The organism is Acinetobacter sp. YH12235 (genome assembly GCF_013417705.1).
Taxonomy (GTDB): Bacteria; Pseudomonadota; Gammaproteobacteria; order Pseudomonadales; family Moraxellaceae; genus Acinetobacter.
Genome location: NZ_VPDL01000004.1, coordinates 57,672 through 115,342 on the forward strand (window position 1 = coordinate 57,672; position 57,671 = coordinate 115,342).

The window sequence follows — 57,671 nt, forward strand, 5'->3', positions numbered from 1 at the left end:
TTTACCGATCAAGACGGTAAATATATTGCGCTGACCACCATGCCGGTCGGTTATGGTTGCCCGCCTGAAGGTACCACCCAGTTCGTACTGGACAAATTAGGTCGTCACGGTAACCGCCCATCTCATGTGCATTACTTCGTATCTGCGCCGGGTTATCGGAAGTTAACCACACAGTTCAACATCGAAGGCGATCAATACCTGTGGGATGACTTTGCATTCGCCACACGTGATGGTCTGGTCGCAACTGCTGTTGATGTGACCGATGAAGCTGAAATCGCACGCCGTGGTTTAAATGGTCCATTCAAACATATCCAGTTCAATATCGAACTGGTGAAAGACCAGGCTGCTGCACCAAGCACTGAAGTAGAACGTCGTCGCGCAAGCGCTTAATTCAAAATGGAATCGGGATGTCAGTCTGAGCAACATCCCGATGACTTCCCCTCCTTGGAAAGTCGGAGACTGGACATGCCTCGTATTCCTGTAATTAACACCAGCCATTTAGACCGTATTGATGAATTACTGGTCGATGATTTTGAATCTGGTGAATTTAAACTGCACCGTTCCGTATTTACTGATCAAGCCCTGTTTGATCTGGAAATGAAATATATCTTTGAAGGAAACTGGGTTTATCTGGCCCATGAGAGCCAGATTCCCCACAACAACGATTACTACACAACCCATATTGGCCGTCAGCCAATCATCATTGCACGTAATCGTAATGGCGAACTAAATGCCATGATCAATGCCTGCTCTCACCGCGGTGCACAACTGTGCCGTTATAAGCGTGGCAATAAAGCAACCTATACCTGCCCATTCCATGGCTGGACATTCAATAACTCAGGCAAGCTGTTAAAAGTGAAAGACCCGGCTGATGCAGGCTATTCAGATTGCTTTAACCAGGACGGTTCTCATGACCTGAAAAAAGTAGCCCGTTTTGAAAATTACAAAGGCTTCTTGTTTGGCAGCCTGAATCCGGATGTTCCTTCTCTGGAAGAATACCTGGGTGAAGCCACGAAGATCATCGACATGATCGTGGGTCAGTCTGAGCAAGGTCTGGAAGTTTTACGCGGTTCATCGACTTATACCTATGAAGGTAACTGGAAGCTGACTGCAGAAAACGGTGCCGATGGTTATCACGTCTCTGCCGTGCACTGGAACTATGCTGCAACGACTCAGCAACGTAAGGAAAAAGAAGCTGGCGATAATATTCGTGCCATGAGCGCAGGTTCATGGGGCAAACAAGGCGGTGGTTCTTACGGCTTTGAACATGGTCACATGCTGCTTTGGACACAATGGGCCAACCCGGAAGACCGTCCAAACTTTGCCAAGAAAGATGAATATACCGAGCGTTATGGCGAAGCCATGGCGAAATGGATGATTGAGCGTTCACGTAACCTGTGTATCTATCCAAACGTTTACTTTATGGATCAGTTCGGCTCACAAATTCGTGTCCTGCGTCCGATCTCTGTCGATAAGACTGAAGTGACCATTTACTGTATCGGTCCTGTCGGTGAAGAGCCGGAAGCACGCACTCGCCGTATCCGTCAGTATGAAGACTTCTTTAATGCTTCTGGTATGGCAACTCCGGACGATCTGGAAGAATTCCGTGCCTGTCAGGCTGGTTATGCCGGGATCGCACTGGAATGGAACGACATGTGCCGTGGTTCTAAGCACTGGATTCAAGGGCCGGATGATGCAGCCAATGAAATTGGTCTGAAACCAAAACTGTCCGGCATTAAAACTGAAGATGAAGGCTTATATCTGGCACAACACCAGTACTGGTTAGAACTGATCAAAAAAGGCATTGCGACTGAAAAAGAAATTGCTGCAAACACTGAAGGAGAAACCGCATGAGCGACATCACTTTAGAAAACATTGCACAGTTCCTGTATCAGGAAGCCCGCTTTTTAGATGATGAGCAATGGGATGACTGGTTACAGTGCTACGCTCCTACTGCTTCTTTCTGGATGCCAGCTTGGGATGATGATGACCGTCTGACTGAAGACCCACAGTCTGAAATCTCACTGATCTACTACCCTGACCGTCAGGGTCTTGAGGACCGTGTGTTCCGCATCAAGACGGAGCGTTCATCTGCCACCATGCCGGATACCCGTACTAGTCACAACATCTGCAATATTGAAATTGTGGAACGTGACGGCGACAAGGTCACTGTGCGCTTTAACTGGAATACCCTGAGTTTCCGCTACAAAACCAGTTACAGCTACTTTGGTATGTCTCGTTATGTAATCAATTTTTCAGGCGAAAAACCACAGATTTTAAGCAAATACGTGGTGCTGAAAAACGATTACATCAACCAGGTTATCGACATTTATCACCTCTAAGACTGTTTCGACAGCAAGGTCAAAAAACCTTTCAGCCAGGGAAATATGGCTGAAAGGTCTAGTTTCAAAGATTTATATAGGATATTCAGCCATGTCAAACCACAATGTTGCACTCCAATTTGAAGATGGCGTTACACGTTTTATTAGTGTTGCCCAAGGCGAAACCCTGTCCGATGCAGCTTACCGTCAAAAGATCAATATCCCTCTAGATTGCCGTGACGGTGCATGTGGAACGTGCCGCGCTTTTTGTGAATCAGGTGCGTATGACATGCCTGAAGAAATGTACATTGAAGATGCACTGACACCAGAAGAAGCCGCAGAAGGTTTTATTCTGGCTTGCCAATGTAAACCGACTTCGGATGCCGTGTTCCAAATTCAGGCCTCCTCTGATGTCTGTAAAACCGAGATTCATGCATTTCAAGGTACGTTGGCCCGTGTAGAAAACCTGTCTGATTCCACCATTACCTTTGATATTCAACTCGATGATGGTCAACCAGATATCCATTTTCTGGCCGGACAATATGTCAATGTCGGCATTCCTGGCACCACTGAAACCCGTTCTTACTCATTCAGTTCCAAGCCGGGCAACCGTTTAACTGGTTTTGTAGTTCGTAATGTCCCGAACGGCAAAATGTCGAGTTTCCTCAGCGCTGATGCAAAAGCGGGTGACAAAATGACCTTTACCGGTCCATTCGGCAGCTTCTATCTGCGTAATGTGACCCGTCCGGTATTGATGCTGGCAGGTGGTACAGGCATCGCGCCATTTATGTCAATGTTACAGGTACTGGAAGAAAAAGGTTCTGAATATCCAGTACGTCTGGTCTTTGGTGTGACCAATGACTTCGACCTGGTCGCAATTGAAAAGCTGAATGAACTACAGGATAAATTCCCATGGTTCGAATATCGTACAGTGGTCGCAAATCCAGAATCTGCACATGAGCGTAAAGGCTATGTAACCGATCATATCGAAAACGAATGGCTGAACGCTGGAGATGTCGATATCTACCTATGTGGTCCAGTGCCAATGGTTGAAGCGGTTCGCGGCTGGCTGGATGCTGAAGGTGTCAAACCTGCCAGCTTCTTGTTTGAAAAATTCTCTGCCAACTAAGTTTAGAAGCCGGAGAATCTCATGAACCGTAACCCAAGATTTGAAGATAAAGTCGTAATCGTGACTGGTGCTGCGCAAGGCATCGGTCGCGGTGTAGCCATCCAGGCTGCTGCTGAATGCGCACAAGTAGTATTGGCCGATATTTCGGACTATGTGCAGGAAACCCTGGCAGAAATCGAAGCGGCTGGCGGTGATGCCATCTTCGTCAAGGCAAATCTGGAAACTTATGCGGGTGCTCAATCTGTCGTTGAAAAAGCCTTAGATACCTATGGTCGTGTCGATGTACTGATCAATAACGTGGGTGGTGCCATCTGGATGAAACCTTTTGAAGAATTCTCTGAAGAAGAAATCATCAAGGAAGTGAACCGCTCTCTTTTCCCAACAATGTGGTGCTGCCGTGCAGTACTACCGCAAATGATCAAGCAGCAACATGGCACCATCGTGAATGTGTCTTCGATTGCAACCTGTGGGATTCATCGTGCGCCGTATTCAGCATCCAAAGGTGGCGTGAATGCGCTGACCGCTTCCCTAGCCTTTGCCTATGCCAAAGATGGTATCCGCGTGAATGCTGTGGCAACAGGTGGTACCGAAGCACCGCCACGCAAGATTCCACGCAATGCCAAACCGCTGAGCGAACAGGAAGAACAATGGATGCAGGATGTGGTCGACCAGACCAAGGATCGCAGCCATATGAAACGCTATGGCACGATCCAGGAACAGGTCAATGCCATTCTGTTCCTGGCTTCAGATGAATCATCTTATATGACAGGTACCGTAGTACCGGTCGGTGGTGGAGATCAAGGCTAGTCCTGATCATCACGATTTTTGACAGGCTCATGGTTCGACGCAAGGAGGCACATTACCAATGAACACCCTGTTTCAGACATTAAAAAATGACTGGTCAATTTCAGCGACTGTTGCAGGATTTCTAGCAGTGCTGATTTCCTATTCAGGACCACTGATCATTTTTTTCCAGGCAGCGCAGCAAGCCCAGGTTTCCCCAGACATGATGATTTCATGGATTTGGGGAATTTCTATTGGTGCGGCGCTCGCAGGTATCTTTTTATCGATTAAATACAAAATACCTGTTGTCACCGCCTGGTCTGCGCCCGGAACGGCACTATTGGTCACGCTGTTTCCCGATATTTCGCTCAATGAAGCGGTTGCGGCCTATATCACCTCTGCTGTGGTGATTTTTCTCATTGGGATTACCGGTTATTTCGACAAATTGCTGTCCTGGATTCCCCAGGAAGTCGCTGCCGGAATGATGGCCGGAATTTTACTGCAGTTTGGTTTAGGACTGTTCACCGCGACCGATACCATGCCCTATATCGTCTTTGGCATGCTGGCGGTGTTTTTGCTGGCCAAGCGTTTCAGTCCACGTTATGCCATGGTCTGGGTGCTGGTTGCCGGTGTGATTTTAAGCATGCTGCTGGGCAAGATTAATCCGGTCACGGCAGATTTCAGTCTGGCAATTCCGCAATTTATTGCACCGGAATGGACTTGGAGTTCCACCCTGAATCTGGCCCTCCCGCTTATTCTGGTCAGTCTGTCGGGCCAGTTCTTACCAGGAATGGCCATTATCAAGATCAGTGGATATGACATGCCTGCCAAGCCAATTATCAGTGCAACCAGTATTGCCTCGCTCGCAGTAGCCTGTGTGGGGGGGATTACTATTGTATTGGCCTCTATTACGGCCGCATTGTGTTTAAGCAAAGACGCGCACGAGCTGAAAGAAAAGCGTTATATCGCGGGTGTGGCGAACGGGCTTTTTTATATTTTAGGCGGCCTGTTTGCCGGCAGCATTGTCATGCTGTTTAGCCTGATGCCGAAGGAATTAATTGCAGCTTTGGCAGGACTGGCCTTACTCGGAGCAATTGCCACTAACATCTCTATGGCGATGGGCAAAGAGTCGCAACGTGATGCCGCACTGATCACCTTTTTAGCAACTGCTTCCGGCATGCATTTCTTGGGGCTGAGTTCAGTCTTTTGGGGGATTTGTATTGGCCTGGTAGCACATTTTCTGCTGTCACAGAAAGACCGTAATGCTGTTCCGGTTGCAACATCAGATTCAAAACGAATTTAAAGACATCCATTAGTTTAGGGTATGTAAGGACCAGATTATGATAGATAAAAGTTCATTATCATTGAAAGAAGCACTTTCCCAGATCAAGGATGGTTCTACCATTATGATCGGCGGATTTGGGACAGCGGGTCAGCCTGCTGAACTGATTGATGGTCTGATCGAATTGGGAATCAAGGATCTTATTATTGTCAATAATAATGCTGGTAATGGCGACTATGGTCTGGCAAAACTGCTAAAGACTGGCGCAGTACGTAAAATCATCTGCTCTTTCCCGCGCCAGTCAGACTCATGGGTCTTTGACGAGCTGTACCGTGCCGGAAAAATCGAGCTGGAACTGGTGCCGCAAGGAAACCTGGCCTGCCGGATTCAGGCTGCAGGTATGGGGCTAGGGCCAATCTACACGCCTACCGGTTTTGGTACCTTGCTGGCGGAAGGCAAGCCAACCCTGAATTATGAAGGCAAAGAGTACGTTTTAGAAAATCCAATTAAAGCAGACTTTGCCCTGATCAAGGCGCATAAAGGCGATCGCTGGGGCAATCTGGTTTACCGTAAATCCGCACGTAACTTCGGCCCGATTATGGCGATGGCTGCGGATGTGACGATTGCTCAAGTTTCTGAAGTGGTTGAACTGGGTACACTGGATCCGGAACACATCATCACCCCGGGAATTTTTGTTCAACACGTTGTTCAAGTTAAACCTGCACAATAATTGGCATCGGAGATAAATAATGAGCTATAGCAAACTGACCCGTGACCAGATCGCTGAACGTGTGGCACAAGACATTCCTGATGGTACCTATGTCAACCTTGGTATTGGCCTGCCGACCAAGATTGCCAGCTATCTGCCTACAGACAAGGATGTTTTCCTGCATTCTGAAAATGGCTTGCTAGCTTTTGGCCCGCCACCTGCCAAAGGTGAAGAAGACCCTGAACTGATCAATGCCGGTAAAGAATTTGTGACCATGCTGACTGGCGGTGCTTTTTTCCATCATGGGGATTCTTTTGCGATGATGCGCGGCGGACACTTAGATATCGCAGTTTTGGGTGCTTTCCAAGTCGCTGAAAATGGTGACCTGGCCAACTGGCATACCGGTGCACCAGATGCAATTCCTGCTGTCGGTGGCGCGATGGATCTGGCCGTCGGCGCCAAGAAAGTCTTTATCACTACTGATCACGTCACTAAAAAAGGCGAACCTAAGATTGTGGCTGAACTGACTTATCCTGCGACTGGCCTGAAATGTGTGGACCGCATCTATACTGACCTGTGTGTAATTGATGTCACTCCTGAAGGCATGAAAGTCATTGAAAAAGTCGAAGGTCTGTCATTTGAAGAATTGCAGTCCATGACGGGTGCACCACTGATTGATGCGACACAGGGTTAATAATCCCTCCTAACCTCCCTGAGTGAGTTTTAAAGCACAGCTTTTAAAATTCAGCATAAGAAAGGGAGGAAAAGTCCCCCTTTGATAAAGGGGGATTTAGGGGGATTTAAAGGAACAAGGAATTTAATAAATGAAAAATGCATATATCATTGATGCCATTCGTACCCCATTCGGTCGCTATGCTGGTGGGCTGGCACCTGTTCGTGCTGATGATCTTGGCGCGATCCCGATTAAAGCCTTGATGGAACGCAACCCAAGTATCAACTGGGAAAAAGTTGATGACATTATCTACGGCTGTGCCAACCAGGCCGGTGAAGACAACCGCAACGTGGGTCGTATGTCAGCACTGCTTGCAAGTGTACCTTATCAAGTGCCAGCCACTACCATTAACCGTCTTTGCGGATCCTCCCTGGATGCAATAGCGATTGCGGCACGTGCCATTAAAGCCGGTGAAGCGAATCTGATTGTGGCTGGTGGTGTGGAATCCATGTCACGCGCCCCTTTTGTCATGGGTAAAGCAGAAACCGCTTATGGCCGTAGCCAGAAAATTGAAGACACCACCATGGGCTGGCGTTTTATCAACCCGAAACTGAAAGAACTGTATGGCGTGGAAACCATGCCGGAAACTGCTGAAAACGTGGCAGAACAGTTCAATATTAATCGTGAAGATCAAGACAAGTTTGCCCTGACCAGCCAGCAACGTACAGCAGCAGCACAAGCCAAAGGTTTCTTTAAAAATGAAATCGTGCCCGTGGTCATTCCTCAGCGTAAAGGCGAACCAGTTGTGGTAGATACTGATGAACATCCTCGTGCTTCTACAACACTGGAAGGATTAACTAAGTTAAAACCAGTCGTCAAAGCAGATGGTACGGTGACGGCAGGCAATGCTTCTGGCATTAACGATGGTGCAGCGGCACTCCTGATTGCATCCGATGAAGCCGTTCAACACTATAGTTTAAAACCACGTGCCAAAATTATTGGTTCAACGGTTGTCGGTGTAGAGCCACGCATTATGGGCTTTGGTCCGACACCTGCCATTAAAAAATTGCTTGTTCAAACGGGTTTAACTCTTGAGCAAATGGATGTGATTGAGCTGAATGAAGCCTTTGCCGCACAGGCACTGGCGGTAACCCGTGACTTAGGTCTTCCGGATGATGCCGCACATGTAAACCCGAATGGTGGTGCGATTGCCCTTGGTCATCCACTTGGTGCTTCCGGTGCCCGTCTGGTGACCACGGCCTTGAACCAGCTTGAACGGACTGGCGGGAAATATGCCCTCTGCTCTATGTGCATTGGCGTAGGCCAAGGTATCGCGCTGATTATTGAACGTGTTTAAAAAATCCCTCCTAACCTCCCTTTCTTGCACAAGGCTTAAGCAGTGCTTATGCCTTGTTCAGGGAGGAACTTTTAGAAGGAAATAAAAGGAATAACAAATGCCAATATTTACATCAAATGATGCCCAGATTAATTACCAGACTTTTGGGGATGCTAGCAAACCTGCATTGGTATTTTCCAATTCACTGGGCACCAAATACAGCATGTGGCAGCCACAGATTGCGCATTTCCAGCAAGATTATTACGTAATCTGCTATGACACCCGTGGTCATGGTGGTTCGGAAGCACCGCAAGGCCCGTATAGCCTGGAGCAGTTGGGTCAGGATATAGTGAATCTTCTGGATCATTTGAACATTGCAAAAGCAGCATTCTGTGGTATTTCTATGGGTGGCTTAACCGGTCAATGGTTAGCGATTCATAAGCCAGAACGTTTTAGCCAGGTGATTGTCTGCAATACTGCAGCCAAAATTGGCCAGGAACAGGCATGGCAAGACCGTGCTGCGCTTGTCCGTGAGCAAGGTCTTGCTCCGATTGCTGCAACTGCGGCATCACGCTGGTTTACCGATCCCTTTATCCAGAGCAACCCGGCAGTCGTTGCAGAACTTTCAAACGACCTCGGAGCTGGCAGCCCAGAAGGCTATGCAAACTGCTGTGAAGCTCTGGCTAAGGCGGATGTCCGCGAACAACTTAGTAGCATTCAAATCCCTGTGCTGATTATTGCGGGTCAGCAGGATCCGGTGACGACTGTTGCAGATGGACAGTTTATGCAGCAACGTATTGCGAATAGCCAGTTGTTTGAAATCAATGCTTCGCATATTTCCAATATTGAACAACCGGAAGCCTTTAATCAGGCAGTACAAACTTTTCTTGCTGCTTAATTCATTCTTATAAAAAAGCCACGATAATTCGTGGCTTTCTTTTATTCGAGTATTTGTTAAGCCCAGATCACTAGCATCGCTGCAATCACCACCAGCCCCAAGCCCCAATGTTCGGCACGCGCCAGTTTTTCTTTAAAGAAATAAGCGGAGATTAGCAGACTGAATAGGATTTCGATTTGTCCCAAGGTTTTCACGATTGGCACGCTCATCATACTCATGGCGGTAAACCAGCCAAGGGAGGCCATAAAGCTACAAAAACTGACTTTAAAAGTAAGCCCCAAACGTTGCCACATGGCAACTAAGGTTTTTCGGCTAAACAGACTGAGGTAAATCAGCATACTGATGCACTGGAAACCAATCACTGAAATCAGTACCCATGAAGCACGATGCACGGTTGGCAACATCGGTAGTTCCAGACTGGCTTCACGTACCAAGAGTGAAGTAATAGCAAAGCTCAAACCGCTGCCGATTCCGATGGCTAAAGTCTTGGTGGATAAGCCGGTCAGCTGATTGCCTTTACTAAGCAAAAACACAGCATAACCACCGATCAGCACCCCGATCCATGCCAGTACAGAAAGATGATCTGATAGAAAAATCACTCCGATAATGGCTGCCAGAATCGCTTCACTTTTTGCCAGTCCAACGCCAATCGCATAATTTTTCTGTTTAAACAGCTGCACCATCAAGGCGGTTGCCAGAATCTGGCTGATACCCGCAATCAGGATATAGATCCAGTACTTCGGGGTAAAATGCACCACACTTTCTACCGGTTTGAAGTGGTATAAAGCTGCAATGTAAAGCCCGGCCAACGGAAAGCCAAACAGGAAACGTGCCAGTGTCACGCCCCAAATATCGACAGTGGTACTGAGCTGCTTTTGAAAGGCATTTCGCCAGGCCTGCATAAATGCAGCCATTAAAGTAAAGAAAATCCAGCTGATTGCCATACCCTGATCATTAATACCGTAAAAGTGAATTAATTCTATGCCTTAGTACAATCTATGACTAATTAAAAATGAGATAATGGCTAATAGCTAAAAGTTTAATTTTCTAATTTAAAAATAATTAAAATTTATCAATTTGACAGGGATAAAATTGATTTCTCAGATTCCAACTATGCTAATAAGAAAATAACTCCTGATCTTTGATTAACTTATAATAAACGGCTCTTCTATTTTAAGAGACTGAAGATGTTTCATCAGAATAAACTTTTTCCATTGGAATAAAGCGAATGCCATGTTCATGAGTAAGTTCACCTGTTTCTACAAAACCAAATTTTTTATAAATATTGAAGCCATATAAACTGGATTTGACTGTGATCCTTTGATGCCCTTGATTACAGATTTGTTCTTCTAAAAAATTCCACATTTGTCGTCCATATCCCTGCCCCTGATAAGCTGGATCCAGAAAAAAGTGCATGAAGTGTGCAGGTTCCATATAGGCCACCACGCCCACAATTTTTTGATTAATTTCTCCAACAAAATAATGAATATCAGCTCGATCAAAAATGGTCTGAAGAATTTCAGGTTGAAAACGCTTGCGTCCCTCTTCACTAGAAATCAAGACATCAACAAATGGGGCAATGACGTTCGCAATTGCTAGTGTGTCCTGAACAGTGGCTTTTCTTATCTTCATCATATTTTAATACCCCAAAAGCAGAACTATAAAATGAAAAATAATTTATTTTTCTGCACGATGTATGTTTTAACATTGAGGAAAATATATACCAATTAGGTCTTATGAAAAACGCTATTCAATCAATTTTTTTCAATAATTTTTGATCTCTAATTTTTTTATAGTTTGCATTATTCAGTTTTTTTAAATTGATACTCTCGTTTTTATTTAAGAAAAAAATACATAAGTCAGTTCATCGGTTTTTTTATTTCTGTCAGCTTTTCGTCTATAAACAGTCACTAAACTATAATTTAATGAATAATTGATCACACGCATTTTACAATTAATCAACATAGTGTTTTTTAAGAAATTTTTATGATGAATTTTTAAACAGGATAAAATTCCGCAATGCAATCTGAATATAAATTATAGAGTTTCAGTAATTCATTGTAATTCATTCATTTTGCAGGGAGTATCGATGAAGTATTTTGAATGTCCAGTTTGCGAACAGCAGATCTTTTTCGCCAAATTCGTATGTGATCACTGCCTTTCGTCTATCGGCTATATCGCATCCGAAAAAGAAATGACGACATTTAAAAAGCTGAATGCTCAGGAGTGGGTTCCCGTTGCCGAGAAGTATCAATATTCCCGTTATAAACCTTGTTATAACTATACCCATTATCAGGTATGTAACTGGATGATCCCCGTAGATGACGAGGAAGATTTTTGCGAATCCTGCCAGCTGACTCATGTAATTCCAAATCTGGAAAATGCCGAAAACATGATTTACTGGTATCGGCTTGAGGAAGCCAAACGCCGGTTTCTATATCTGACCCAACGTATGAACATTATGCCTCGTCCAAAACATTCGGATGATGATCCATTAGGTTTGCGTTTTGATTTTCTTCTTCCTGAAAAAGACAAGCCAGTACTTACCGGCCATGCCAATGGGGTGATTACCTTAAATGCTTTCGAGGCCGATGTGGTTTATCGTGAAACCACCCGGGTCAATATGGGTGAAAATTACAGGACATTATTAGGGCATTTTCGTCATGAAAGTGGGCATTTTTATTTTAATGTCATCCAGCATCTACATCCGGAATTACTCGATGAACTTCGCCATTATTTTGGAGATGAGCGGCAAAATTATAGTGAAGCACTAGAGAGGCACTATAATCAAGGTGCGCCTATCAACTGGCATGAAAAATATATTAGTCCCTATGCCACTGCACACCCGTGGGAAGATTGGGCTGAAACCTGGTCACATTATCTGCATATCATGGAAACACTGGAAACTGCATTTTATGCCGGTCTACGCGTGGAAGGTAATGGCCGAAATCTAGCCAGTATGGACTTTAAAGAATGCCCGATTGGTGGACAGGATTTTGAACATATCCTGGAAAACTGGGTCACCCTGACTTTTAATTTGAATGCCTTAAACCGCAGTATGGGTCTGGAAGATGCTTACCCCTTTAAGCTGACTGAAGCTGTGAAAGATAAACTGCGTTTCATTCATCGGCATATCTTGGATAAAGTCTTTAATAACCCACGTCTGATTCAGAACTAAAATATTTATCTAGTACAATAAATAAAGCCCGTGATTCACAGGCTTTATTTTGGGCTTATTTTAAGAAAGAGAACTAAGCAATTTTCATTGAACCGGTTTCTTCAAACTGGGCATGCCAGGACAAAGCTTCATTTAACAAATGCGGTGTTTGCCCACCATGCGCACAGGCGCGCTCAAAGTAATCATTCAGACTTTTACGATAATCGGGATGAGCACAAATATCGATAATCTTGCGGGCACGTTCACGTGGTGCCAATCCGCGCAGATCGGCCAAACCTTGCTCTGTTACCAGAATATCCACGTCATGGTCAGTATGATCTGTATGGCTCACCAGTGGAACCACAGACGAAATCGCACCACCTTTGGCATAGGATTTAGTCACAAAAATCGCAATATGTGCATGACGGGTAAAATCACCTGAGCCGCCAATACCATTCATCATCTTGGTGCCAGCGACATGGGTTGAATTCACATTCCCGTAAATATCAAACTCCAGTGCGGTATTGATTGCAATTATACCCAGACGGCGAATCAGCTCAGGGTTGTTGGAAAGTTCTTGCGGGCGTAAGACAATTTTATCTTTGTACTGATCAAAATTCTTCATCACCCGTGCCGCACATTCATCGCTCAGGGTCATGGAACAACCAGAAGCAAAGGTCATTTTTCCTGAATCGATAAGCTGGAAAGTACAGTCTTGCAGGACTTCAGAATACATTTCAAGATTATTGAAATTAGAATGTTCAAAACCTGCAAATACGGCATTTGCCACGGAACCTACTCCGGACTGCAGCGGCCCCAGATTTTCAGGTAATCGTCCTGCGGCGACTTCATTTTCAAAGAATTGAATTAAGTGGCTGGCAATCGCCAGTGTTTCTTCATCCGGCTCATCCATTGCGAAAGAAGTATCCGGAATCTCATTAATGACAATCGCAGCAATTTTTTCAGGTGCAACATGGATTCCGATTGTACCTATCTTGTCACTGGCTTGCGTCAAAGGAATCGGACCACGGTTTGGACGGGTTTTAGGCAAATAAATATCATGTACGCCTTCTAGCACCGGATTAACTGTTGTATCAATTTCAACAATGACCCGATCTGCCATTTCGATGAAATTCGCCGAGTTTCCACAAGAACCGGTCGGAATAATCTGGCCATCTTCAGTAATGGCCGTTGCGGCAATTATAGCTACATTAATCGCCGGCAGGTTTTTATGACGGATATTGTCTGCCAGTTCAGAAAGATGCTGATCGATATACATCACTTCACCATTATTGATGGCCTGACGTAAAGAAGGATCAGCCTGATAAGGATAACGGCGGATTATAACGTTAGCTTCATTCAGTTTCCCATCAATCCGGTTCCCCAGACTTGCACCTGTCGCCAAGGTAATATGGATCGGATGCTGCCGGGCATATTCAGCCAATGCCAAAGGCACAGTTTTCGCTTCACCGGCGCCGCCAAAACCGCTCAAACCAATTACATCACCATCTTGAATCAATTGTAGTGCTTTTTCTACAGGTACTACTTTATCTTGTAATGCGAGCAAACGAATACGCTCTAAACCGTTCATAAAAATTCTCAAAAATTAAAAATAAAGAGACGCCTGCTCCTGGCGTACCAGAAGCATTGTGGTCTAATTCAAAAAATATTTAAGTTTGCTACTTTAAGCATATGATCATGCAATTATGAAAAGACTTAAATCAGTTCTACAGCAATCGCTGTTGCTTCCCCACCGCCAATACACAGTGCTGCAATGCCTTTCTTGCCACCAGTACGCTTTAAGGCATGAATCAAGCTCACAATAATTCGGGAACCGGAAGAACCTAGGGGATGACCAAGCGCACAGGCACCGCCATTGACGTTCACTTTTGCTGGATCAAGTTTAAAAGCATCTATTGCTAACATGGTTACCATGGCAAAAGCTTCATTAATTTCCCAAAGGTCTACGTCCTGAGCATCCCAACCCGTTTTTTGCAAGACTTTTTCAATCGCGCCCACTGGTGCAATGGTGAATTCTGATGGATGCTGCGAATGGCTGGCATAAGCCAGAATATTCGCTAGAGGTTTCAGGTTACGCTGTGCTGCAATCTCGCTCGATGTTACGACCAGTGCTGAAGCACCATCGGAAATTGAACTGGCATTTGCCGCAGTAATTGTTCCATCCTTTTTGAAAGCTGGACGTAAGGTTGGAATTTTGTCAGCCTTGGCATTTAAAGGCTGTTCATCCTGTTCTACCACGACATCGCCTTTACGGCTACTGACAGTGACCGGTACGATTTCATCTTTAAAGAAACCTTGCTGCACCGCTGTCACGGCTTTATTTAATGAGCCAATCGCATAGGCATCCTGCTGCTCACGGGTATAGCCCTTTTTATCTGCCATTTCCTGAGCAAGGATTCCCATCGACAGACCTGTTTCCGCATCTTCCAGACCTTCCTGGAACATATGGTCAATGACTTTTCCATGCCCCATACGGAATCCGGCCCGTGCCTTGTCCATTAAATAGGGTGCGTTTGACATCGATTCCATACCACCTGCAACCACAATCTCTGCTGAACCGGCCTTGATTGCGTCTGCTGCTTGCATCACCGCCTTCATGCCTGAACCACAAATTTTATTAATCGTGGTCGCCCCGGTGGAATCCGGTAGACCCGCCTGACGCATGGCCTGACGTGCCGGACCCTGTTTTAAACCGGCAGGAAGAACGCAGCCCATAATCACTTCATCAATATCATTGGCTGCCAGACCTGCACGCGCTACCGCTTCCTTGATCGCTACAGCACCCAAATCTGGTGCCGTACAGCTTGAAAGTGAGCCTTGAAAACCGCCCATTGCGGTACGTACAGCTTCTACAATTACAATCATTCTAATCTCATCCTTTAACATCATTGTTATCAACACTGCAAAGTAATAGCTCTACAGTGTTCGTCCTTCGCAATATTTGCGGGTTTAGGCCTGTGCAGTGAAATATTCTTCTGGCAATTGCATCACCAGCTCCGCACCTGCCTGAATACGTTGAATTCTCGCACTCAAATCCGGGAGTACTTTAGCAATATAGTAATTAGCCAGTACCAGTTTATTCTGGAAATAGCTTTCTTCTTTGGTAGCCGCCGCTTTACTGATACGCGCATACATATAGACGAAGCTCAACAAACCTACGGCGTGCAGATAATCAACAGCAATGGAGTTGGCGAAATCAGGATTCTGCTGAGACTGCTCAACAATAAAATTGGTAATATCTTCCAGTTGCTGACAGGTATCTAAGGTTGCCTTTTTAATCGTTAAGGCATCATCTAGACTTTGGGCAAATTCACGGATTTCTGCAATATACTCTGCAATATATGCACCTTTACATTTCGTAGTTTTACGGCCAATCAGGTCAATTGCCTGCACCCCATTGGTCCCCTCATAGATCTGTGAAATGCGCAGGTCACGGATACATTGTTCCATGCCCCATTCACGGATATAGCCATGACCACCGAAGCACATTTGTGCTTCAAGTGCAGCATCCAGTGCTTTATCGGTGAGGTAAGCTTTGGCAATAGGCGTTAATAAAGCCACACGATCAGTTGCTTTACGTACCGCCTCAGGGTCGGTGGAGTATTTGGTAATATCCAGCTGCTGGCCGACATAGACTGCGAAAGCACGAGAAGCTTCATTATTGGCACGCACATTCAGCAACATACGGCGTACATCACCATGTACCAGAATTGAATCGGCTGGTTTTTCTGGTGATTTAGCACCGGTTGATGCACGGCCCTGTAAACGGTCGGTCGCATATTGTGCGGCATTCTGATAAGCAAATTCTGCCGCGCCAATGCCTTGAATCCCCATCGACAAACGTTCATAGTTCATCATCACGAACATGCCCGCCAGACCTTCATTTTCATTACCCACCATATAGCCTTTGGCACCATCAAAGTTCATGACACAGGTTGCCGAGCCTTTAATACCCATCTTATGTTCGATCGAACCGGCAGCGACCGCATTGCGCTCACCCAGGGAACCATCGGCATTAACCAGGAATTTTGGGACAATAAACAGAGAAATACCTCGTGAACCTGCTGGCGCGTTCGGTGTTTTGGCCAGTACCAGGTGAATGATATTTTCACTCAGATCATGCTCACCGCTAGTAATGAAGATTTTGGTCCCGGTAATGTTATATGAACCATCTTCGTTTGGTTCAGCCTTGGTTTTGATAATGCCCAGATCTGTCCCTGAATGCGGCTCAGTTAAACACATCGTGCCTGACCATTCACCCGTATAGAATTTTGGCAGATAGGTTTCTTTCTGTTCCTGCGAAGCACGGTCATTGATCGCCATGCCAGCCCCCACGGTTAACAGCGGGTAAAGCATGAAAGAGGGATTGGTACTCCAGATCATTTCGTCTGCAAGTACAGTCAGCATTTTTGGCATGCCCTGACCGCCCCATTCTTCAGGCGCGCCCAGCCCCACCCAGCCACCTTCGGCAAACTGTTTGAAAGCTTCTTTAAAGCCTGCAGGTGTTTTGACTTCACCATTACTAAACTGAGCACCACCTTCTTCATCTGCAGGGCGGTTCAGATCAAGAATCACATTCTTGGAAAACTTGGCCATCTCCTCCAGAATTGCATTTGCAGTTGCCATATCTAAATGTGCAAGATTTTCATTGTCTTGCCAAAATTGTTCGGCCTGAAACACATCATTTAAAATAAATTCCATGTCTTTTAGCGGCGCATTATAAATAGGCATTTTCATATTCCTTCACTGGTGATACTCAATTCTGTTACTGAGTATTTTTTCATTATGGATTCGAGAAAATATTTTGAGGATTTTTGCTCGAATCCATGCATGTCATTCAAAAATCATCATATCGAATTAATCTGGCGATGAATTCATTGACATAAATTAGCGATATAAAATTTAAAATCAAAAACTTTATACCTCTGGTATTTACTGAATCATTAAAACTTAAATCCATTGATGAATGAAAAATTTAAGCTGTTAAAATGACTCTGGCTTCACTTCGCTAAACCTTGTCTGGTCTGGGTTTAAAACGAAAATATGATTCAGCTTTATGCCCTAAAACCATAAATCAAATATATTGAAAATGGAATTTTATTTAGCAAAGTTGATCTCAAGGGTTCAATTTTCTTGACAATATTTTTAGCGCAGCTGTATATGACTTTTTTCTACAAGAAATGTTGAATAAATATACAAATTTAGATAAATATCACGACCTTAGTTTTATAGCTATACCTGTGAAAATAGCATATTCTTAGTAGGTTCCTTTTCGAAAATGATGAGTCAAGAAGATGACGACTGTAAGACAGCAGAACTTCCTTCTTCGTAAAGAGAAGATCCTGAGCATGGCGGAAAGTCTACTGCTTGATAATAATCAGGACATCACCTTGAGTGAACTTGCTGAAGAACTGGACATCGCCAAAGGAACCATCTACAAGCATTTTAAAAGCAAGAACCAGTTATATTTAGAACTCATCATTCTGAATGAAAAAAGAATTCTGGCAATTTCCGATAAATATAATAACGATATTAAAAATTATGTTTCGCAATATATGCTTTATCACATGCTCAATTCAAACCGGACTATTTTGCTGCATGTTATTGAAGAGCGTTTAACCAATAATGAAAAAAACCTGAAAGAGTTATTTCAGGAACTCTATCGTATTCGTGAAGAACGGATTATCCGCATTAAAGATATGACCCATGATTATCTGGTATCTTTAGACAGTGCCATGTCAATCCGGGATTATTTATCTTATATCTGGACAGTCACTTATGGCGCTTCATTATTATTAAATTCGACCAGTTATCAAAAAGCGATTGGTTCACGTGAACGCCTGATTAAGCTATATATTAATCAGGCATTGATGACGCCAGATAAAATATCGGCAGTTTCATAAAAAATGCCTAATCATGATTAGGCATTTTAGAATTATTTTTTAAATGGCAAATATCAAGCCATAGTTTCAGGCGGGAAGCCATCTTCAGTTAATGCCGCGATAATCTCAGATTCGCTTGCACTCGATTCAACTTCCACCATTTTGCTGACCACATCAACATCTACTTTAGCATTTTCATCCAGCTCCTGAATGGTTGCCGTCACACTACGTGCACAACCACCACAAGTCATATTTTCAATACGGAATTTCATCTTGATCTCCCTTTGATCAGTTTAAATTTGGGTTAAGCGAATTTTAATTCAAGGCTATTGATCTGCTTTGATAGCCGTATGTGCAGTTTTCCCATGTGACACACCCTGCTCAATCTGTTTCAGAATCTGACAGTCAGATTGCTCATCTCCAGCACACTGTGCAACCGATTGCTGCAAAATTTTCATCATATTTTGCATGTCCGCAATTTTCTGTTGCAGTAACTCGATATGCTTTTGCGCCAACTGTTTGACATCACTGCTGTGTCTGGCATCGTTCAGCCACAGGCCGAGCAATTCTTTCATCTGTTCAGAAGAAAAACCCAGTTCACGCGCATGCTGAATAAAACTTAAAGTCTTGATGTCATCGTCACTATAGATACGATAACCCGAATCGCTACGTTTAGGATTGGGTAATAAACCGATATCTTCATAATAACGGATCATTTTGGCCGAGATCCCGGAGCGTTTCGCGGCCTGTCCAATATTCATTACACTGCCTCCTTCAACTGGATCGGCTGATAAGTCTTTAAACGAAGCGCATTGCTGACCACAAAAACTGAGGATAATGCCATCGCGCCTGCTGCAAACATCGGTGATAACAAAATACCGAAGAATGGATACAACAGACCGGCAGCAATCGGAATCAAGGCAATATTATAGACAAAGGCCCAGAACAGGTTCTGTTTGATATTGCGCATGGTCGCCTGACTCAGGCCAATACCGGTTGCCACATGCTGTAAATTTCCAGACATCAGCACCACGTCTGCTGCTTCGATTGCGACATCCGTACCAGTTCCTATTGCCATTCCAACATCGGCCTGAGCCAAAGCAGGTGCATCATTAATCCCGTCACCGACAAAAGTGACGATGCCATGTTGCTGTTGGAGTTGGCGTACCGCATCGACTTTTTCATTAGGCAGAACTTCAGCAATGACATGATCAATCTTCAACTGTCTGGCAATGGCCTGTGCAGTATGCTGGTTATCACCGGTAATCATGGCAATCTTTAAGCCTTGATCATGTAAGGCCTGAATCGCACTATAGGTTGTGGCTTTAATCGGATCAGCCACAGCAATAATGGCAGCCAACTGCTGATCTATCGCGACATATAAAGGCGTGCGTCCCTGCTCGCCTAACTGTTGTGCTTTCTCTTTAAAAATATCGACACTTAAGCCCAATTGCTGCATCAGGCGTTCTGCGCCAATATGAATTTGCTGACCTGAAACTTGAGCTTTCACGCCTGCACCAGTGATTGAATCAAAATCACTGACTTCAGGTAGTTGCAACTGTTGTGCTTTCGCAGCTTCCACAATCGCATGAGCAATGGGATGTTCGGATTTGGCTTCCACTGCTGCGACCATTTGCAATACTATTTGCTGCTCAAAACCAGATGTCACTGCAAAATCGGTTAGGGCTGGTTTCCCTTCAGTTAAGGTTCCGGTTTTATCCACCGCCACAACTCTGGTTTGCTGCAAGAGTTGCAATGCTTCGCCTTTACGGAACAAGATACCCAGCTCTGCTGCCCGGCCGGTGCCGACCATAATAGATGTTGGCGTAGCCAGGCCCATTGCACAAGGACAGGCAATAATCAGTACTGCAACAGCATTGACCAGTGCATAAGTCAGATTCGGTTCAGGACCCAACAGGAACCAGACAATAAAAGTCAAAGTCGCGAGCAGCATCACAGCCGGTACAAACCATAAGGTCACTTTATCGACTGCCGCCTGAATGGGAAGTTTTGCGCCTTGTGCCTGTTCCACCATATGAATAATCTGAGCTAGAACTGAATCTTGTCCGACTGCTGTCGCCTTGATCTGCAAGGTGCCATTCTGATTTACCGTTCCGCCAATCACCCGATCTCCAGCCTGTTTAGCCACGGCTAAAGGTTCACCGCTGATCATCGCTTCATCGATATAACTTTGACCAGAAACGACTTCACCATCAACTGCGACTTTCTCACCCGGACGAATCTCGATCAGCATGCCCTGCTGTACATCAGCAATTTTCAGATCAACCCAGGTTCCATTTTGCTGTACTCGAGCAGTTTTTGGCTGCAAGCCAACCAGATATTGAATCGCTTCAGAGGTTTTACCTTTGGCTCGAGCTTCCAGATAACGTCCCAGTAAGATCAAGGCAACAATCACAGCCGCCGCTTCGAAATACACATGTACAGTGCTTTGCGGCAATAATTGCGGAAAGAAAGTGGAAATACAGGAAAATCCATAAGCGGCTATTGTTCCCACGGCAACCAGAGAATTCATATCGGGTGCCAGTCGCAACAATGCCGGAATCCCATGCTGATAAAACCGCCGTCCTGGAATCAGCAAAACCAGAGTCGTCAGTACAAACTGGATATACCAGCTGTTTTGGGTACCTAGCGTATGTGCAATCCAGTGATGAAAAGCCGGAATCAGATGTGAACCCATTTCCAGAATAAACACCGGAACAGCCAGAATTAGTGCTAACCATAAGTCACGTTTTAGCTGTTCAGTTTCAGCGGTTTTCTTTTCCTGAAATGCCGTCTGGGCATCGGTAGCCTGTGTATCTAATTTTTCATGGGCGTTATAGCCAGCTTTTTTGACAGCAGCAATTAAAGCTGGAAGCTGACTACGCGGCGCCTTGACCGAAGCTGTTTCAGTGGCGAGATTGACGTGTGCTTCACTTACCTGATCGACTTTTAATAAAGCCTTTTCTACACGTGCCACACAGGAGGCACAGGTCATTCCTTCAATAGCCAGTTCAATTCGGTCGGTTTGAATATCAAAGCCGGCCTTTTGTACCGCCTTAACCAGTTGGGAAACAGCGAGAGGACGAATTGCAGTGACGTGAGCTTTTTCGGTTGCCAGATTAACCTGCGCATCCAGTACCTGATCGACTTTTTTCAAGGCTTTTTCAACACGAGCTACACAAGAGGCACAGGTCATGCCTTCAATATTTAAATCAAACTGCTGGATCACGGCTTCAAAACCGATTTTATTGATAGCATTGACGAGTTGCGTTGCAGGAATAGGTTGTTCACTTTTTAAAAAAGCCTGTTCAGTGGAGAGATTGACGTTCGCTTCCACCACACCTTCAATTTTCTTTATGGCTTTTTCCACACGTGCGACACAAGAGGCACAGGTCATTCCTGAAATCTGTACCTGCTGTTCGTACAACTGTGTGGTTGCTGGTTTATTCATTCTGCACTCTCCATTCACCCATTCACTGCCTATGCTATAGCTTAAACATTACCATAATGGGAAGGTCAAGCTTCTGGTTTAAATTCTTGATCTTTCATTATATGAAGGCATAAAGTCCAATAAAAAAGCCCAAAGATGACTTCAGGCTTTTTCGAGATTTAGTGAAACTAATTTGTTAAATATTTACTCAGCAGAAATATCTTCAAAAAGAATTGAAGATAAATAGCGCTCACCACCATCTGGCAGAATCACCACGATATTTTTGCCTGCATTTTCAGGACGTGCAGCCAGTTGCGCAGCTGCAGCCATTGCAGCACCACTTGAAATACCCACCAAGATGCCTTCTTGAGTCGCAGTTTTACGTGCCCATTCCACTGCATCGCTACTAGTAATGGCAATCACTTCATCTACCAGATCCAGATCCAGGTTCTTTGGAATAAAGTTCGCGCCAATACCCTGAATTTTATGTGGTCCTGGAGTGAGTGTCTCACCACGTTTTGCCTGACCAATAATGGCAGATTCAGCAGGCTCTACAGCAACTGAATAAATCGGCTTGTTTTTCACTTTTTCAAAAAAGCGTGAAATACCGGTAATCGTACCGCCTGTACCTACACCCGCTACCAGAATATCGACATTACCTCCAGTCGCTTCCCAGATTTCAGGACCGGTCGTCTCTTCATGGATTTTTGGGTTGGCCGGATTTTCAAACTGTTGTGGCAGGTAATACAGTTCAGGATTTTCATTCACCAGACGTTGTGCTTCTTCCACCGCGCCTTTCATGCCTTTGGCTGGATCTGTCAGTACTAAATTAGCACCTAATGCTTTCACCACTTTACGGCGTTCAATACTCATGCTGGATGGCATGGTTAAGGTAATATCATAGCCTTTAGCCGCTGCTACAAATGCCAGCGCAATACCGGTATTACCACTGGTTGGCTCAACAATGTGCATACCCGGCTTCAATTTACCTGACTTTTCTGCATCAGCAATCAAGGCTGCGCCAATACGGCATTTCACCGAAAATGCCGGGTTACGGCTTTCAATTTTCGCAAGTACAGTCGCTCCGCCTGAAATGGCACGATTGATACGAACCAGAGGGGTATTACCAATTGCCTCTGCATTATTGCTATAAACCGCGATACCTAAATTGGCAGGTGTTGGAAAAGCTGAATCTGTAGTCATTAGAATATCCTTGATGTTATTCGCCAAGATGTATTTACATGATACAAGCATTTTCCGGCTTTGTAGATGCCTGAAACAAGATGGAATCACGATAGCAGTTTGAAATGAAACATCTTCTTTCTAAAAAACCGGAACACGATAAAATTATCTTATATTTTAATTAGTAAATTATAACTATTCTTGATAACACAATTCATTAAAAACCATAGTAATTCACGCTTTCTATCCATCAATTCATGCTGTTCGAGTCGTATAATTCGCGGGCTGTAATTGTATAAATGGACATAGTAAATGAAAACCGATCTTGAAATTGCCGCGATGCGGGATTCAGCTCAACAGGTTGTCGGTATTTTAAAGTTAATGGCCAATACGGACCGACTGCTCATTTTATGTCATCTCTCCCAAAATGAACTGAATGTCTCTCAAATTGAAGAGATTACCGAGATCAGACAGCCAACCCTGTCTCAGCAGCTCATGATTTTGCGTAAAAGCGATGCGGTAAATACCCGTCGAGACGGTAAACAGATCTATTATTCGATCAAAGACCAGAACCTGGTAGAAATGTTAAAAAAGCTTTATCAAATCTACTGTGTAAATCAAGCAGTCGCTTAAAGCTGCAATTTACCTCATTCGTCCTGTTTTATTTTAAAGCGATCTGCCTGATTTAAATTTTCTCTACTGAGAGTTTTAAGTCTTTTGCCTTGATCCTTTGTCCTCTCATTCATTTTTTAAAATGTGAATGATCACCTATTTATATCCTAAGACTTCTTAGCAGAATTTGTGCATAATATATCTATATTTGTGATTTAGACCTGTATATGCCAAATTTTAAGTCTAGACTGCTCAATAGACTCCCTGCCTGGTCATGGTTAAGTCAGTACAGCCCAGTGAAATTAAAATCAGATGTACTGGCTGCCCTGATTGTCGTCGCGATGCTGGTACCCCAAGGGATGGCCTATGCCATGCTGGCAGGTTTGCCACCGATTATGGGACTCTATGCCAGTATTCTACCAATGATCATTTATGCCTTATTGGGCGGCAGTACGACCTTATCGATTGGACCAGTAGCCATCATTTCCATGATGACCTTTGCCACACTGAATCCTTTATTTGAAGTAGGTTCTCCGGTCTATATTGAAGCGGCAACTTTATTGGCATTGATGGTCGGCATTATTTCCCTGCTTTTGGGCCTGTTCCGTTTTGGCTTTTTGATTCAGCTGATCAGCCATCCAGTCATTCAGAGTTTTATTATTGCTTCGGCTCTATTGATTGCTTTTGGACAGTTCAAATTTCTGGTGGATTTGCCTTTAAAAGCCAATAATATTCCCGAGCTGGTGAAAAGCCTGGTTGAATATTTGCCACTTTTGCATCTTCCGAGCCTGATCTTTGGCCTGCTTTCTATCGGCCTACTGGTTTATCTGCCAAAACTATTAAAATCTCAAGCGATACAAAGTCGGATCGGTTCGACTGATTTTCTGGTTCGAGCAGTTCCACTGTTTCTGGTTTTTCTCGGTATTGCTGCCGTTCTGTTTTTGGATTTAAAAGTTCAAGGCATTAAAACGGTCGGAGAAATTCCTTCAGGCTTTCCGCCCTTGTCTTTCCCGCACTGGAACTGGGAACTGGTGATGACCTTATTACCGGGTGCCAGCATGATTGCCATGATCAGCTTTGTAGAATCTCTCTCTATTGCTCAGGCAACGGCGCTACAGCAGCGTAGCAATTTAAACAGTAACCAAGAATTAATTGCGCTCGGTGTAGCCAATATCAGTGCCGGAATCAGCTCCGCCTTTCCTGTAACCGGCAGCCTGTCACGTACGGTGGTTAATGCTGACGCTGGTGCCAAAACACCTTTGGCTGGCGTATTGTCTTCTTTATTGATTGTCGTGGTTAGTCTGTTTTTTACCAGCTTCTTTGAGGATCTGCCGCTGACCATTCTGGCTGCAACCATTATTGTGTCTATCTGGAAACTGGTCAATTTCCAGCCTTTCGTCGATGCCTGGCGTTATTCCAAAGCTGATGGCATTGCCATGTGGATTACTTTTTTTGGTGTGGTATTACTGGATATTACTACCGGTCTAATCGTCGGGATTATTTCGACCTTTATTCTTATGCTATGGCGCATCAGCCGCCCTCATATTGCAGTCGTGGGTCTGGTCGAAGGCACCCAGCATTTCCGGAATATCCAGCGTCATCAGGTGATGACTTCTGATCGGGTTCTATCTCTGCGTATTGATGAAAACCTAAGTTTTTTAAATGCGCATACTCTTAAAGGTTATCTGATTAATCAGTTAAGTTTAAATGACAAGTTAGAGCATGTGATTTTGAACTGCTCTAGTATTAGTGCCATTGACTTGAGTGCTTTGGAAACGCTGGAAGAGCTCAATGCTGAATTATCCAAACTGAATATTCGCCTGCACTTTGCAGAAGTGAAAGGCCCGGTATTCGACCGCTTGCAAGCCTCCAAACTCATGACACATTTGAGTGGCCGGATTTATCTAACCCATTTTCAGGCAATTCAGGATCTGGCTCCGGAAATCTTCGAGAAGCCTCAACATTATATGATTTAAGATTTTTTAATTCGTTGTATGATAGACATGCTGTCATGCAACGAATTGAACTGAAACATAACTGGAAATGATTGATTTAAATTCTATATTCATTTAAAAAATAAAGATTAAAAACCAATCAGTAAATCTGGCTATTTCTAAGAATTTTGTATGGAAATAATACGATCAAGATAAAAAACCATCTTAATTATTTATTAATTTTCAGTCACTTAAATATTATCTAAAAATATATTTTAAGCGATCCTTAATTTAAGTATAAAATAACGCAAATTTTTTTCGCATTTAGCCCTCGTAATTTTCACAAGGCAACCTTATGTTTTCTGCCCTATCGCGTCTGAGTTTAGTCTCCCGAATCATCATCGCCATTATTCTAGGCGTTGGTGTGGCTCTGTTATTTCCTGAAGCTGCACCTTCCTTAAGCCTGTTGGGTGATCTGTTTATTAAGGCACTAAAATCCGTCGCGCCAGTTCTGGTTTTCATTCTGGTTCTTGCATCAATTGCAAATTTCCAGGTTGGCCAGACCAATTCAACGATAAGACCTATTATGCTGATGTATGCTGTCGGCATGTTCCTGGCAGCATTAAGCGCTGTGATCGCCAGTATTTTATTTCCAAGCACATTGTTCCTGGATATTGCAGCGCAAGGTGATTTACAGCCGCCAGGCAGCCTAGGTGAAATTCTCAAAAATTTGGTGCTGAGCTTTGTAGCGAACCCGGTGGTTGCCATTGCTGAAGCGAATTTTATTGGAATTCTGGCATGGTCAATTGCGTTAGGAATTGCCTTCCGTCATGCATCACACACAACTAAAACCTGTTTAAATGACGCTGCCAATGCAATCAATTATGTAATTCGTCTGGTGATCAGCTTTGCGCCAGTGGGTATTTTTGGTCTGGTTGCCGTGACTTTTGCTGAAGCGGGCCTAGATACCTTGACCAGCTATGCGCATTTATTAGCTGTTCTGCTGGGTACCATGGTATTTGTAGCCTTGGTGATTAACCCGTTAATGGTCGGTTTCATTACCCGTCGTAATCCGTATCCACTGGTCTTTACCTGCTTACGTGAAAGTGGCATTACCGCGTTCTTTACCCGCAGTTCTGCTGCCAATATTCCGGTAAACCTGGACTTGGCAAAACGCTTAGGTGTGAAAGAGACTACTTCAAGCGTAGCAATTCCTTTAGGTGCAGCAATTAACATGGCCGGTGCATCAGTGACGATTACCGTGTTGTCTTTAGCTGCAGTAAATACTTTAGGTGTTAATGTTGACTTCACTACTATGCTAATTCTTTCTATCGTAGCGACTGTGTCTGCGTGTGGTGCTTCAGGTGTGGCTGGTGGTTCACTATTGCTAATTCCCGTGGCTTGTGGCCTGTTCGGGATTTCTTCAGATATCGCAATGCAAGTGGTGGCAATTGGTATGGTGATCAGTGTATTGCAGGACTCTACCGAGACTGCACTCAACTCATCTACCGATGTTTTATTTACAACAGCAGTAGACCGCGCTACAGATTGATTTTATATTGAAGAATCAAGATGTTTTTCTAATGATATTGCCATGCCATTACAGCGTTTACCATCGTGGGTTCAATTGGGTGCATTCTTCCTTGCGGTAAATGCCGGAATGATTAATGTATTAGGACTGGTGACCGTGTTGCATCAGTCCGTTTCACATATGACCGGTAACGTCAGTATGCTGGCGATGGCGCTGCTGGACTGGCAACCACGCCAGATTTTGTATCTGATTCTGGTTACGCTCTGTTATGTGATTGGCTCGATGTATAGCGGGCTGATTTTAGGAAATAGTCACTTTCGCTTGGGACGCCTGTATGGTTATCCTTTAAGCCTGGTGGCTTTTTTTATATTCATTTGCTGGCTGTTATTGCCCTATTTCCCGCGTTATGCCTTGTTATGGGCCTGTGTCGCGATGGGTGTACAAAATGCCATGGTCAGCCACTATAAAGGTGCGATTATCCGGACCACCCATTTGTCTGGTGTACTGACCGATTTAGGTCTGGCTATGGGCTATCGCCTGCGTGGTCTGGTAGTAGAATCCCGTAAAGTGATCCTGCATATGCTGATTCTGGCCGGCTTTTTGGTGGGTGGCATACTTGCCAGCTGGATTTATCCTTATTTAAAATTAAATGCATTCCTGGTCCCTACAGTGTTAAGCCTGCTGCTTAGCCTGACCTATTGGGTGATCTATTTACGTTATCGACATCAACACGACTAATTTCTGGAAATTCTCATGGTTAAAAATGCATTACAGGCACAATTGTTAAAGGCAGGCTTGGTCGATAATAAAAAAGCCAAAAAACTGTCTAAACAGGCTGTACATGAAAAACGCACAGGTGACAGTAAAGAAGCCGAAATCAAGGCCAAGATTGAGCAGGACAAACAGGAAAAGCTGGCTAAAGACCAAGCCATTGAACAGGCGAAAAAAGCCCAGTTGCAGGAAAAAGAACTCAAAGCTGCCATCATGCAGATGATTAACCAGCATAAAATCCGCGATACGGATGGCGAAATTAGTTATCAGTTTATTGATGACAGCAAGATCAAGAAAGTTTATATCAACCAGCAGATTTATAATGCACTGGTCGCTGGCAGTCTGGTGATTGCACGTGAAAATGAGAGTTATGCCTTCCTGCCTAAAGCTCTGGCGGATCGCATCAATTCAAAAATGGAAGGCTTTATCATCGTGAATAATTCAGAGAAAAATGAAGAAACTACTGATGAAGAAGATCCATATGCAGCTTATGTGATTCCTGATGATTTAATGTGGTAAACACATTTTCCTTAAAAGAAAAGCATAAATAAAAAAACCGGCATACTTGCCGGTTTTTTTAATCTGTTTCATTAAGTCTATGTCAGCTTGTCTTTTGCATATTCTTGTTTTAATAGATAGCAAATTTCACTCAATTCAAATCCTATGTGGAAACTTCAGATTTCATATAACAGGCTTTAAATGAAAGCGCTAATAACTAAAATTTAGTCTGTAAATATTCAATAAATCCCTCAATTTTCTTAATCACGTATAAGCAGATATGCAAAGGACTCACGTTATTTTGCTGAGCTTTTTCTACCCTATACTTTGCTCTTTCTAAGAGTGCTATTACATAATGTATAGAGCTTTTAAGAATTTTTTCGTATCTTTTTTTGAATACAAGTAACAATCAATTTTTTCAAAAGATTCATCATTAACCACTATCTCTAATATAGTGTTATTAATTTCATGGCTTATTGATTGCTCAATATGTTCCAGTTCATAGGAATGTAAGCTTGTGCTATAACTATTTGAAGATTTTTCATTTTTAATGATTAAGATTATATGATTTTAATCCTAGCACTATCCCCTAAAAAAAGTAAGTATATAAAATGTAAAATAAACATTAAGTTATGTTGAACTAACATAATAAACGCTATACCAAATTCTTTAATTCACTCTGACCTTTTTTAATTTTTTAAAGTTTAAAAAGAAGCATAGGAATACCAAGTTAGGCTGTTCTATCGATTTTTCACATTTCCTAGCCATTAACCAATCAATTTTCATTGATCTATTCAATCTGAATTAACCTCAAGGAAAAAAATACTGTTCCGATAAAATAAAAACAAATGCCTGAATAGTGATTAAGTTTGCAGCCTCTAAGAAAGATATGTTTTAAAAGGTTATCCAAGATTAAAAAATTGCGTTTAAACCTATAAACTCTAACAAATTTTTTGAGTTAAAGAGAAAGATCAGTTGGAACAGTTTAATTTTATTCAGAATATTCGAGATTGGGCCGATCAGTACCCATGGCTGGAAATGTTATCTTCACTGAGTATTGTGATTTTACTGGCCATCCTTGCCAATGTGTTTGCCAAACAGATTGTCGTACGCGGTATTCGTCAACTGATTTCCAAAATGCCCTTTGCCAATAATCAGATTTTTGCTGAACATAGTGTGATTCGCCGGATTTCCAATATTGTTCCGGCAATCGTGATCATGAACGGGATTACCACTGTCCCGCATTTATCCGATAAGGTGCAAACCTTTGTGCAAATGGGTGCTCAGGCGTTTATTTTCCTGACCATTGCTCTGGCACTCGGTGAGTTACTGAATATCTTTAACCTGATTTATCAGCGTAATCCCAAGTCACGCAACAAGCCGATTAAAGGTTATTTACAGCTGGTCAAGCTGATCATCTTCATTGTTTGTGGCTTGATGATTTTAGGCACTTTCCTGAAAAAAGATGTATTCACCTTGCTCGCTGGCTTTGGTGCGATGGCCGCTGTCCTGATGCTGGTCTTTCAAAATACGATTCTGTCACTGGTGGCTTCGGTTCAGATTTCATCTTATGACATGGTACGTATTGGTGACTGGATTGAAATGCCGACCCTAAATGCCGATGGTGATGTCATTGATATGTCATTACATACAGTGACTGTGCAGAACTTTGACAAGACTGTGACCACGATTCCGACCAATAAACTGGTGACTGATACCTTTAAAAACTGGCGCGGCATGCAGGAAGCGGGTGCCCGCCGGATCAAACGTTCAATTCATATTGATCAAACCAGCGTACATTTCATGACGGCTGAAGAACAGAACAAGCTGAAAAATTTTATCCTGCTGGATCAATATCTGAATACCAAATCAGAAGAACTAGAGAAGTTTAACCAGCAGCTCCAGCATCATTCACAATACAACCAGCGCCGTCTGACCAATTTAGGAACGTTCCGCGCTTATCTGGAATTTTATCTGCAACAGCATCCGGGTATTGCCAAAGATTTCTCATTGATGGTGCGTCAGTTACAACCGACCAGCGAAGGTTTGCCACTGGAAATTTATGCTTTCACCAATACGACGGTTTGGGCAGAGTATGAGAATATCCAGTCAGATATCATGGACCATATTCTGGCGATTATTCCGGAATTTGGATTGAAAGTTTATCAGGCGCCTTCTGGAAGTGATTTTAAAGAATCTTTTAACGCGAGTTCTTCATCTCCGATTATCACTTAAACTAACCTCTTAACTTAAGCCCGACATAATCTCTATTTCGGGCTTTTTTATTCTCAGTATTTAAAACGATTTCAAGCTCTTATTTTTAGTTTTCATATCAGCTGGCATAAATCTGGCATGAGTTTCTGCTCTGCAACCTAAAGTTTGATTTAGTTAAACATTTGTGGCAATTTCACTCAAATTCAGACTTCAAAAAGCAGAATCCTTTATAATCCTCGCAAAGAAAATACATGATAAGAGTACGTTAATGTTTCGATGGCTTGAACGGCTGGTAGACCCCTATCCCACCAAAAACCTGAATCAACCTTTACCCACCAGCTTTTTCCCCTTTGTCTGGCAGGCAGCTTATGGGGTACGCCGTTATTTGCTGATTCTAGTGTTGTGTACCGCAGGTGCAGCTAGTTTTGAGGCCTTACTCTATTCAAAAATTGGCGATCTGGTGAACTGGTTGAGCCAAAGTCAGCCAGACACTTTTTTAGATCAACATGCCAGCAATCTAACCTTATTAAGTATTATCTTGCTGGCCAATATCCTGTTTGCCAGTGCCCAGTCCCTGATCAAGCATCAGATTTTATACAGTAATTTCCCGATGCGTCTGCGTTGGCGCTTCCATAATTTATTGCTCAAACAGAGTTTGGACTTCTTCCATAATGACTTCGCCGGACGTTTATCAGCCAAAGTCATGCAAACGGCGCTGGCGATCCGGGAATTCTGGGTCATTTTGGGCGATATGTTGGCCTATGTGCTGATTTATTTCGTCACAATTAATATTGTTTTGGGTGCCATTTCACCCTTACTTATTTTGCCGCTTATGGTCTGGCTATTACTGTTTATCTGTGCTGCCTGCTATTTTATTCCAAGATTAAGCAAGATTTCATCCTTACAAGCGGATGCACGTGCAGTCATGACCGGACGTGTGACTGATGCCTATACCAATATTCAAACCGTAAAACTGTTTGCGCATGCAGGTCGCGAAAGTCAGTATGCCAAATCCTCCATGCAGGAATTTATGGTTACGGTGTATAAACAGATGCGTCTGGGCGCTCAATACGAAATCAGCATTCTGATGCTGAGTGTTGTGCTATATGCAGGTGTGCTGGGAACTGCGATCTGGCTCTGGATGCAAGGTCAGGCGCAGCTCGGGATTATTGCAGCCACCACAGCGATGGTATTAAAGCTGAATAGTATTGCCGAGTTTATGATGTGGCAGACCTCTGCCCTGTTTGAAAATGTCGGTACTATTCAGGACGGGATGAAAACTCTGAGTCGTCGAATCAATATTCAAGACAAAGAAGATGCGAAAAAACTGGAACTGAAACACGGTGAGATTAAATTCGATAATGTCACTTTTGCCTATAATGAAAAACCGGTCATTGACCAGTTTAATCTGACCATTCGTCCGGGTGAAAAAATCGGCATCGTAGGTCGTTCCGGTGCCGGTAAATCAACTCTGATTCAATTGTTACTGCATTTCTATCATCTGAATCAGGGCCGTATTCTGATTGATGGCCAGGATATTGCCGATGTCACTCAGGACAGTCTGCGTAAAAATATTGCGCTGGTCACTCAGGATACGTCTTTGCTGCATCGTACCGTTGCTGAAAATATTAAATACGGTCGTCCAGATGCGACTGATGAAGAAATGTTTGAAGCTGTACGCAAGGCCAAAGCAGAAGAATTCATTCCGAATCTGACTGATTTGCGTGGCCGTAGAGGCTATGACGCCTATGTAGGTGAACGTGGCGTGAAGCTTTCTGGTGGACAGCGCCAACGTATTGCCATTTCCCGGGTATTCTTGAAAGATGCACCGATTCTGATTCTGGATGAAGCCACCAGTGCTCTGGATTCTGAGGTTGAAGCGGCTATTCAGAATAGTCTGGATGACTTGATGCAAGGCAAAACGGTTATTGCGATTGCGCATCGTCTTTCTACCATTGCGCAGATGGATCGTCTGATTGTGATGGATCAAGGTAAAATTGCCGAGCAAGGTACGCATGATGAACTGGTGGCCTTAAACGGAATCTATGCGCAGCTATGGCAGCGTCAAACCGGCGGGTTCTTGGTACAGCAACATGCCAAAACTGATAACTTACACGAAGCATAATCGCTCTATTCAGTAGTAGCTAAGCTCTACAACAGAAACCGAAGCATTCTATTTGAGTCACTTGAATAGCCATGCTTCGGTTTGCTTTTATGGGAATATCAACTATTCCACAAGCATTTTTAAATTCCAGATTATTCAAAAAACAGCCCTATTCTGAATTAATAGAAATCTGTAGGCTTAAAATTAAATCCCTAAAATATCTCTGGTTTACATTGATTTCCAACTTTAAGTTGAGCTACTCTGCTTGAAGTTGATTAAAATCTGCTTGTGGAAATTGCCACAGCTTTGTCCAACAATTTTTATCAAGAAAATGGCTTTTTCATGCCAATATGAAGTGAAAATAAAAAAATTTGAATGAGTGCAACGGATCGCGCATGAAAACAATAGCTCCACGCCAAGACCAAGGTATTCCAGGTGTATACGGTCTCTTGCTTCTCGATGTCATTTCCCGCTGGGGGTATAATAATGAGTCGCTTTTTAAGCCTTTTGGCCTGACCAGTGAACAGTTGGCAGATCCTGATTACCGTATTCCGACCCCTGTGGCCAATGAACTGGTCAAGCATGCCCTGAAGCTCACTGGTGAACCGACACTGGGTTATCACTTAGGTACCCAGATGCGGATTTCGATTCATGGCTTTATCGGTTATGCCATCATGACGGCGAATAATATTACCGAAGCTCTGGTGCTAGCGAACCGATTCATTCAGTTACGTTTACCCTTCCTGCAGCTATTTTTCTCGACCTTTGGCGCTAAGGCAACCGTACAGTTGCAAACTGATATTCAGCTGGAACCGCTTCGCACCGAAATTTCAATTGCCCTGATGATTGGCCTGATCAGTATGGCCAAAGCCATTACCGGGGTTAACGATGCAACCGGTGAAATCGACTTTGATTTCAAAAAACCGGAAGGTTTTGAGCGCTTCATGGCGAAATTTCCTACGCATCAGTTCCGTTTTGAACAGCCGCATTTAATTTTAAGCTTTGATAAAAGCTACCTGATGAACAAGTTGGTACACGCTGATCCGATTGCTAGCCAGATTGCGATTAACCAGTGTGAAGCTGAATTATCGGCACTTGGTGAACGGCACCGGATTGCCATGCGGGTACGGGATATTCTGACTCATTCCGAACAGCATTATCTGAGTATTGAAAGCGTAGCTGAACGGCTGCATATGTCGGATCGAACCTTAAAGCGTCAGTTGGCCGCTGAAGGTACTTCTTTCTCTACGCTAGTGGATGAAGTGCGCTACCGGCATGCCACTTCCTTATTATCCCGTACAGACTTTACTCTGGAGCAGATCGCTGATGAACTTGGCTATAGTGATGTGGCCAATTTTAGTCGGGCGTTTAAGCGCTGGAGTGGTCGTAGCCCGAGCAACTGGCGTAAAGATCCTTATTTATAAGCACGGATAAACCTTTTGTTTTGGCCAAAAAGAATGTATAAAACATATCAAAAATGATCTTAAGATTTTTAGGGAGTTATCAATGAATCATCCTTCAGAATTAAAGTACGCAAGTACGCATGAATGGGTACGCATTGAGGGTGATCTTGTTGTGACCGGTATTTCCGACCATGCACAGGATGCATTAGGTGATCTGGTTTATGTAGAAGCACCAGATCTTGACTCACATATTACTGCGGGCGAACAGGCTGGCGTGGTTGAATCAGTGAAAACTGCTTCTGATATTCATGCACCTGTCTCTGGTACAGTGGTTGAAATCAATGCTGCGCTTGAAGATGATCCTGACTTCATTAATGATGACCCGTATGGCAAAGGCTGGATCTATAAAATCAAACCGGACAATATGGCAGATGTAGAAAAGCTATTGTCTAATACAGAATATGAAGCTGGCCTATAAGCTACTTTGATTTAGTATGGAAAAATAAGAATCAGCCTGCGGGCTGATTTTTTTACGCATTGAAAACTTCGTATTTAAAGCTCACCATCAAATACAATGTATTTATATCGGAATTTTATTGTATTTTTCACACATTTTTCTTAAAGTCTTTGCTGTACCTGCTATCACTCGCATCAGATAGCTCAGGCTGCTTTATAAAAATAATATTCATGCTCATCGCAGCATTTCCCTATAGATCAATTTAGGAAAATTATGAAATCCAATCTATTGCCTTTATGGACCAAGCCTTTTGTGCTGTGTCTGGCCAATAACCTGTTTTTATTTATTTTCTATTTTGCACAAACCACGATTTTACCGATTTATATCCTGAAAGAATTAGGCGGAAACTTAGCCCAAGCTGGTCTGGCCATGACCTTGTTCATGATTTCAGCGATTGCTGTACGACCATTTAGTGGCCTAATTATTGAAAAATTGGGTATCCGTAAAACCCTGATTGTTTCTGGAATCTTTTTCAGTCTATTTTCCCTAGCCTACCTGCTTGCCGATCAGTTGACGACCTTATTTATCATCCGTTTTTTGCATGGGATCTGGTTTAGTATTTTGACTACCGTCTGTGTCCCTGTAGTAAATCAGTTTATTCCAGAACAGCGTAAAGGCGAAGGCATGGGCTATTACGTCATGTCAGTCAATCTGGGTATTGTTCTAGGACCATTGATTGGCTTAAGTCTGATTGAATACTGGTCTTATTTTCAGATCACAACGCTGCTTATTGCATTAGTTTTTATCGGATTTGCTTTCTGCTTAATGATTCCGGTCAAAGAGCCTGAGCACATCATTCAAACTATTCCTGAGAAAAAAGGACTGGTGTTGTCTGATGTTGTAGAAAAGAAAGCATTGCCTGTTGCTGTTCTGGCAGCTCTGATTTCTTTCTCTTATGCCAGCATCATGTCTTTTATTGCACCTTTTGCTGCCAGTAAAAACCTGATGGCTTATGCCAGTTTATTCTTTGTCGTATTCGCCATTTCCATGATGAGTTTACGTCCGATTACCGGAAAAATTTACGATCGCAAAGGTCCACAATATGTGATTTATCCTGCGCTACTCATCTTTAGCTTAGGACTCTTTTTACTCAGTCAGATTCAGACGTTGGGGGGATTCCTGCTGGCTGCGGTATTGATTGGTATCGGTTTTGGCAGCGCACAACCTTGCATTCAAACACTGGCCATTCAACGTGCACCGAAACACCGGATTGGTTATGCTACTTCGACCTTTTATACCTTCTATGATGTAGGAATTGCGGTCGGTTCGCTACTGATTGGGGCGCTTATTGCGACTTATAGTTATCAGTTCGCCTTTATTCTCTGTAGTTTACTCACCTTATGCAGTATTGTTTACTTTAAACTGGTCGTTCAAGTTAAGACTGCCTAATACAAGTTAATATCTAAATATAATAAAAAAACAGGCAGATGAACTGCCTGTTTTAATTCTGACACGAAGATGTATTTATTCAGATGCTGAAGTATTTTCCTGTTCTTTTTCTTCAGCTTTCGGTTCTTGCATCATCGTGAATTGTGTTGCTTCTCCAGCAGCAGGATTATCCTGGCGGTTGCTTTTCAGCTTGATCTGTAAACGTAATTCATTAGTCGAATCAGCATTACGCAATGCTTCCTCATAAGAAATCGCACCCTCGTTATACAGGTCAAATAAGGCCTGATCGAAAGTCTGCATGCCCAGTTCACGAGATTTGCCCATAATGGCTTTCAGCTCATGAAACTCACCTTTTAGAATCAGATCAGAAATCAAAGGTGTATTTAACATGATTTCAATTGCAGCCCGACGCCCTTTTCCATCCTGAGTACGAATCAGACGCTGGGAAATAATCGCCTTCATATTCGAAGATAAATCCATTAATAACTGATTACGGCGTTCTTCCGGGAAGAAGTTAATAATCCGGTCCAAAGTCTGGTTAGCATTATTGGAATGCAGTGTACCCAGACATAAATGTCCGGTTTCAGCAAAGGCAATTGCGTGTTCCATGGTTTCGGTATCCCGAATCTCACCGATCAGAATTACATCGGGGGCCTGACGCAAGGTATTTTTCAGCGCATTGTGCCAGGAATGGCAATCGACTCCAACTTCACGGTGAGTAATCATGGATTTCTTGTGTTTATGTACATATTCCACCGGATCTTCCACGGTAATGATATGCCCCGCCGAATTTTCATTGCGGTAGTCAATCATCGCTGCCAGAGAGGTCGATTTACCTGAACCCGTTCCTCCTACAACCAGTACCAGACCGCGTTTTTCCATAATCACGTGTTTCAATGATTCTGGTAATTTCAGTTTCTGGAAATTTGGAATTTCTGCCGTAATGGTCCGGATTACCATCCCGACCTGAAGCTGTTGTACAAAAACATTTACCCGGAAGCGCGATACACCCGGTACAGTAATCGCGAAGTTACATTCTAGTTCAGCTTCAAACTCTTGACGCTGTTTATCATTCATCAAGCTATAAGCAAACAGTTTGGTTTTTTCAGCAGTAAGAATTTGTTGTCCAAAGGGCTTCATTAAGCCCTGATGTTTAATACTCGGTGGAAAATCTGCGGTAATAAATAAGTCTGAGCCCCCATATTCCACTACTTTGGTCAGCATGTGATGCATGAATTTTTTTGCTTCGTCCAACAGTTCTGCCGTGAACATTCTCTTCCCCTGGAAATACACAATTACATGAATTTAAATGCTTGATTCATGCCAATATCATTTGATTTTTATTGTGCAGCGTTTTTTTTAAAGCCTCAAACAGATTTGATTTATAAAGAAAATATTTTTTAAAATTTATATGATGTAGTTCAATTAAATATCAATTAAGTAGACATATATTGCCTTTTAAAACCTATTTCATTTTAAAAGAATATTACAATGAAAAAGATCATATTCAGGATAAATGCAAGACGGTGAAACTGAATTCACCAGGCAAGTAAGGATAAAATTAAAAAATTAGATAGGTGGCCTAAAACTGCCTTGCTTAAAAGCCACCATTAAAGAAGATTTATGACTCAGTTCTATTGAACTGAATAGTAGTCTGTTTATTAAAAAGCCAAGATTAATCAGGAGAAAGTGCACGCGATCTGGACTGTTCCAGAAGTGAAATCTGTGCATTTTCTGCCTGTAAAACAGGATTAATACGACTGCTCTTCAGCTTGATTTGCAAACGTAATTCATTGCTGGAGTCTGCATTACGCAAGGCTTCTTCATAAGAAATAATGCCTTGGTTATATAAATCAAATAATGCCTGATCAAAGGTTTGCATGCCCAGTTCCCGCGAACGAGCCATAATCGTTTTAAGTTCATGGAATTCACCTTTACGAATCAGGTCAGAAACTAAAGGAGTATTTTGCAGAATTTCTACCGCAGCCCGACGACCTTTACCATCTTCAGTGCGAATTAGCCGCTGAGAAATCACGGCTTTGATATTAGCTGATAAATCTAGCAGTAACTGATTACGGCGTTCTTCTGGAAAGAAGTTAATAATCCGGTCCAGTGCCTGATCGGCATTATTAGAATGGAGTGTTGCAAGACATAAATGGCCAGATTCAGCAAAGGCAATTGCATGCTCCATACTGTCTGTATCCCTGATTTCGCCAATCACGATAACGTCAGGTGCCTGCCGCATGGTATTAATCAGTGCATTGTGCCAGGAAACGCAATCTACACCAATTTCACGCTGGGTGATCATCGAGTTTTTATGCTGATAGACATATTCCACCGGGTCTTCGATCGTAATAATATGCCCTTCAGTATGAGTATTACGATAATCAATCATGGCTGCCAATGTAGTCGATTTCCCGACACCCGTTGCACCAACTACCAGCACCAAACCACGTTTCTGCATGATGACCTGTTGCAATGAAGCTGGTAAGCCTAACTGCTCAAAGCTTGGAATATCTGTCGTAATGACCCGAATCACCATGCCTACATTGTGCTGTTGCTGGAAGACATTAACCCGGAAGCGCGACACGCCCGGGATGCTAATACTAAAATTGCATTCCATCACCGATTCAAATTCCTGAATCTGTCGCTCATTCATCAAGGCATAAGCAAACAAACGGGTCTTATCGGCTGTGAGTTTCTGCTGGCCAAACGGTTTCATTAACCCTTGCTGTTTGATACTGGGCGGGAAATCAGCTGTAATAAAAAGATCGGAACCACCATATTCAACGACTTTGGTCAGCATATGGTGCATAAATTTACGTGCTTCATCGAGCAATTCAGTTGTATACATAGCAAGCTTCCTAGGATCATTACTCATCCGCTGTTTAAAAACAGTATCAGGCTGACCTCTAATAAATTATTGTTATTGTTTATTTTTTTAAATTAATTATTTTTTATGAATTTTTTAAAATCGTTTTAATACTCATTGTTTTAATTTTCAAAATATCGAATTGTTGCTTTCAGCATTTAGAAAAATACTTCTGAACAACCATATCCGATCATAATATCTTTCCTCAACGAATTGAGGAAAGATAAGATCGTGAGTTTAAGCGCTACGCTTTAAACTTTCGCATCGCAGTGAATCAGCCATATTTAACAATAATTGCTCGGTTTTTGTCCAGCCCAGACATCCATCAGTCACTGACTGGCCGTAAACCATATCTTCAGAGATTTTCTGATTGCCATCGACCAGATGACTTTCGAGCATTACACCCCGCACATTGCTGTGCAAACGTTCAGCGACGATTTGCTCCAGCACTTCAGGTTGTAGCATTGGGTTTTTTGAACTATTACCATGACTGCAATCAATAACCAGGGCCGGCAAATCGGTTGAGTGTTTCGCTTTAATTTTTTCAATTTCAGACAACTGGTAGTTCGGACCACTATTTGAACCACGCAGGATCAAATGTGCTTTTGGATTCCCTTTTGAGCTCAGGATACACGGCAGACCCGATTGGCTCATGCCCATGAACTGATGTGGATTGGAAGCTGACTGAATAGCATCAAGAGCAATTTGAATCGAACCATCTGTCCCATTTTTGAAACCGATGCTGTACGGCATATGGCTGGAAATTTCACGGTGAATTTGTGATTCACTGGTACGCGCGCCAATCGCACCCCAGGCCAATAGATCATCGAAATACGCCGTTGCCATTGGACTTAAGATCTCTGAGGCAATCGGCAGGCTCATGCCAATCAGTTTTAGGTACAGTGCACGAGATTTTTCCAGACCCAATTGCATATTGGATGAGCCATCGAGTTCTGGGTCATACAGGAAGCCTTTCCAGCCTACGGTGGTACGTGGTTTTTCAATATAGGCCCGCATAACCAGGAAAATTTGATCAGAAACCTGTTCCTGAAGCTGTTTTAATTTTTCTGCATATTCCAGTGCGGAAGCTTCATCATGAATGGAACATGGTCCGGTAATCACCATTAAACGGTGATCTTTACCCTCTAAAATATTTTGAATAATTTGACGCTGTTCAGCGACTTGTACAGCCAATTGCGGAGACAGTGGCAATTGCTGCTTAAGCTGCTGTGGTAAAGCTAAAATGGTTTCTGTTTGATGTTGTTGTGATGTATGTGCAATATTCATGACTTTAAATCCTGGGACTGGCAATCAGTCCAAACTTTTATTTGAGCGTTATGGGTCTAATCGAAGATGTCGAAAGCGTCATTAGCTGGCTAAAGTAAGACCAATAAAAGTTGCTAAAGTATGAATAGTTAAAGTTTGTCATGGCTGTCTCCAAAAAATTGTTAAATCACATGCATAAAAAAACCTGATCAGGGTTGCCGATCAGGTATTAACTGGTGGGCAACCTTTTCATTGCCCAAACGCATTCAGGCAATTATCTAAACTGCCAGAAATAAAAATAAGCGTTTGAAATGATAGGTTGCTTTAACATGTTTATGTCTTTCATAAAAATGTGAATCTGAAATTAAAATACGCGCTCTATCCAGTTTTGACAAGTAGTAAATATAAAAAAATATTTATCAGTATTTATACTTTTACTTATCGCCCTAGAATTCTAACCTTTCAGATATTAATAATGGACAAAGTCGTGACGGTCAGCAGACTTTGCCCATTTCCTTAAAACCAAGAGCATATTAGATCTTGGTTTTGGCATTTGCAATTAACGGGTTACGCGATTCCATGCATCACGTACTGCAAATTTTGCCTGTTCCCAGTTCAAGCGTGACTGGCCTTTTGCCTGTTCCCATTTTACTTTCAGATCGCTTTCTACATCTTCAAAACGGGTATTGGCATCATATGCCCCACGGTTTTCATAACCGACACGATAGGCCGCATCATAGTCACGATCGTAATCTAAATCGCTATACGTGGTACGGGCATCTGAATAATAAGGGGTTTCAACAGCATTATCTCGCCAGAAAGCTGCTTCTTCAGTCGGGTTCACAGCTTCGCCTACGCCTTTACCTGCGAGACCACCGACCACTGCCCCAACAACACCGCCTACTGCTGCACCGACCGGACCGCCTGCTGCACCGACTGCTGCACCTGCAGCTGCACCACCGGCGGCACCTACGCCTGTGCCAATAGGATGTGCACCTGGCTCGCCGCTAATTGGATCGGCGTTTAAATCATCACGGACATCTTTAGGAGAATTTTTAATACGATCAAATCTATCATTCGACATAGAGCTTATCCTTATTCTTTAAAATGATTCTTAAACATGGTTTTAATCGCGTCTATCGATACGCTTCTATTCACTATAAGCATCTGGCATGTAATGACCTTAGAAGCCTTGTGTTTTTTAGGTAAAGCTCTGTGGTGCTTTGATAGGCAAATGTATCTGATATACCTTAATTATTAAAATAAAAAGGCCGGTGTTCACCGGCCTTTATGAAGTTTAAATCGCTAAATCATCTTAATCAAAATGAATCACGCTACGGATCGACTTGCCTTCATGCATCAAATCAAAGGCTTCATTGATCTGTTCTAATGGCATCGTATGTGTCACAAATGGTTCTAATTGAATTTCGCCTTTCATGGCCTGCTCAACCATGCCCGGTAATTGAGAACGACCTTTAACACCACCAAATGCCGTACCCATCCATTTACGACCAGTCACTAACTGGAATGGACGAGTCGAGATTTCTTTACCTGCACCTGCTACGCCAATAATCACAGACTGACCCCAGCCACGGTGTGCACATTCTAGTGCTGAACGCATTACGTCGACATTACCAATACATTCAAAAGAGTGGTCTACGCCCCAACCGGTCATTTCCACAATCACTTGCTGAATTGGCTTGTCATAGTCTTTTGGATTCACAAAATCAGTAGCGCCAAACTGTTTAGCCAGTTCGAATTTATCTGGATTGGTATCCACGGCAATAATACGGCCGGCTTTGGCCTGGCGAGCACCTTGTACAACTGCAAGACCAATACCGCCTAAGCCAAATACAGCGACGCTATCGCCTTCCTGTACTTTAGCAGTGTTATGTACTGCACCAATACCTGTAGTCACGCCACAGCCTAATAAACACACTTGCTCATGGTTAGCTTCAGGGTTAATTTTCGCCAGAGAAACTTCTGCAACGACTGTATATTCAGAGAACGTTGAACAGCCCATATAATGATAAATCGGCTGGCCATTATAAGAAAAACGGGTAGTTCCATCTGGCATTACACCTTTACCCTGAGTCGCACGAACCGCTACACACAGGTTGGTCTTACCCGATTTACAGAACAGACATTCACCACATTCTGCTGTGTAAAGTGGAATCACATGATCACCCGGTTTCAGACTCGTCACGCCTTCACCTACCTCAACGACCACACCCGCGCCTTCATGGCCTAAAATGGCTGGAAATACGCCTTCCGGATCATCACCAGACAAGGTAAATGCATCGGTATGACATACGCCAGTATGGCTAATTTTTACCAGTACTTCACCTGCTTTTGGTGGAGCAACATCTACTTCCACAATTTCTAATGGCTGACCTGGGCCAAATGCAACCGCTGCACGTGATTTCATGTAAAACGATCCTTTTATTACTGATTTACAGATGGTTAACAGTAACCTCTTTCTATTCGGAGATTCAACCATTAACATCACAAGTTGAGGAATAAAACCCCTATAACTAATGGAACATCAATGACTAAGCCCTCGTCAATTACATGTTTAAGTATTTTTGTTTTTAGCCTGACTATTTCTGGCTGTGAATTAGCTCCCAATACAGCAAAAGAAGAAGCTATTACTCCAGTACAATCGACCCACTGGATCAGAGAGGAACAACTGCCACAGATTCAGGAAGGGAAAACGGCTTATCTGCCTTTATATGACGGTTTTATGAGTATGGCGGCAAGGTTATATCTGATTAATCAAGCCAAATACCATCTCGACCTGCAATATTACATCTGGAAAGATGACTATATTGGCAACATGATCCTCTCCCAATTATTAAAAGCCGCAGACCGTGGCGTGAAGGTTCGGGTTCAGATTGATGACCAGAACGGAACTCAACTGGATGATAAGCTGCTGGCCTTAGCCCAGCATCCCAATTTCGAAGTCCGACTATTTAATCCTTATAAATTCCGTCAATTGCGTGCCCTAGATTACGGATTTCGTATGAAATATGTTAATCCGCGCATGCATAACAAACTGATTATTGCGGATAGTACGGCAGCGGTCACGGGTGGTCGGAATATCAGTAGTGAATATTTTGATGCTAGTGAGGATTTTCAGTTTAGCGATGTCGATATTTTCTTTGCCGGGAAACCAGCCCACGATGCGAATCAGACCTTTATCAAATTCTGGAACGATGATCTGAGCTATGATATCCGACAAGTTCTAAATGATTCGGGTAATCCACAACTTTTAAAACGACTAAGAACTGAATTTAAAGAAGATGAAGTCGATAAAAATGAATTGAAACGCCGAGTCGGTATTGCTGAACAGCAGATTGATGAGCAGTTGAGAAAGCGCCCAATCAAATGGGGAAATGCCTATTTTGTTGCCGATGCCCCTTCCAAGGTCCGTCGTAGCGCCCAGAATGGCGATTATATTTATACCCATATGCTGGAACTTATGGGTGAACCCAAAGATCATCTGGAACTGGTTTCTTCTTATTTCATTCCTACTCAGGAAGGTGCGGATTATTTAAGTAAACGTGCCCAACAGGGTGTCAAAATCAGAATTTTAACCAATTCGTTCCAGGCAAATGATGTCGCTTTGGTTCATGCCTATTATCAGCAATACCGTAAACAGCTGCTCAAGAATGGGATCGAGCTCTGGGAATTCAAACCTTATATTGAACGACCAAAACGGACCTGGTATGAAATTATGACCGGTAATATTATTCCGGCCAAAAATAAGAACAGCTCCAGTCTACATGCCAAATTCTTTGATCTGGATGGCATGGTATTTATCGGTTCCTTTAACTTTGATCCACGCTCTGCCTATTTAAACACTGAAGTCGGTCTGGTGATTGAATCAGATCAACTCCAAGATGAAATTACCAAGTCCTTAAACCAGTATTTACCCAGAATGGCTTATCAGCTGAAGTTAAATAAACAGGGTGAGATCATTTGGCTGGAACATCAGAAAAATGGTTCAGTGATTCAGCATAATCATGACCCTGAAACGACACAATTCCAGCGTTATATGATGAATCTGGCGACAAAATTCCCCGGAGAATGGTTGATGTAATGACAAATACATTGCAATCAAATTACATTTAGTGTGATTTTTCCTTAATTGATAGTTGGCTTTAGATATTTTGGATCTTTATTGGTGATAAGCTGAACAATATAAAATTGACTAAATCTATAAAGCAGGTTTTTATACTTATATTTTTCAGCTTATTTCTTATACATTAATCAGATCAATACCTACAAAGGTTTTACCTATTCCGTTGATTGCTCTAAAATTACACTTTTCCAGTATTTTGCGAATTTTCGCTTTCCACTCCCATGCAATTTTTTGATTTAAGTCGTCAGTTTAAACTCAGTGATATTCTCACCCCTGTTAAGACCTTGCAGGATCTGTCTCAACAAGAATGGTTTTTAGCCAAAATACGGGTTGAACATGACTGCCTGTCTGATTCGGACTTGGTCGAAGGTCAGGTCGTACTTAAATCTAATCAGAATATCCAGGTCGAACTGGAATGGCTGATTCAGGATACCGGTTATGAATTACAGGTGCTATTCAAAGGTGTTGAAACCGAAGCTTCTGAAGAAACACTGGTGATGGTTAAAGGCGCGCAACTGGTCGATGAACAACAGCAACTGATTTCTGCACAAGCTTTAAGTTTATGGATTGACGGGACATTACTCCCGATGTTGCCGAATATCCGCAAAGAAATTAAAGCGCGCTTAAACCTGTGGGATTATGTGGAATATGATGGTTAATTCATTTTTCCATTTCTAAAATTTGAAAGAGCCATATCGGCTCTTTTTCGTTTACAGGGAATTTACCTAATATATTTAATTGGTTAAATTGCCCTTGCCTGAATATTTTTATGGCAATGCCTATTTTAGACATACAGATTAAGCTTGATTAAAATAATAAAGAGAAAACATCGTGATTTCCCCTTCTGAATGGCAAAATATCCGTCAAGTTGTTGCAGATGCGCAGCGTGCAGCAATGCATTGTTCGATCGCAACCGTCAATCCCCAAGGCTTTCCTAGTATTACTCCGATCGGAACTGTCTTTCTGGATCAGCAGTCTAGTACAGGTTTCTTTTTTGATACCTACTCCACCACCTTCTCTGAAAATTTACAGCATCAGCCACTTGCCTGCATTCAGGCTGTGAATAGCAGCAAACTGTTCTGGTTAAGTTCCATGTTCAAGGGAAAATTTAAGCATTATCCCGGTGTACGTTTATATGCAGAGATTGGCTCTTTACGTCCTGCAACAGCGGAAGAGATTGAGAAAGTTGAATCTCGTATCTCTACATTAAAATGGAGTAAAGGTAGCAAACTGATCTGGTCCAGCTTTCATCATGTTCGGGATATTAAAGTTAAGGATTATCGCTGGGTCGAATATCCCAATATGCAGGTAGAAAATATTTAAATACTTTCTAAAAGTAAGCTTATTTCATAAATATACTTAATATTTATATTTTTTCATAACTCAAATTAGACCGACATGCTCGAACATCATCCGGTAACTATCTGCTTTCTTATCCAGAGCCAAAGGATAAGCCCGGGATGAAGATGGCATCCGGTATAGATACAGGTCACGGCCAAGAAAATGTGCCTGTGTTGGCTCACCTATACCGGGTTTCAACGTACCTTCAGGCATAGAGAGCATCAAAGTATCTGTGGCCTTGTCGCCTGTAGTCATGATGTGGTTGCAGTCCGGCATTTTCCCTAATAGATTTTGCAAATTCGTTGGCACTACAATTTCCAGAAATTTATCGGAAGCATTTCCCTTCAGGCGTCGGATCTGATAAGCACTGTCAAAAATCGCAATCCCCGTTTCAGTTAGAAACTCACGGATTAGATGTTCCTGAAATTTTTTATTAGGTAAGTCCAAAAAGTAATCTTTATTTTTAAAGAAAATTAATCCAAATATCCGCCACATATCATTTTGGTAATTCGGATAATAAAAATTCATTTTCCAGCGCGTTGCGGGTGGCGGAAAACTGCCCAACATCAATAATTTGGCATTGGGCGGTAAAAATGGCGGTAATGGATGGGTTTCAATATCCGACATAAACTGTTCCAGATTCAGGTATTTCAGTTATTTTAGAATGCCTGACGGATCTTGCTAGCGACTTCTTGTCCCCAAAGTGTATAAACTTCCTTACTTGGATGAAAACCATCTTTGGCCATTTGTAAATTCATGGCCCGATATTTTTCAATATCGTATTCAATCCATTGCATGTTGATCTGCTTGTTCACAAATTTTTCCAGTTGTTGGTTCATGTGTTTGGCATATTGACCAAATAACCAGGCCAAAGGATTCGGTAAAGCTGGGAACATGTTCATTGGAGGGACACCGGCTGCAATGACCAGTTTTGGATTAAACTTTTGCTGGATTTTGCCATAAAACTGTTCCTGCTTCTTGATCCAGACATCGGCAGGCATGAGCTTAGTCACATCATTCACGCCGACTGAAGTCACGACCACATCATAGGATTTAGCTTCAATCTGGTCTAAAGTACGAATGACCTTTGAGGTGGTATCGCCCGTTTTTGCCTGTAACTTCCATTCAATTTCAAAGTCATTTTTTAGCTCATTCAGAATCGCGCCAAGTAAGGCATCATTCTGATGATCTACCCCGACCCCTGCTGCTGCTGAATCACCCACAATCAGTAATGAAAGTTTTTTGCCTGTTCCTGTTTGACCTTCACGTGCACCCTCTGGTTCTGGAAGTTTTATCGTATTTTTTTTGACACGGTTACCCTGAATTACGAGCGTGGGAATTAAGGCGATAGTGGCAGCTTTGAGCAACATAATGGACTAATTTATATAAAGATATGATTAATTTTACTGCAATTTATGGATTACGAGTAATACCTCAGCAGTCATTTTTAATGAATATTCACGTAACTTTAACTAGCAAAATAAAAAAATCCCGGCGTTTAACGGGATTTTTTTAATGTGGCTGATATATCAAACTTTATGATCATTCCAGCGGTTCATGCGCTTGAACGTCCCAATATCATTAAAGCGTACACCCACTTCTTTCATGACTTTATGCGCCGTTTTAGAGGTCAACTGACGTATATAAAAGGGTTCTTTGACCACAAAATGATGGATCGCATGAGTTGAACCGAAATTACAGCAAAATAACTGGAATGGCACCATCCACCATGGATTCAGTACCTGAGTCTGCTTGATGACATCGCGTGGATCAATATCACCATAATAATGCATATTGGAGCTAACGAATTGCAGGCTAAAAGAACGGATAAAATTCGGAATGATCCAAATTACTGCCAAGAAATTCACGAGCGGCATAGCTTCGATGATACTTTCCGACCAAAGCATTTCATAACCAAAGATTGGTGCAACGGCATTACCTACATGAAAGACTACAAATAAATAGCACAGACCATAATAAATCAAGCTTAATGGCAAGAAGCCTAATAGCTGAGAAATCATGGCAACTTTACGTTCTTTTTCAGGCTGTTTTTCCATAAAAAGATGAATCATTTTAAACATCTGAAAAGGACGCAAATACACTGACATCAACTGGTCACTGATCACTAGAATGCGGCGAACCCCCCATGGCATACCATTACTGATGCCACGTTCTTCAAGATCATATTCAGTGCCTGAATATTTATGATGATGCAAATGCATGCGTCGGCGAGCCCATGGGCTAATTGTATTTGGACGAGCCAGCCACACTAAAGCCAACATTAAATGATGTGCCCAAGGTGTTTTTTTGAAATACATATAATGAATCAGGTCATGTTCTAATTCATGTGTCAGTGAAGCAAAAATTGCAATTAGGGGAATGGTGAACCACGCAGAAAGATAACCATATCCATATGCCAATGCGCATGCGATCATCCCCGTCCAGGCAAAACCTAAAATACTCGCACCAATGAAATTCTGATGTTTAAGTATAGGATAACGGGTACGTATTTCTTCCCCGGCCTGTGTAACGATATTTCTGACCTTAGAGATTCGCTGTTGGTCAGTCATATCCGAAGATGTAGACATATGGACAACCTTTGATTTCTGAACAGTTGTACATTAAAGGAATTTATAAAAAAGAGAAGTTATCTTTCCACTTTCGCAGCGAGTATGTCCAAGTTTTGGGCAGTTTTAGTAATTTTTTCAAGATCAAGAATAAAGCAGAAAAATAAGGAGTATTTTCTATAAAACTTGTCGTCTAAAAATTCTCTTCTTAAAAATTTAATTATTTCTATTTTGATAGAATATTTATTTTTATATAGAAATAAAATTTATTCATCATCAAAGTCTTAGCTATTTAGAGAAGTTCAACTAACCTTATTCATCATATCTTTTACCTTTAAAGCCATTAATAAACTTATCTCATCTAATTTTTTTAATTCTAGAAAGTAAAAAAGCCCCTAATGGAGCTTTTTTTAATTGAAGTTTTAACCTAATTTATTGACTAATTTTAGCGGTAATATTTTCATTGCTAAACCAAGTGGCAACCAAGGCCATTTCGGTACATAGGCTTTGACTGGCGCTTTCTCAATTTCTTCTGCCAATAAACGTGAACCCGTTTTCTCATCCACTTCAAATGGTAATTTTTTCGCGCCTTCATTAATTTCAGTACGAATATAGCCTGGGAAAATGGTCGTGACTTTAATTGGTGTATCAATTAGCTCAGCACGAATGCCTTCAGCCAGATGTGCAACCCCAGCCTTACTTGCGCCATAAGCAGTCAAGTGTTTTGGCATACCACGCATTGCGCTCATCGATGAAATCATCACCAGATGACCGGAGTTTTGTGCGCGGAAAATTTCCACTGCAGCTTCACATTGTGCCAATGCAGAAATAAAGTTGGTTTCAACAGTAGCTTTATTGATCGCAAAATTACCTTTACCAATCCGGCGGCCTTCACCTACACCAGCATTGACAATAATCCGGTCAATGGTGCCAAAGTCTTCTTTAAAGGCACGGAAAACTTCAAAAACCTGATCATAATTGGTCACATCCAGTGTTTTGGCAATGACTTTAATATCATATTGGCTCTCGAGTTCCTGCTTCAAAGTTTCCAGACGTTCCAGACGACGTGCACAAATCGCCAGGTTATACCCTTTTTTTGCAAATTCACGTGCCATACCGGCACCAATCCCTGAACTTGCACCAGTAATTAAAATCGTTTTAGCCATATTTTTACCCTATCCCTTTATTTTATAAGGTGTTTTATCTTCAATAATTTTTAAATCCAGGTTAGCAGGTCTGGACGCTGTGCTTTAATAAAATGATGTTCATTCAAACTGAGTAGCTGGGGTTCATTTCCGACCAGACGCAATGTAGTAATGCTGGTATTGGTAATTGCCCAGTTTAAAGCGAAAGTTTTCTCCGGACTCAGACCCAGGATTTTGCCTACCGCCACAGAGATGACGCCACCCGAGGTATACACGATTGCATAGCGCGGTTTAGTTTGCGCAAGCTGATCACATAAGTTCTGCAAACCGGTTTCTACGCGGCTTTTAAAATTTGGCCAGGATTCATCATATTCATGGTGATAATCATCACAGGTCCAGCGAGCAATCGCTCCACTAAAGATCTTGCTCAGATAATCCCGTGGATTGGCATGTTCTGAGACATCCTGCTTCAGCAGTTCAGGCTGATTAAAACGCGGTTCATAACGGGCAAAGACCTGCTGATGATTAAACTCATTCCAGGCACTATCGGTCAAAATCTCGCTTTCAGGAAAACATTCATCTAAAGATAACTGTGCCGTCTGTTGATGACGTTGCATAGAACCAGCCACTACATACGGTGCTTCTTTCAGAATTTCATCAAAATAACGACCGAGCAATTTTGCCTGTAGTTCCCCATTTGGCGAAAGCTGATCATAACTGGCTGCCCCGAAAGATGCCTGTCCATGCCGGATCAAGTAAATGGTGGTCATTTTGGCATTAACTCTTTAAATTTCAGGATATATTTTTGTGCAATGTCATTGGCTTCAAGCTTTTGTAGACCAATCAGTTTTAAGGCACGAATATGCAAGGCATGAATGACTACCCAAAAATCCTTAAAGGCTGGATTGTTGGTTTGTTTGTGGTAATAACGATAATAGATCTGCTGAGCAATTACCGAGAGACGGAAAATCCCAAACACTTCATAGAATGTCCAGTTTTCCGGTTGCAGACCGGTTTTCTCCAGATAGTAATCCACCACTTCTTTACGGGTAAACATACCTTTTAAATTGGTGGGCTGACGACGTGTTGCTTTAAAAATGGCATTGTCCGTATCTTCTACCCAATAAGCCAAGGCAGAACCCAAGTCCATCAGCGGATCACCCAGGGTGGCCATTTCCCAGTCCAGCACCCCAATAACTTCAGTTGGATTTTCTGGATCCAAAATGACATTATCAAAACGCCAGTCATTGTGAATGACACAGGTTTTGGAATCAGATGGAATATTATCTTTCAGCCAGTTACGCACGTATTTAAAAGATGGAACATTTAATGTTTTGGCTTTTTCGTAACGTGCATCCCAGCCTTCGACCTGACGACGGCAATAGCCTTCACCTTTGCCTAACTTTTCCAGTTCTGTACCAGTGTAAGGAACTTGGTGTAGTTCGATCAGCTTATCAATCACATTAATACATAGAGTCTGGATATCTGGTTCAGTCAGTTGTAATTCAGGCGGCAGCTTGGCACGCGGAATAATACCTTCAATGCGTTTCATCACATAAAAATCACAGCCAATGACTGATTCATCCTGACAAAGTGCCACCATTTCAGGTACGACTGGATAGTGTTCAGCCAAAGCTTTTTGTACATGATATTCACGTGCCATGTCATGCGCAGATTTAGCTTTAGTCCCTTGAGGCGGACGACGTAGAATCAAATCGGCATTGGCATATTGCAAACGATAAGTCCAGTTTGAAGCTCCACCGGAATATTGAGTAAGCTCTAAAGGACCTTCTACATTTACTCCTTGTTGATTTAACCAATCTGTGATGGCCTGTACATCCAGTTCCTCACCTTCACGAACTGATCCACCTACATCAATGACCGCCATAATTTTTCCTTAAAATCTTCTAATACGTTTCAATGTTCTGTATATAAAGCCAGCTTATTTTTTACGACGTGTGCTATAACCGCGTTTTGCCAGTTCCAGTTTGGCAATCATGCCTTTATGCACTTCATCCGGGCCATCAGCCAGACGTAAGGCACGGGCTTGGGCAAAGAATCCGGTCAGCGGTGTGTCACGAGAAACACCCGCACCGCCGTGGATCTGAATTGCCATATCCACGACTTTTTCCAGCACACTTGGCGCGACCACTTTAATTGCAGAAATTTCAGTCAGTGCTGCCATATTCCCTAAAGTATCCATTTTATAGGCAGCATACAAGGTTAATAATCGAGCCTGATCAATGGTAACGCGAGCTTCTGCGACACGTTCCAGGTTACCACCCAGTTTTAAAATCTCTTTACCAAATGCGGTACGGCTCATACCTCGGTCAATCATCAACTCTAATGATTTTTCAGCAGCACCGATGCAACGCATACAATGGTGAATACGGCCTGGCCCTAAACGACCTTGGGCAATTTCAAAGCCTTGACCTGCACCGCCAATAAAATTCGAAACTGGAACACGAACATTATCAAAGCTGACTTCGCCGTGGCCATGTGGTGCATCATAGTCACCAAAGACTGGAAGCATCCGTTCGATTTTTACGCCTGCAGTATCGACTGGAACTAAAACCATGGAATGCTGATGATGACGGTCTTTGGATTCATCCGGTGTATGTGCCATAAAGATGATGATTTTGGCATTTGGATCACCCAAACCTGAAGACCACCATTTACGACCATTCAAAACAATTTCATCACCTTCAACTACCGCCGTCGCCTGCATATTGGTAGCATCACTAGAAGCCACTGCAGGTTCAGTCATACAGAACACTGAACGGATTTTCCCTTCCAGAAGTGGCATTAACCATTGCTGTTTTTGTTCTTCAGAACCATAGCGCCACAGTACTTCCATATTGCCGCTATCTGGTGCATTACAGTTAAAGACAGTAGGTGCAATTAGGCTTTGTCCAGAAAGTTCAGCGATATGCGCATATTCCTGAACGGATAATCCCTGACCTAATTCTGGACAAGGCAAAAACATATTCCAGAGACCTGCCGCTTTGGCTTTATCTTTCAATGTTTCAAGTTCTGCCGGCCATTGCCATTTGGTCCAGTCACCGCCTTGATTCAGTTCATGCACCTGATGCCAGAAATCAGCCTCGACAGGTTCAATTTCATCAGTAATAAACTTTTTTGTTCTATTTAAATAATCCTGTGCACGTGCTGACAGCTCAAACATTGCTTTATCCCTCTGAATATTCTAATTCATACGCTTTACAACACCTTAACCCAAAACTTATTATGAATAAAATGATTTAATTCCATATAGTAGTATGCATAGTATTCATTCAAAAACCGTGATGGATCTACGAAATTTTCATCGTATTGATATTAATCTTTATCCACTTTTTATTGCCATTTACGAACAAAACAGTATTTCTAAAGCTGCGCAAATTCTATCGATAAGCCAGTCAGCGGCCAGTCATGCTTTACAACGTTTAAGACAGCATTTACAAGATGATTTATTTGTGCGAACTGGTAGCAAGATGCAACCTACGCCGTTTGCGGATCAGATCTATCCTGAAATTAAAAATGCACTTTTTACGATTCAGAATATTTCGATGCAGCATCAGCAATTCAGACCGGAATCGATTCATAGCTTAAAAATTGCTGTACATGACGAAATTGAACCCATGATCTTTCCTAAACTGGTTCAACATTTCCAAAAAATTAACCTGGATCTTCAACTGAGTAGCATGAAACTCGACCGTAAAAATATTGCTGCAGATCTCGCCTCTCAACAGGTCGATTTTGTTATTGATCTGGAGCAAAGTATTAGTGAAAAAATTCAGTTTGAACGACTGGTACAGGATGAATTCGTGGTCTGTACACAACGAACAGAAATGAATGAACAGATTTATCTGGCCTCACCTCATATTGGCGTTTCCTCACGCCGTACGGGAGTTTTAGTTGAAGATATATATTTAAGTCGAAAACATTATTCCCGACAGATTTTTTTACGTTGTCAGCACTATTCCACAGCCCTGCAAATTCTGGAACAGCAAAAGACTGCCATGCTGACAATTCCTAAAAATGTTTTGACTCATCTACAGTTAGCAAACTGTCTGAATATTTTTGACGTTCCTGTACAACTTCCGAAAATTAATATGGGGATGTATTGGCATAGAGATTTGCAGGAGAATAAAAGACATCAATTTTTGAGAAATGAAATTTATAAAATTTTTGCTTAGGCTATTTATGAGATAATTTAAACTTGCTTAGGCTATTTTTATTATCAGGTTTTAGGATTGAGATTGGCCTAATTTGATAGTGCTTAGGCTATTTTATCGGTACAAAACTAAACACTGATTGATGGCTTTTTAAGCCCTATGCGGAGTGGCTTTGATCTAAAATGGCTCAACTTTTAGCTGTGTTTATGCGGCTGTTTTTGCTGATTTGGATCTTGCCCTTGTTACATCTCTCCACCACCTGGCAAATTGTGCTGGGCTTCGCACTTCTGTGTTTTTCTTATTATTTGCTGCATAAAATTACGGTGTATTTAAAGGACCTATTTCGCCCCTTTAAGAAAGGTAAGAAATATTGGTGCCGGGTAAGTGCGGTCAGTGATGGTGACACCCTCACCTGCTACCGTTTTAATATCCGTCGCTCTGAGACCAAATTACGTTTTGCCTATGTCGATGCACCTGAATCTTCACAGGCCTATGGTAAGGAATCACTACGCCTAGTTCAAAGTATGGTTAAAAATAAAATGATTCGGGTACAAATTACGGATATTGACCGTTATGGTCGCTGTGTCGGTGTGGTCTATCATTATCGCAAGAATATCAATGAAGAGATTGTGAAACGTGGTGCGGCATGGGTTTATGAGGAATATATCCGGGATAAAAACCATTTACGCTATATGATGGAACTACAGAATAAAGCTAAAAAGCAGAAAAAAGGGTTATGGAAAAACAGCCGCCCTGTCCGTCCAAGTGTTTATCGTAAACAGATCAAAGCCTCATCTTGATATTTTAAAAATCAAAAATTTAGCCTATAAAAAGGGATTTGTACTAACAAATCCCTTTTCTTTGTTCATTTAATATACCTAATAGGCCAAATGCACCAGAAAGCGGAATGCCCCTGCAATAAGTGCTAGTGTCAAAAAACCTGCAAGCCATAAGCCGACAAACCATACTATCTGTTTGCGTGTCATAACTGCTCCTTAATGATAACCATCATCTCCAACACGTACCTTGTGTCGGAATACCCAATAGGACATACAGGTATAAATCACGATAATCGGAATCAGAATCAAGGCACCAATCAAGGCAAATAACTGACTATTTTCATGTGCCGCTGCCTGCCAGATCGTGACTGATGGCGGAATAATATATGGCCACAGACTAATCAGAAAACCGGTATATGCCAGGAATACCAGCACCAGCATATAGGAAAATGGACCTAGTTCACTGCGTCTTTTACAGGCGCGTAAGGCCAGCCAGGTAAACAATATGACCAAGATCGGTACGGGCATAAAGTAGGTAAATTGTGGCTGGCTGAACCAACGCTCCGCAATTTGCGGATGGGTCAACGGCGTATAAACACTAACAGCGCCTAAAATAATCAGTAAGGCTATAATCAGCTTCGGCATCAGTTTAAACATGCGATCCTGTAAATCATCACCGGTTTTATAAATGAGCCATCCACAGCCTAATGCTGCATATAGCACTACGACACTGACTCCGGTAAAGATACTGAATGGGCTAAGCCAGTCCAGACCACCGCCTACATAGACACCATTTCGTGTTTCAATCCCCTGAATATATGCACCCAGGATCATCCCTTGCAAGAAACTGGTAACGATCGATCCTCCAATAAAGGCTTTATCCCACCAGTGTTTGCTTTTATTCGCCTTAAAACGGAACTCAAAAGCGACACCACGAAAAATCAAGGCGATCACCATCAGGATAATGGGCATATATAGCGCTGAGAGTACCGTCGAATAAGCCAATGGAAAGGCAGCAAATAATCCGGCGCCCCCTAGAACCATCCAGGTTTCATTACCATCCCAGACCGGAGCGACCGTATTCATCATGACATCGCGTTCATCCTGATGCGGGAAGAATGGAAATAGAATGCCAATGCCCAGATCGAAACCATCCAGAATGGTATAGACCAGTACACCCAAGCCAATAATCGCAATCCAAATTAATGATAAATCAATCATTTTTTATCCTCCTGATCCGGATGTTCAGGAACCTCTTCAATACGTTCGCGAATACTGCTCAATGGTCGACGGGAAGCCTGAACCACATCGCTATCCGATTCATGGTGTGGTCTGGAATGAATAAATTCTGGACCTCTATGCATTAGGCGCAACATGTAGAAAATTCCTACGCCAAAAACAACACAGTACACCACCACAAAGATAATCAAGGTTAGACCGACCTGTTCAGCTGACACTGGTGATAATGCATCTTTGGTCCGCATAATGCCGTAGACAACCCAAGGCTGACGACCGACTTCTGTAGTAAACCATCCTGCCAGCATGGCAAGAAATCCGGATGGCCCCATGATGAGTGCAAAACGATGCAGACCACGTGACTCATAAAACCGTCCTCGAGTACGTGACCATAATCCCCAGAGTGCAAGCAAGAGCATTAACATACCCAGCCCGACCATAATCCGGAAACTCCAGAACACGACCAGTGAATTGGGTCGATCTTCAGGTGCAAAATCTTTAAGCCCCGTGACTTTTCCATCCATAGAATGCGTCAGAATCAGGCTACCCAATTTAGGAATACCAATTGCATATTTGGTTTCTTCAGCTTGCATGTCTGGAATCCCAAACAGGTATAAAGGCATTCCTTCATCATGATTGGTTTCCCAATGGCCTTCCATCGCGGCCAGTTTGGCTGGCTGATGTTCAAGTGTATTCAGACCATGCATATCCCCCACAAAAATCTGTAAAGGTGCAAGTGCCAGAATCAGCCACATGGCCATGGAAAATGAAGTTTTGACTAAAGGATCTCGACGGCCCTTGATCAGATGCCATGCCGCTGTTGAGGCTACAAGTAAGGCGGAGACCAGAAAGGCGGCCATTGCCATATGAGCCAAACGATAAGGAAAAGACGGGTTAAATACGATCGCTACCCAGTCTTGCGGGACGATCAGGCCATTTTCAATCGCAAAACCTTGAGGGGTCTGCATCCAGCTATTGGAAGATAAAATCCAGAACATGGAAATACAGGTGCCGATTGCCACCATTAAAGTGGAGAAAAAGTGCGCTCGTGGGCCAACCCGATCCCAGCCAAAGAGCATGATGCCCAGGAATCCGGCTTCTAAAAAGAACGCAGTTAAAACTTCATAAGCCAGCAAGGGTCCGGTCACACTTCCAGCGACCCGGGAAAACTCACTCCAGTTGGTTCCGAACTGATAGCTCATTACCACACCGGATACGACGCCCATACCAAATGCGACGGCGAAAATTTTGACCCAAAACTTGAACAGATCCTGAAAAATCGGATTTTTAGTCTTTAACCAGCGCCATTCCAGAATAGCCAAAAAACTTGCTAATCCGATTGAAATTGCAGGAAAGATAATATGAAAAGATACAGTAAAGGCGAACTGTATTCGTGCTAACTCTAATGCAGTTAAACCCAGAGTCATAAACTTCACCTATGCAGTGTTATTTGGCATATCTGCCCTTCAGTTATTAAGTGATGGATTTTTCTAGTGCTTAGGTAGCTTAGGCTGAATCATTCTTAAAAGTATGTAGTCTTTTGTTGATTGTTTTTTAATCAGGTTAAAGACTTGTAATAACTTAGTCAAAAAGACGTTAACCATGCAAAAATTTTCAAAATTTCCCTCTTGTCTAATTCAATAAAGAGGCGTAAATTAGGCACAATTTAGTTAGCCAGGTTAACTATATGTTTCAACCCTCTTCCAGATTTCGTTCACTGTTGCTGCGTTGCGCACGACTCATGAGTGATGAAATCAATACTATTTTGTTATCCTCCCAACTTAATTATTCCTTATGGCAAGTGCTCTATACCATTCAATCCCAACAGCAATGCACACTGGTTGATATTTCAAGCTATTTAAATGTTTCAAAACCAAGCATAACCAAACGTATCCAGCATTTAAGTGAACTCGACTTAATCTGCCAGATCGAAACCGAAGATAAACGTCAGAAATTATTCAAACTCAGCGAGCAAGGGGTTAAAACCTTTAACCTGTGTTCCAAACAGATTGATGCTTTTGAAGATCAGTTACTGCAACAGATTGACGCACATGATCTGCAAAGCAGTAAAAACACTTTGGTACAGCTGATTCAGCAATTACATCCTTCATCTCAGGAAACACCACAATGAGCCAAGATCAAGCCCGCTTATGGACCTCTAATTTCGTCCTGGTCAGTCTGGTTAATTTCCAGCTCGTTCTGGTGTTTTACCTGCTGGTGATTGTGATTGTCGGTTTCTCGGTCGCTGAACTGGGAGCATCGACTGCACAAGCCGGTCTGGTATCCGGTCTGTTTATTGTCGGAACGCTAATTGGACGCTTATTTATTGGGAAATTGCTGAATCGTCTAGGACTGAAAAATACCCTGGTG

The 57,671-nt window shown here is 42.6% G+C and carries 53 protein-coding genes and 1 pseudogene (2 of these 54 cut by a window edge); 29 read left to right on the forward strand and 25 right to left on the reverse strand.

What is annotated here, in order from left to right:
• From catA to pcaD, 10 genes are all read left to right on the forward strand, one after another.
• A protein-coding gene (gene catA / locus FTV13_RS03360) for a catechol 1,2-dioxygenase (RefSeq protein ID WP_179992592.1) crosses the window boundary here: on the forward strand, positions 1-390 show its final stretch. The gene continues 531 nt to the left of window position 1, outside the view; only the last 390 of its 921 coding nucleotides appear in the window; its start codon lies off the left edge, out of view; it ends in the stop codon at positions 388-390.
• Between the two features lie 75 nt (positions 391-465).
• A complete protein-coding gene (benA, locus tag FTV13_RS03365; RefSeq protein ID WP_179992593.1) occupies positions 466-1,854 on the forward strand; it encodes a benzoate 1,2-dioxygenase large subunit in 1,389 nt (462 codons plus the stop codon).
• Positions 1,851-2,342, forward strand: coding sequence for a benzoate 1,2-dioxygenase small subunit (gene benB / locus FTV13_RS03370; protein ID WP_179992594.1), 492 nt, complete (start codon positions 1,851-1,853; stop codon positions 2,340-2,342). The genes benA and benB overlap by 4 nt, the downstream gene beginning before the upstream one ends.
• 91 nt (positions 2,343-2,433) lie before the next feature.
• The gene (benC, locus tag FTV13_RS03375) at positions 2,434-3,450 is read left to right on the forward strand and encodes a benzoate 1,2-dioxygenase electron transfer component BenC (protein WP_179992595.1); all 1,017 of its coding nucleotides are present in this window, start codon (positions 2,434-2,436) and stop codon (positions 3,448-3,450) included.
• 21 nt (positions 3,451-3,471) lie between these two features.
• On the forward strand, positions 3,472-4,257 hold the full coding sequence (benD, locus tag FTV13_RS03380; RefSeq protein WP_180010993.1) for a benzoate diol dehydrogenase BenD: 786 nt from the start codon (positions 3,472-3,474) through the stop codon (positions 4,255-4,257).
• 58 nt (positions 4,258-4,315) lie between these two features.
• Positions 4,316-5,536: a benzoate/H(+) symporter BenE gene (gene benE / locus FTV13_RS03385; protein WP_179992597.1), complete on the forward strand. Its 1,221-nt coding sequence runs from the start codon at positions 4,316-4,318 to the stop codon at positions 5,534-5,536.
• A 37-nt stretch (positions 5,537-5,573) separates the two neighbouring features.
• The gene (locus tag FTV13_RS03390) at positions 5,574-6,245 is read left to right on the forward strand and encodes a 3-oxoacid CoA-transferase subunit A (RefSeq protein WP_179992598.1); all 672 of its coding nucleotides are present in this window, start codon (positions 5,574-5,576) and stop codon (positions 6,243-6,245) included.
• A gap of 19 nt (positions 6,246-6,264) precedes the next feature.
• Positions 6,265-6,918, forward strand: a complete 654-nt coding sequence (locus tag FTV13_RS03395) for a 3-oxoacid CoA-transferase subunit B (protein WP_179992599.1) — start codon at positions 6,265-6,267, stop codon at positions 6,916-6,918.
• 130 nt (positions 6,919-7,048) lie between these two features.
• Complete coding sequence (gene pcaF / locus FTV13_RS03400) at positions 7,049-8,254, forward strand: 3-oxoadipyl-CoA thiolase (protein WP_179992600.1); 1,206 nt, start codon at positions 7,049-7,051, stop codon at positions 8,252-8,254.
• A gap of 97 nt (positions 8,255-8,351) precedes the next feature.
• The gene (gene pcaD, locus FTV13_RS03405; protein WP_179992601.1) at positions 8,352-9,131 is read left to right on the forward strand and encodes a 3-oxoadipate enol-lactonase; all 780 of its coding nucleotides are present in this window, start codon (positions 8,352-8,354) and stop codon (positions 9,129-9,131) included.
• 56 nt (positions 9,132-9,187) lie between these two features.
• On the opposite strand, the gene FTV13_RS03410 is transcribed toward pcaD, so the two are convergent.
• Both FTV13_RS03410 and FTV13_RS03415 read right to left on the reverse strand, forming a co-directional pair.
• Positions 9,188-10,075, reverse strand: coding sequence for a DMT family transporter (locus FTV13_RS03410; protein WP_179992602.1), 888 nt, complete (start codon positions 10,073-10,075; stop codon positions 9,188-9,190).
• 229 nt (positions 10,076-10,304) lie between these two features.
• Positions 10,305-10,763, reverse strand: coding sequence for a GNAT family N-acetyltransferase (locus tag FTV13_RS03415; protein ID WP_179992616.1), 459 nt, complete (start codon positions 10,761-10,763; stop codon positions 10,305-10,307).
• Positions 10,764-11,220: 457 nt separating this feature from the next.
• Between FTV13_RS03415 and FTV13_RS03420 the strand changes: the two genes are divergently transcribed.
• Positions 11,221-12,309 (forward strand): putative zinc-binding metallopeptidase, encoded by a 1,089-nt coding sequence (locus tag FTV13_RS03420; protein ID WP_180010995.1) that lies wholly within the window; start codon positions 11,221-11,223, stop codon positions 12,307-12,309.
• A 73-nt stretch (positions 12,310-12,382) separates the two neighbouring features.
• Here the strand turns inward: FTV13_RS03420 and FTV13_RS03425 are convergent, their stop codons facing one another.
• From FTV13_RS03425 to FTV13_RS03435, 3 genes are all read right to left on the reverse strand, one after another.
• Positions 12,383-13,879 carry a succinate CoA transferase gene (locus tag FTV13_RS03425; protein WP_180010997.1) on the reverse strand — a complete coding sequence of 499 codons (1,497 nt, stop codon included), beginning with the start codon at positions 13,877-13,879 and terminating at the stop codon, positions 12,383-12,385.
• Between the two features lie 125 nt (positions 13,880-14,004).
• The gene (locus FTV13_RS03430) at positions 14,005-15,180 is read right to left on the reverse strand and encodes a thiolase family protein (RefSeq protein WP_180011048.1); all 1,176 of its coding nucleotides are present in this window, start codon (positions 15,178-15,180) and stop codon (positions 14,005-14,007) included.
• Between the two features lie 78 nt (positions 15,181-15,258).
• Positions 15,259-17,040 carry an acyl-CoA dehydrogenase C-terminal domain-containing protein gene (locus tag FTV13_RS03435; protein ID WP_180010999.1) on the reverse strand — a complete coding sequence of 594 codons (1,782 nt, stop codon included), beginning with the start codon at positions 17,038-17,040 and terminating at the stop codon, positions 15,259-15,261.
• Between the two features lie 563 nt (positions 17,041-17,603).
• Here FTV13_RS03435 and FTV13_RS03440 point away from each other — a divergent pair.
• Positions 17,604-18,212, forward strand: coding sequence for a TetR/AcrR family transcriptional regulator (locus tag FTV13_RS03440; protein ID WP_005235816.1), 609 nt, complete (start codon positions 17,604-17,606; stop codon positions 18,210-18,212).
• A 53-nt stretch (positions 18,213-18,265) separates the two neighbouring features.
• Here FTV13_RS03440 and FTV13_RS03445 read toward each other — a convergent pair whose 3' ends face one another.
• The 4 genes from FTV13_RS03445 to cysK form a co-directional block, all read right to left on the reverse strand.
• Complete coding sequence (locus tag FTV13_RS03445; RefSeq protein ID WP_034704558.1) at positions 18,266-18,463, reverse strand: heavy-metal-associated domain-containing protein; 198 nt, start codon at positions 18,461-18,463, stop codon at positions 18,266-18,268.
• 54 nt (positions 18,464-18,517) lie between these two features.
• A complete protein-coding gene (gene cueR, locus FTV13_RS03450; protein ID WP_159122916.1) occupies positions 18,518-18,952 on the reverse strand; it encodes a Cu(I)-responsive transcriptional regulator in 435 nt (144 codons plus the stop codon).
• Positions 18,952-21,642 (reverse strand): heavy metal translocating P-type ATPase, encoded by a 2,691-nt coding sequence (locus FTV13_RS03455; protein ID WP_180011001.1) that lies wholly within the window; start codon positions 21,640-21,642, stop codon positions 18,952-18,954. The genes cueR and FTV13_RS03455 overlap by 1 nt, the downstream gene beginning before the upstream one ends.
• Before the next feature lie 183 nt (positions 21,643-21,825).
• Complete coding sequence (gene cysK / locus FTV13_RS03460) at positions 21,826-22,824, reverse strand: cysteine synthase A (RefSeq protein WP_004785600.1); 999 nt, start codon at positions 22,822-22,824, stop codon at positions 21,826-21,828.
• A 291-nt stretch (positions 22,825-23,115) separates the two neighbouring features.
• Between cysK and FTV13_RS03465 the strand changes: the two genes are divergently transcribed.
• The 5 genes from FTV13_RS03465 (at position 23,116) to FTV13_RS03485 (ending at position 28,170) form a co-directional block, all read left to right on the forward strand.
• Positions 23,116-23,436 carry a metalloregulator ArsR/SmtB family transcription factor gene (locus FTV13_RS03465; RefSeq protein ID WP_179992606.1) on the forward strand — a complete coding sequence of 107 codons (321 nt, stop codon included), beginning with the start codon at positions 23,116-23,118 and terminating at the stop codon, positions 23,434-23,436.
• Positions 23,437-23,642: 206 nt separating this feature from the next.
• Positions 23,643-25,391: a SulP family inorganic anion transporter gene (locus tag FTV13_RS03470; protein ID WP_180011003.1), complete on the forward strand. Its 1,749-nt coding sequence runs from the start codon at positions 23,643-23,645 to the stop codon at positions 25,389-25,391.
• 313 nt (positions 25,392-25,704) lie between these two features.
• A complete protein-coding gene (sstT, locus tag FTV13_RS03475; protein WP_004785593.1) occupies positions 25,705-26,901 on the forward strand; it encodes a serine/threonine transporter SstT in 1,197 nt (398 codons plus the stop codon).
• 42 nt (positions 26,902-26,943) lie between these two features.
• Positions 26,944-27,618, forward strand: a complete 675-nt coding sequence (locus FTV13_RS03480) for a YoaK family protein (protein ID WP_104426089.1) — start codon at positions 26,944-26,946, stop codon at positions 27,616-27,618.
• 15 nt (positions 27,619-27,633) lie between these two features.
• A complete protein-coding gene (locus FTV13_RS03485) occupies positions 27,634-28,170 on the forward strand; it encodes a DUF2058 domain-containing protein (RefSeq protein ID WP_104426088.1) in 537 nt (178 codons plus the stop codon).
• Positions 28,171-28,366: 196 nt separating this feature from the next.
• Here the strand turns inward: FTV13_RS03485 and FTV13_RS15825 are convergent.
• Positions 28,367-28,694 (reverse strand): annotated as a pseudogene (locus FTV13_RS15825) (hypothetical protein).
• Between the two features lie 430 nt (positions 28,695-29,124).
• Between FTV13_RS15825 and FTV13_RS03490 the strand changes: the two are divergent.
• From FTV13_RS03490 to FTV13_RS03510, 5 genes are all read left to right on the forward strand, one after another.
• On the forward strand, positions 29,125-30,384 hold the full coding sequence (locus FTV13_RS03490; protein WP_125278616.1) for a mechanosensitive ion channel family protein: 1,260 nt from the start codon (positions 29,125-29,127) through the stop codon (positions 30,382-30,384).
• A 247-nt stretch (positions 30,385-30,631) separates the two neighbouring features.
• Positions 30,632-32,488, forward strand: a complete 1,857-nt coding sequence (locus FTV13_RS03495) for an ABC transporter ATP-binding protein (protein ID WP_180011005.1) — start codon at positions 30,632-30,634, stop codon at positions 32,486-32,488.
• 374 nt (positions 32,489-32,862) lie between these two features.
• Complete coding sequence (locus FTV13_RS03500) at positions 32,863-33,891, forward strand: AraC family transcriptional regulator (RefSeq protein WP_104426084.1); 1,029 nt, start codon at positions 32,863-32,865, stop codon at positions 33,889-33,891.
• An 82-nt stretch (positions 33,892-33,973) separates the two neighbouring features.
• Positions 33,974-34,348 (forward strand): glycine cleavage system protein GcvH, encoded by a 375-nt coding sequence (gcvH, locus tag FTV13_RS03505; protein ID WP_104426083.1) that lies wholly within the window; start codon positions 33,974-33,976, stop codon positions 34,346-34,348.
• A 252-nt stretch (positions 34,349-34,600) separates the two neighbouring features.
• Complete coding sequence (locus FTV13_RS03510; protein WP_179992609.1) at positions 34,601-35,776, forward strand: MFS transporter; 1,176 nt, start codon at positions 34,601-34,603, stop codon at positions 35,774-35,776.
• A gap of 75 nt (positions 35,777-35,851) precedes the next feature.
• On the opposite strand, the gene FTV13_RS03515 is transcribed toward FTV13_RS03510, so the two are convergent.
• The 5 genes from FTV13_RS03515 to FTV13_RS03535 all read right to left on the reverse strand — a co-directional run bounded on the left by FTV13_RS03515 (position 35,852) and on the right by FTV13_RS03535 (position 42,342).
• On the reverse strand, positions 35,852-37,048 hold the full coding sequence (locus tag FTV13_RS03515; RefSeq protein ID WP_125278619.1) for a PilT/PilU family type 4a pilus ATPase: 1,197 nt from the start codon (positions 37,046-37,048) through the stop codon (positions 35,852-35,854).
• 403 nt (positions 37,049-37,451) lie between these two features.
• The gene (locus tag FTV13_RS03520) at positions 37,452-38,630 is read right to left on the reverse strand and encodes a PilT/PilU family type 4a pilus ATPase (RefSeq protein ID WP_180011007.1); all 1,179 of its coding nucleotides are present in this window, start codon (positions 38,628-38,630) and stop codon (positions 37,452-37,454) included.
• A 255-nt stretch (positions 38,631-38,885) separates the two neighbouring features.
• Positions 38,886-39,935, reverse strand: a complete 1,050-nt coding sequence (locus FTV13_RS03525; RefSeq protein WP_180011009.1) for a 3-deoxy-7-phosphoheptulonate synthase — start codon at positions 39,933-39,935, stop codon at positions 38,886-38,888.
• 538 nt (positions 39,936-40,473) lie between these two features.
• A complete protein-coding gene (locus FTV13_RS03530) occupies positions 40,474-40,998 on the reverse strand; it encodes a hypothetical protein (protein WP_159122907.1) in 525 nt (174 codons plus the stop codon).
• Positions 40,999-41,229: 231 nt separating this feature from the next.
• On the reverse strand, positions 41,230-42,342 hold the full coding sequence (locus FTV13_RS03535; protein WP_166138145.1) for an S-(hydroxymethyl)glutathione dehydrogenase/class III alcohol dehydrogenase: 1,113 nt from the start codon (positions 42,340-42,342) through the stop codon (positions 41,230-41,232).
• A 120-nt stretch (positions 42,343-42,462) separates the two neighbouring features.
• Between FTV13_RS03535 and FTV13_RS03540 the strand changes: the two genes are divergently transcribed.
• The 3 genes from FTV13_RS03540 (at position 42,463) to FTV13_RS03550 (ending at position 45,381) form a co-directional block, all read left to right on the forward strand.
• Entirely contained in the window at positions 42,463-44,016 is a 1,554-nt protein-coding gene (locus FTV13_RS03540) for a phospholipase D family protein (protein ID WP_180011011.1), read from the forward strand.
• A 263-nt stretch (positions 44,017-44,279) separates the two neighbouring features.
• Positions 44,280-44,717 (forward strand): hypothetical protein, encoded by a 438-nt coding sequence (locus FTV13_RS03545; protein WP_125278624.1) that lies wholly within the window; start codon positions 44,280-44,282, stop codon positions 44,715-44,717.
• A gap of 172 nt (positions 44,718-44,889) precedes the next feature.
• Positions 44,890-45,381 carry a pyridoxamine 5'-phosphate oxidase family protein gene (locus FTV13_RS03550; protein WP_180011014.1) on the forward strand — a complete coding sequence of 164 codons (492 nt, stop codon included), beginning with the start codon at positions 44,890-44,892 and terminating at the stop codon, positions 45,379-45,381.
• 60 nt (positions 45,382-45,441) lie between these two features.
• Here the strand turns inward: FTV13_RS03550 and FTV13_RS03555 are convergent, their stop codons facing one another.
• The 7 genes from FTV13_RS03555 to FTV13_RS03585 form a co-directional block, all read right to left on the reverse strand.
• Positions 45,442-46,026 carry a uracil-DNA glycosylase family protein gene (locus FTV13_RS03555; RefSeq protein ID WP_180011016.1) on the reverse strand — a complete coding sequence of 195 codons (585 nt, stop codon included), beginning with the start codon at positions 46,024-46,026 and terminating at the stop codon, positions 45,442-45,444.
• 32 nt (positions 46,027-46,058) lie between these two features.
• Positions 46,059-46,769 (reverse strand): SGNH/GDSL hydrolase family protein, encoded by a 711-nt coding sequence (locus tag FTV13_RS03560; protein WP_179993226.1) that lies wholly within the window; start codon positions 46,767-46,769, stop codon positions 46,059-46,061.
• A gap of 159 nt (positions 46,770-46,928) precedes the next feature.
• Positions 46,929-47,987 carry a fatty acid desaturase gene (locus tag FTV13_RS03565; RefSeq protein WP_179993227.1) on the reverse strand — a complete coding sequence of 353 codons (1,059 nt, stop codon included), beginning with the start codon at positions 47,985-47,987 and terminating at the stop codon, positions 46,929-46,931.
• Positions 47,988-48,388: 401 nt separating this feature from the next.
• Entirely contained in the window at positions 48,389-49,132 is a 744-nt protein-coding gene (locus FTV13_RS03570) for an SDR family oxidoreductase (protein WP_179993228.1), read from the reverse strand.
• Positions 49,133-49,182: 50 nt separating this feature from the next.
• The gene (locus FTV13_RS03575; protein WP_034702771.1) at positions 49,183-49,881 is read right to left on the reverse strand and encodes a histidine phosphatase family protein; all 699 of its coding nucleotides are present in this window, start codon (positions 49,879-49,881) and stop codon (positions 49,183-49,185) included.
• Positions 49,878-50,999: a phosphotransferase family protein gene (locus FTV13_RS03580; RefSeq protein ID WP_125278629.1), complete on the reverse strand. Its 1,122-nt coding sequence runs from the start codon at positions 50,997-50,999 to the stop codon at positions 49,878-49,880. The genes FTV13_RS03575 and FTV13_RS03580 overlap by 4 nt, the downstream gene beginning before the upstream one ends.
• Positions 51,000-51,053: 54 nt before the next feature.
• Complete coding sequence (locus FTV13_RS03585; protein WP_180011018.1) at positions 51,054-52,295, reverse strand: acyl-CoA dehydrogenase family protein; 1,242 nt, start codon at positions 52,293-52,295, stop codon at positions 51,054-51,056.
• A 94-nt stretch (positions 52,296-52,389) separates the two neighbouring features.
• Between FTV13_RS03585 and FTV13_RS03590 the strand changes: the two genes are divergently transcribed.
• Entirely contained in the window at positions 52,390-53,307 is a 918-nt protein-coding gene (locus FTV13_RS03590; protein WP_180011020.1) for a LysR family transcriptional regulator, read from the forward strand.
• A gap of 161 nt (positions 53,308-53,468) precedes the next feature.
• Positions 53,469-54,086 carry a thermonuclease family protein gene (locus tag FTV13_RS03595; protein ID WP_180011023.1) on the forward strand — a complete coding sequence of 206 codons (618 nt, stop codon included), beginning with the start codon at positions 53,469-53,471 and terminating at the stop codon, positions 54,084-54,086.
• Between the two features lie 78 nt (positions 54,087-54,164).
• Here FTV13_RS03595 and FTV13_RS03600 read toward each other — a convergent pair whose 3' ends face one another.
• The 3 genes from FTV13_RS03600 to FTV13_RS03610 are packed head-to-tail and all read right to left on the reverse strand — an operon-like array spanning position 54,165 to position 56,728.
• Entirely contained in the window at positions 54,165-54,272 is a 108-nt protein-coding gene (locus tag FTV13_RS03600; protein WP_104426067.1) for a DUF2474 domain-containing protein, read from the reverse strand.
• 9 nt (positions 54,273-54,281) lie between these two features.
• Entirely contained in the window at positions 54,282-55,286 is a 1,005-nt protein-coding gene (gene cydB, locus FTV13_RS03605; protein WP_034702762.1) for a cytochrome d ubiquinol oxidase subunit II, read from the reverse strand.
• Complete coding sequence (locus tag FTV13_RS03610) at positions 55,283-56,728, reverse strand: cytochrome ubiquinol oxidase subunit I (RefSeq protein WP_159122896.1); 1,446 nt, start codon at positions 56,726-56,728, stop codon at positions 55,283-55,285. Before FTV13_RS03610 ends, cydB begins: the two co-directional genes overlap by 4 nt.
• 260 nt (positions 56,729-56,988) lie before the next feature.
• Between FTV13_RS03610 and FTV13_RS03615 the strand changes: the two genes are divergently transcribed.
• Together FTV13_RS03615 and FTV13_RS03620 are read left to right on the forward strand one after the other, a co-directional pair.
• The gene (locus FTV13_RS03615) at positions 56,989-57,432 is read left to right on the forward strand and encodes a MarR family winged helix-turn-helix transcriptional regulator (protein ID WP_180011026.1); all 444 of its coding nucleotides are present in this window, start codon (positions 56,989-56,991) and stop codon (positions 57,430-57,432) included.
• Positions 57,429-57,671 carry the 5' portion of an MFS transporter gene (locus tag FTV13_RS03620; protein WP_180011028.1) on the forward strand. Its footprint extends 957 nt past the window's final position, so 243 of the gene's 1,200 nt are visible here — the first part of the coding sequence; the start codon lies at positions 57,429-57,431; the stop codon falls past the right edge of the window. The genes FTV13_RS03615 and FTV13_RS03620 overlap by 4 nt, the downstream gene beginning before the upstream one ends.

What these genes read in the sequence shown, in the direction of transcription:
- cueR (WP_159122916.1), bottom strand. Translation starts at nt 18,952, where the DNA reads ATGAATATTGGACAGGCCGCGAAACGCTCCGGGATCTCGGCCAAAATG.
- FTV13_RS03565 (WP_179993227.1), bottom strand. Translation starts at nt 47,987, where the DNA reads ATGTCTACATCTTCGGATATGACTGACCAACAGCGAATCTCTAAGGTC.
- FTV13_RS03485 (WP_104426088.1), top strand. Translation starts at nt 27,634, where the DNA reads ATGGTTAAAAATGCATTACAGGCACAATTGTTAAAGGCAGGCTTGGTC.
- FTV13_RS03540 (WP_180011011.1), top strand. Translation starts at nt 42,463, where the DNA reads ATGACTAAGCCCTCGTCAATTACATGTTTAAGTATTTTTGTTTTTAGC.
- FTV13_RS03585 (WP_180011018.1), bottom strand. Translation starts at nt 52,295, where the DNA reads ATGTTTGAGCTGTCAGCACGTGCACAGGATTATTTAAATAGAACAAAA.
- FTV13_RS03510 (WP_179992609.1), top strand. Translation starts at nt 34,601, where the DNA reads ATGAAATCCAATCTATTGCCTTTATGGACCAAGCCTTTTGTGCTGTGT.
- sstT (WP_004785593.1), top strand. Translation starts at nt 25,705, where the DNA reads ATGTTTTCTGCCCTATCGCGTCTGAGTTTAGTCTCCCGAATCATCATC.
- cydB (WP_034702762.1), bottom strand. Translation starts at nt 55,286, where the DNA reads ATGATTGATTTATCATTAATTTGGATTGCGATTATTGGCTTGGGTGTA.
- FTV13_RS03420 (WP_180010995.1), top strand. Translation starts at nt 11,221, where the DNA reads ATGAAGTATTTTGAATGTCCAGTTTGCGAACAGCAGATCTTTTTCGCC.
- FTV13_RS03435 (WP_180010999.1), bottom strand. Translation starts at nt 17,040, where the DNA reads ATGCCTATTTATAATGCGCCGCTAAAAGACATGGAATTTATTTTAAAT.
- FTV13_RS03535 (WP_166138145.1), bottom strand. Translation starts at nt 42,342, where the DNA reads ATGAAATCACGTGCAGCGGTTGCATTTGGCCCAGGTCAGCCATTAGAA.
- gcvH (WP_104426083.1), top strand. Translation starts at nt 33,974, where the DNA reads ATGAATCATCCTTCAGAATTAAAGTACGCAAGTACGCATGAATGGGTA.
- benD (WP_180010993.1), top strand. Translation starts at nt 3,472, where the DNA reads ATGAACCGTAACCCAAGATTTGAAGATAAAGTCGTAATCGTGACTGGT.
- FTV13_RS03570 (WP_179993228.1), bottom strand. Translation starts at nt 49,132, where the DNA reads ATGGCTAAAACGATTTTAATTACTGGTGCAAGTTCAGGGATTGGTGCC.
- FTV13_RS03445 (WP_034704558.1), bottom strand. Translation starts at nt 18,463, where the DNA reads ATGAAATTCCGTATTGAAAATATGACTTGTGGTGGTTGTGCACGTAGT.
- FTV13_RS03480 (WP_104426089.1), top strand. Translation starts at nt 26,944, where the DNA reads ATGCCATTACAGCGTTTACCATCGTGGGTTCAATTGGGTGCATTCTTC.
- FTV13_RS03425 (WP_180010997.1), bottom strand. Translation starts at nt 13,879, where the DNA reads ATGAACGGTTTAGAGCGTATTCGTTTGCTCGCATTACAAGATAAAGTA.
- pcaD (WP_179992601.1), top strand. Translation starts at nt 8,352, where the DNA reads ATGCCAATATTTACATCAAATGATGCCCAGATTAATTACCAGACTTTT.
- FTV13_RS03520 (WP_180011007.1), bottom strand. Translation starts at nt 38,630, where the DNA reads ATGTATACAACTGAATTGCTCGATGAAGCACGTAAATTTATGCACCAT.
- FTV13_RS03495 (WP_180011005.1), top strand. Translation starts at nt 30,632, where the DNA reads ATGTTTCGATGGCTTGAACGGCTGGTAGACCCCTATCCCACCAAAAAC.
- FTV13_RS03610 (WP_159122896.1), bottom strand. Translation starts at nt 56,728, where the DNA reads ATGACTCTGGGTTTAACTGCATTAGAGTTAGCACGAATACAGTTCGCC.
- FTV13_RS03500 (WP_104426084.1), top strand. Translation starts at nt 32,863, where the DNA reads ATGAAAACAATAGCTCCACGCCAAGACCAAGGTATTCCAGGTGTATAC.
- FTV13_RS03600 (WP_104426067.1), bottom strand. Translation starts at nt 54,272, where the DNA reads ATGACACGCAAACAGATAGTATGGTTTGTCGGCTTATGGCTTGCAGGT.
- FTV13_RS03615 (WP_180011026.1), top strand. Translation starts at nt 56,989, where the DNA reads ATGTTTCAACCCTCTTCCAGATTTCGTTCACTGTTGCTGCGTTGCGCA.
- benC (WP_179992595.1), top strand. Translation starts at nt 2,434, where the DNA reads ATGTCAAACCACAATGTTGCACTCCAATTTGAAGATGGCGTTACACGT.
- FTV13_RS03410 (WP_179992602.1), bottom strand. Translation starts at nt 10,075, where the DNA reads ATGGCAATCAGCTGGATTTTCTTTACTTTAATGGCTGCATTTATGCAG.
- FTV13_RS03560 (WP_179993226.1), bottom strand. Translation starts at nt 46,769, where the DNA reads ATGTTGCTCAAAGCTGCCACTATCGCCTTAATTCCCACGCTCGTAATT.
- FTV13_RS03545 (WP_125278624.1), top strand. Translation starts at nt 44,280, where the DNA reads ATGCAATTTTTTGATTTAAGTCGTCAGTTTAAACTCAGTGATATTCTC.
- FTV13_RS03415 (WP_179992616.1), bottom strand. Translation starts at nt 10,763, where the DNA reads ATGAAGATAAGAAAAGCCACTGTTCAGGACACACTAGCAATTGCGAAC.
- FTV13_RS03440 (WP_005235816.1), top strand. Translation starts at nt 17,604, where the DNA reads ATGACGACTGTAAGACAGCAGAACTTCCTTCTTCGTAAAGAGAAGATC.
- benE (WP_179992597.1), top strand. Translation starts at nt 4,316, where the DNA reads ATGAACACCCTGTTTCAGACATTAAAAAATGACTGGTCAATTTCAGCG.
- FTV13_RS03575 (WP_034702771.1), bottom strand. Translation starts at nt 49,881, where the DNA reads ATGACCACCATTTACTTGATCCGGCATGGACAGGCATCTTTCGGGGCA.
- FTV13_RS03525 (WP_180011009.1), bottom strand. Translation starts at nt 39,935, where the DNA reads ATGAATATTGCACATACATCACAACAACATCAAACAGAAACCATTTTA.
- benA (WP_179992593.1), top strand. Translation starts at nt 466, where the DNA reads ATGCCTCGTATTCCTGTAATTAACACCAGCCATTTAGACCGTATTGAT.
- FTV13_RS03455 (WP_180011001.1), bottom strand. Translation starts at nt 21,642, where the DNA reads ATGAATAAACCAGCAACCACACAGTTGTACGAACAGCAGGTACAGATT.
- FTV13_RS03390 (WP_179992598.1), top strand. Translation starts at nt 5,574, where the DNA reads ATGATAGATAAAAGTTCATTATCATTGAAAGAAGCACTTTCCCAGATC.
- benB (WP_179992594.1), top strand. Translation starts at nt 1,851, where the DNA reads ATGAGCGACATCACTTTAGAAAACATTGCACAGTTCCTGTATCAGGAA.
- FTV13_RS03580 (WP_125278629.1), bottom strand. Translation starts at nt 50,999, where the DNA reads ATGGCGGTCATTGATGTAGGTGGATCAGTTCGTGAAGGTGAGGAACTG.
- cysK (WP_004785600.1), bottom strand. Translation starts at nt 22,824, where the DNA reads ATGACTACAGATTCAGCTTTTCCAACACCTGCCAATTTAGGTATCGCG.
- FTV13_RS03590 (WP_180011020.1), top strand. Translation starts at nt 52,390, where the DNA reads ATGCATAGTATTCATTCAAAAACCGTGATGGATCTACGAAATTTTCAT.
- FTV13_RS03515 (WP_125278619.1), bottom strand. Translation starts at nt 37,048, where the DNA reads ATGTTCACGGCAGAACTGTTGGACGAAGCAAAAAAATTCATGCATCAC.
- pcaF (WP_179992600.1), top strand. Translation starts at nt 7,049, where the DNA reads ATGAAAAATGCATATATCATTGATGCCATTCGTACCCCATTCGGTCGC.
- FTV13_RS03465 (WP_179992606.1), top strand. Translation starts at nt 23,116, where the DNA reads ATGAAAACCGATCTTGAAATTGCCGCGATGCGGGATTCAGCTCAACAG.
- FTV13_RS03470 (WP_180011003.1), top strand. Translation starts at nt 23,643, where the DNA reads ATGCCAAATTTTAAGTCTAGACTGCTCAATAGACTCCCTGCCTGGTCA.
- FTV13_RS03595 (WP_180011023.1), top strand. Translation starts at nt 53,469, where the DNA reads ATGGCTCAACTTTTAGCTGTGTTTATGCGGCTGTTTTTGCTGATTTGG.
- FTV13_RS03395 (WP_179992599.1), top strand. Translation starts at nt 6,265, where the DNA reads ATGAGCTATAGCAAACTGACCCGTGACCAGATCGCTGAACGTGTGGCA.
- FTV13_RS03555 (WP_180011016.1), bottom strand. Translation starts at nt 46,026, where the DNA reads ATGTCGGATATTGAAACCCATCCATTACCGCCATTTTTACCGCCCAAT.
- FTV13_RS03530 (WP_159122907.1), bottom strand. Translation starts at nt 40,998, where the DNA reads ATGTCGAATGATAGATTTGATCGTATTAAAAATTCTCCTAAAGATGTC.